Annotated in this window: 55 protein-coding genes, 4 tRNA genes and 1 pseudogene; 10 read left to right on the top strand and 50 right to left on the bottom strand. The window is 40.5% G+C overall.

Going from position 1 to position 57671, the window contains the following annotated elements:
• Nucleotides 1–543 precede the first annotated feature (543 nt).
• From JMN17_RS07275 to JMN17_RS07185, 19 genes are all read right to left on the bottom strand, one after another.
• Nucleotides 544–2010 (bottom strand): DNA cytosine methyltransferase, encoded by a 1467-nt coding sequence (locus JMN17_RS07275; protein WP_202327795.1) that lies wholly within the window; start codon nt 2008–2010, stop codon nt 544–546.
• 393 nt (nt 2011–2403) lie between these two features.
• A complete protein-coding gene (locus JMN17_RS07270; RefSeq protein ID WP_202327794.1) occupies nt 2404–3048 on the bottom strand; it encodes a phospholipase D-like domain-containing protein in 645 nt (214 codons plus the stop codon).
• Between the two features lie 23 nt (nt 3049–3071).
• On the bottom strand, nt 3072–4856 hold the full coding sequence (gene drmB, locus JMN17_RS07265) for a DUF1998 domain-containing protein (protein WP_202327793.1): 1785 nt from the start codon (nt 4854–4856) through the stop codon (nt 3072–3074).
• The gene (gene drmA / locus JMN17_RS07260; RefSeq protein ID WP_202327792.1) at nt 4846–8187 is read right to left on the bottom strand and encodes a DISARM system helicase DrmA; all 3342 of its coding nucleotides are present in this window, start codon (nt 8185–8187) and stop codon (nt 4846–4848) included. The genes drmB and drmA overlap by 11 nt, the downstream gene beginning before the upstream one ends.
• A 15-nt stretch (nt 8188–8202) precedes the next feature.
• Complete coding sequence (gene drmE / locus JMN17_RS07255) at nt 8203–10539, bottom strand: DISARM system-associated protein DrmE (RefSeq protein ID WP_202327791.1); 2337 nt, start codon at nt 10537–10539, stop codon at nt 8203–8205.
• A gap of 99 nt (nt 10540–10638) precedes the next feature.
• Nucleotides 10639–11451, bottom strand: coding sequence for a hypothetical protein (locus JMN17_RS07250; protein WP_202327790.1), 813 nt, complete (start codon nt 11449–11451; stop codon nt 10639–10641).
• 139 nt (nt 11452–11590) lie between these two features.
• Nucleotides 11591–12292 (bottom strand): hypothetical protein, encoded by a 702-nt coding sequence (locus tag JMN17_RS07245; RefSeq protein WP_202327789.1) that lies wholly within the window; start codon nt 12290–12292, stop codon nt 11591–11593.
• Nucleotides 12293–12316: 24 nt separating this feature from the next.
• Nucleotides 12317–13294 carry a Kiwa anti-phage protein KwaB-like domain-containing protein gene (locus tag JMN17_RS07240; RefSeq protein ID WP_202327788.1) on the bottom strand — a complete coding sequence of 326 codons (978 nt, stop codon included), beginning with the start codon at nt 13292–13294 and terminating at the stop codon, nt 12317–12319.
• A gap of 80 nt (nt 13295–13374) precedes the next feature.
• On the bottom strand, nt 13375–13695 hold the full coding sequence (locus JMN17_RS07235) for a hypothetical protein (RefSeq protein ID WP_202327787.1): 321 nt from the start codon (nt 13693–13695) through the stop codon (nt 13375–13377).
• A 309-nt stretch (nt 13696–14004) separates the two neighbouring features.
• Complete coding sequence (locus JMN17_RS07230; RefSeq protein ID WP_202327786.1) at nt 14005–14295, bottom strand: hypothetical protein; 291 nt, start codon at nt 14293–14295, stop codon at nt 14005–14007.
• A 17-nt stretch (nt 14296–14312) separates the two neighbouring features.
• A complete protein-coding gene (locus tag JMN17_RS07225) occupies nt 14313–16001 on the bottom strand; it encodes a recombinase family protein (RefSeq protein ID WP_202327785.1) in 1689 nt (562 codons plus the stop codon).
• Entirely contained in the window at nt 15964–16515 is a 552-nt protein-coding gene (locus JMN17_RS07220) for a recombinase family protein (protein ID WP_202327784.1), read from the bottom strand. The genes JMN17_RS07225 and JMN17_RS07220 overlap by 38 nt, the downstream gene beginning before the upstream one ends.
• Before the next feature lie 256 nt (nt 16516–16771).
• Nucleotides 16772–18601: a DNA primase family protein gene (locus JMN17_RS07215; protein WP_202327783.1), complete on the bottom strand. Its 1830-nt coding sequence runs from the start codon at nt 18599–18601 to the stop codon at nt 16772–16774.
• A complete protein-coding gene (locus JMN17_RS07210) occupies nt 18601–19110 on the bottom strand; it encodes a hypothetical protein (RefSeq protein ID WP_202327782.1) in 510 nt (169 codons plus the stop codon). The genes JMN17_RS07215 and JMN17_RS07210 overlap by 1 nt, the downstream gene beginning before the upstream one ends.
• A 132-nt stretch (nt 19111–19242) precedes the next feature.
• Nucleotides 19243–19977: a hypothetical protein gene (locus JMN17_RS07205; RefSeq protein ID WP_202327781.1), complete on the bottom strand. Its 735-nt coding sequence runs from the start codon at nt 19975–19977 to the stop codon at nt 19243–19245.
• A 73-nt stretch (nt 19978–20050) separates the two neighbouring features.
• Entirely contained in the window at nt 20051–20287 is a 237-nt protein-coding gene (locus JMN17_RS07200; protein ID WP_202327780.1) for a hypothetical protein, read from the bottom strand.
• Nucleotides 20284–20607, bottom strand: a complete 324-nt coding sequence (locus tag JMN17_RS07195; protein WP_202327779.1) for a hypothetical protein — start codon at nt 20605–20607, stop codon at nt 20284–20286. Before JMN17_RS07195 ends, JMN17_RS07200 begins: the two co-directional genes overlap by 4 nt.
• Before the next feature lie 12 nt (nt 20608–20619).
• Nucleotides 20620–21072, bottom strand: coding sequence for a JAB domain-containing protein (locus JMN17_RS07190; protein WP_202327778.1), 453 nt, complete (start codon nt 21070–21072; stop codon nt 20620–20622).
• 155 nt (nt 21073–21227) lie between these two features.
• Nucleotides 21228–23027, bottom strand: a complete 1800-nt coding sequence (locus JMN17_RS07185) for a DNA-methyltransferase (protein ID WP_202327777.1) — start codon at nt 23025–23027, stop codon at nt 21228–21230.
• 185 nt (nt 23028–23212) lie between these two features.
• Here JMN17_RS07185 and JMN17_RS07180 point away from each other — a divergent pair, with 185 nt between their 5' ends.
• On the top strand, nt 23213–23500 hold the full coding sequence (locus tag JMN17_RS07180; RefSeq protein ID WP_202327776.1) for a hypothetical protein: 288 nt from the start codon (nt 23213–23215) through the stop codon (nt 23498–23500).
• Nucleotides 23493–24515 (top strand): hypothetical protein, encoded by a 1023-nt coding sequence (locus JMN17_RS07175; RefSeq protein WP_202327775.1) that lies wholly within the window; start codon nt 23493–23495, stop codon nt 24513–24515. Before JMN17_RS07180 ends, JMN17_RS07175 begins: the two co-directional genes overlap by 8 nt.
• Nucleotides 24516–24574: 59 nt before the next feature.
• On the opposite strand, the gene JMN17_RS07170 is transcribed toward JMN17_RS07175, so the two are convergent.
• The 3 genes from JMN17_RS07170 to JMN17_RS07160 form a co-directional block, all read right to left on the bottom strand.
• Nucleotides 24575–24940, bottom strand: a complete 366-nt coding sequence (locus JMN17_RS07170; protein ID WP_202327774.1) for a hypothetical protein — start codon at nt 24938–24940, stop codon at nt 24575–24577.
• Between the two features lie 56 nt (nt 24941–24996).
• Entirely contained in the window at nt 24997–25476 is a 480-nt protein-coding gene (rlmH, locus tag JMN17_RS07165; protein ID WP_003226975.1) for a 23S rRNA (pseudouridine(1915)-N(3))-methyltransferase RlmH, read from the bottom strand.
• Nucleotides 25477–25556: 80 nt separating this feature from the next.
• A complete protein-coding gene (locus tag JMN17_RS07160; protein ID WP_003236479.1) occupies nt 25557–25727 on the bottom strand; it encodes a CxxH/CxxC protein in 171 nt (56 codons plus the stop codon).
• 184 nt (nt 25728–25911) lie between these two features.
• Between JMN17_RS07160 and JMN17_RS07155 the strand changes: the two genes are divergently transcribed.
• Nucleotides 25912–26325, top strand: a complete 414-nt coding sequence (locus tag JMN17_RS07155; protein WP_087993694.1) for a hypothetical protein — start codon at nt 25912–25914, stop codon at nt 26323–26325.
• Nucleotides 26326–26357: 32 nt separating this feature from the next.
• Here JMN17_RS07155 and fdhA read toward each other — a convergent pair whose 3' ends face one another.
• The 6 genes from fdhA to JMN17_RS07125 all read right to left on the bottom strand — a co-directional run bounded on the left by fdhA (nt 26358) and on the right by JMN17_RS07125 (nt 30729).
• Entirely contained in the window at nt 26358–27584 is a 1227-nt protein-coding gene (fdhA, locus tag JMN17_RS07150) for a formaldehyde dehydrogenase, glutathione-independent (protein WP_087993693.1), read from the bottom strand.
• Nucleotides 27585–27646: 62 nt separating this feature from the next.
• On the bottom strand, nt 27647–27817 hold the full coding sequence (locus JMN17_RS07145) for a hypothetical protein (protein WP_087993692.1): 171 nt from the start codon (nt 27815–27817) through the stop codon (nt 27647–27649).
• A 102-nt stretch (nt 27818–27919) separates the two neighbouring features.
• The gene (locus tag JMN17_RS07140; RefSeq protein WP_087993691.1) at nt 27920–28168 is read right to left on the bottom strand and encodes a DUF2651 family protein; all 249 of its coding nucleotides are present in this window, start codon (nt 28166–28168) and stop codon (nt 27920–27922) included.
• A gap of 18 nt (nt 28169–28186) precedes the next feature.
• On the bottom strand, nt 28187–29350 hold the full coding sequence (locus tag JMN17_RS07135; protein WP_202327773.1) for a hypothetical protein: 1164 nt from the start codon (nt 29348–29350) through the stop codon (nt 28187–28189).
• A gap of 10 nt (nt 29351–29360) precedes the next feature.
• Nucleotides 29361–30101: a hypothetical protein gene (locus JMN17_RS07130; protein ID WP_202327772.1), complete on the bottom strand. Its 741-nt coding sequence runs from the start codon at nt 30099–30101 to the stop codon at nt 29361–29363.
• Nucleotides 30102–30258: 157 nt separating this feature from the next.
• Complete coding sequence (locus JMN17_RS07125; protein ID WP_202327771.1) at nt 30259–30729, bottom strand: GNAT family N-acetyltransferase; 471 nt, start codon at nt 30727–30729, stop codon at nt 30259–30261.
• A gap of 110 nt (nt 30730–30839) precedes the next feature.
• Between JMN17_RS07125 and rapG the strand changes: the two genes are divergently transcribed.
• Both rapG and JMN17_RS07115 read left to right on the top strand, forming a co-directional pair.
• Nucleotides 30840–31937, top strand: a complete 1098-nt coding sequence (gene rapG, locus JMN17_RS07120) for a response regulator aspartate phosphatase RapG (protein WP_087993687.1) — start codon at nt 30840–30842, stop codon at nt 31935–31937.
• Nucleotides 31938–32054 carry a Phr family secreted Rap phosphatase inhibitor gene (locus JMN17_RS07115; protein WP_087993686.1) on the top strand — a complete coding sequence of 39 codons (117 nt, stop codon included), beginning with the start codon at nt 31938–31940 and terminating at the stop codon, nt 32052–32054. It abuts the gene before it with no gap.
• A 293-nt stretch (nt 32055–32347) separates the two neighbouring features.
• Here the strand turns inward: JMN17_RS07115 and rocF are convergent, their stop codons facing one another.
• From rocF to rocD, 3 genes are all read right to left on the bottom strand, one after another.
• Nucleotides 32348–33238, bottom strand: a complete 891-nt coding sequence (gene rocF / locus JMN17_RS07110) for an arginase (protein ID WP_087993685.1) — start codon at nt 33236–33238, stop codon at nt 32348–32350.
• 73 nt (nt 33239–33311) lie between these two features.
• Nucleotides 33312–34715, bottom strand: a complete 1404-nt coding sequence (locus JMN17_RS07105; RefSeq protein ID WP_202327770.1) for an amino acid permease — start codon at nt 34713–34715, stop codon at nt 33312–33314.
• Between the two features lie 223 nt (nt 34716–34938).
• Complete coding sequence (rocD, locus tag JMN17_RS07100; protein ID WP_202327769.1) at nt 34939–36144, bottom strand: ornithine aminotransferase; 1206 nt, start codon at nt 36142–36144, stop codon at nt 34939–34941.
• 240 nt (nt 36145–36384) lie between these two features.
• Here rocD and rocR point away from each other — a divergent pair, with 240 nt between their 5' ends.
• Nucleotides 36385–37770: an arginine utilization regulatory protein RocR gene (rocR, locus tag JMN17_RS07095; RefSeq protein ID WP_202327768.1), complete on the top strand. Its 1386-nt coding sequence runs from the start codon at nt 36385–36387 to the stop codon at nt 37768–37770.
• Nucleotides 37771–38021: 251 nt separating this feature from the next.
• Here the strand turns inward: rocR and JMN17_RS21700 are convergent.
• From JMN17_RS21700 to dnaB, 14 genes and pseudogenes are all read right to left on the bottom strand, one after another.
• A pseudogene (locus JMN17_RS21700) lies at nt 38022–38149 on the bottom strand (hypothetical protein).
• 18 nt (nt 38150–38167) lie between these two features.
• Nucleotides 38168–39370 carry a serine protease HtrC gene (gene htrC, locus JMN17_RS07090; RefSeq protein WP_202327767.1) on the bottom strand — a complete coding sequence of 401 codons (1203 nt, stop codon included), beginning with the start codon at nt 39368–39370 and terminating at the stop codon, nt 38168–38170.
• Between the two features lie 81 nt (nt 39371–39451).
• Nucleotides 39452–40246 (bottom strand): MBL fold metallo-hydrolase, encoded by a 795-nt coding sequence (locus JMN17_RS07085; protein WP_087993681.1) that lies wholly within the window; start codon nt 40244–40246, stop codon nt 39452–39454.
• Nucleotides 40247–40265: 19 nt separating this feature from the next.
• Entirely contained in the window at nt 40266–41108 is an 843-nt protein-coding gene (locus tag JMN17_RS07080; protein WP_202327766.1) for a two-component system regulatory protein YycI, read from the bottom strand.
• On the bottom strand, nt 41095–42462 hold the full coding sequence (gene yycH / locus JMN17_RS07075) for a two-component system activity regulator YycH (protein ID WP_202327765.1): 1368 nt from the start codon (nt 42460–42462) through the stop codon (nt 41095–41097). Before yycH ends, JMN17_RS07080 begins: the two co-directional genes overlap by 14 nt.
• The gene (walK, locus tag JMN17_RS07070; RefSeq protein ID WP_087993679.1) at nt 42452–44287 is read right to left on the bottom strand and encodes a cell wall metabolism sensor histidine kinase WalK; all 1836 of its coding nucleotides are present in this window, start codon (nt 44285–44287) and stop codon (nt 42452–42454) included. Before walK ends, yycH begins: the two co-directional genes overlap by 11 nt.
• 7 nt (nt 44288–44294) lie before the next feature.
• A complete protein-coding gene (gene walR / locus JMN17_RS07065; protein ID WP_032731843.1) occupies nt 44295–45002 on the bottom strand; it encodes a cell wall metabolism DNA-binding response regulator WalR in 708 nt (235 codons plus the stop codon).
• Nucleotides 45003–45383: 381 nt separating this feature from the next.
• Nucleotides 45384–45456, bottom strand: a tRNA-Phe gene (locus JMN17_RS07060).
• A 35-nt stretch (nt 45457–45491) separates the two neighbouring features.
• Nucleotides 45492–45568, bottom strand: a tRNA-Asp gene (locus tag JMN17_RS07055).
• 81 nt (nt 45569–45649) lie between these two features.
• Nucleotides 45650–45721 (bottom strand) — tRNA-Glu (locus JMN17_RS07050).
• A gap of 9 nt (nt 45722–45730) precedes the next feature.
• Nucleotides 45731–45806, bottom strand: a tRNA-Lys gene (locus JMN17_RS07045).
• Between the two features lie 222 nt (nt 45807–46028).
• Nucleotides 46029–47321 (bottom strand): adenylosuccinate synthase, encoded by a 1293-nt coding sequence (purA, locus tag JMN17_RS07040; protein WP_087993677.1) that lies wholly within the window; start codon nt 47319–47321, stop codon nt 46029–46031.
• Between the two features lie 204 nt (nt 47322–47525).
• Nucleotides 47526–47948, bottom strand: a complete 423-nt coding sequence (locus tag JMN17_RS07035) for a VOC family protein (RefSeq protein WP_202327764.1) — start codon at nt 47946–47948, stop codon at nt 47526–47528.
• A gap of 117 nt (nt 47949–48065) precedes the next feature.
• Nucleotides 48066–49430, bottom strand: a complete 1365-nt coding sequence (gene dnaB / locus JMN17_RS07030) for a replicative DNA helicase (RefSeq protein ID WP_039074908.1) — start codon at nt 49428–49430, stop codon at nt 48066–48068.
• A gap of 169 nt (nt 49431–49599) precedes the next feature.
• On the opposite strand from dnaB, the gene JMN17_RS07025 reads away from it, so the two are divergent.
• Complete coding sequence (locus JMN17_RS07025; protein ID WP_148963182.1) at nt 49600–49800, top strand: DUF2188 domain-containing protein; 201 nt, start codon at nt 49600–49602, stop codon at nt 49798–49800.
• 46 nt (nt 49801–49846) lie between these two features.
• Here the strand turns inward: JMN17_RS07025 and JMN17_RS07020 are convergent, their stop codons facing one another.
• The gene (locus JMN17_RS07020; RefSeq protein ID WP_087993674.1) at nt 49847–50050 is read right to left on the bottom strand and encodes a hypothetical protein; all 204 of its coding nucleotides are present in this window, start codon (nt 50048–50050) and stop codon (nt 49847–49849) included.
• 120 nt (nt 50051–50170) lie between these two features.
• Here JMN17_RS07020 and JMN17_RS07015 point away from each other — a divergent pair, with 120 nt between their 5' ends.
• The 3 genes from JMN17_RS07015 (at nt 50171) to JMN17_RS07005 (ending at nt 53823) form a co-directional block, all read left to right on the top strand.
• Nucleotides 50171–50314, top strand: coding sequence for a YycC family protein (locus JMN17_RS07015; RefSeq protein ID WP_064815417.1), 144 nt, complete (start codon nt 50171–50173; stop codon nt 50312–50314).
• 72 nt (nt 50315–50386) lie between these two features.
• Nucleotides 50387–51589: a CynX/NimT family MFS transporter gene (locus tag JMN17_RS07010; RefSeq protein WP_202327763.1), complete on the top strand. Its 1203-nt coding sequence runs from the start codon at nt 50387–50389 to the stop codon at nt 51587–51589.
• A gap of 116 nt (nt 51590–51705) precedes the next feature.
• Nucleotides 51706–53823 (top strand): glycosyltransferase family 39 protein, encoded by a 2118-nt coding sequence (locus tag JMN17_RS07005; protein WP_202327762.1) that lies wholly within the window; start codon nt 51706–51708, stop codon nt 53821–53823.
• Nucleotides 53824–53870: 47 nt separating this feature from the next.
• On the opposite strand, the gene rplI is transcribed toward JMN17_RS07005, so the two are convergent.
• From rplI to JMN17_RS06985, 4 genes are all read right to left on the bottom strand, one after another.
• Nucleotides 53871–54320 (bottom strand): 50S ribosomal protein L9, encoded by a 450-nt coding sequence (rplI, locus tag JMN17_RS07000; protein ID WP_087993671.1) that lies wholly within the window; start codon nt 54318–54320, stop codon nt 53871–53873.
• On the bottom strand, nt 54317–56296 hold the full coding sequence (gene gdpP / locus JMN17_RS06995) for a cyclic-di-AMP phosphodiesterase GdpP (protein WP_087993670.1): 1980 nt from the start codon (nt 56294–56296) through the stop codon (nt 54317–54319). Before gdpP ends, rplI begins: the two co-directional genes overlap by 4 nt.
• 36 nt (nt 56297–56332) lie before the next feature.
• Nucleotides 56333–57262, bottom strand: coding sequence for a YybS family protein (locus tag JMN17_RS06990; RefSeq protein ID WP_087993669.1), 930 nt, complete (start codon nt 57260–57262; stop codon nt 56333–56335).
• 225 nt (nt 57263–57487) lie between these two features.
• Nucleotides 57488–57637: a hypothetical protein gene (locus tag JMN17_RS06985; RefSeq protein WP_087993668.1), complete on the bottom strand. Its 150-nt coding sequence runs from the start codon at nt 57635–57637 to the stop codon at nt 57488–57490.
• Nucleotides 57638–57671: the final 34 nt, after the last annotated feature.

The following is a 57671-nucleotide window of genomic DNA, read 5'->3' as shown; positions in this document are numbered from 1 at the left end:
AATGGAAGAAGCAAATGCCTTCCGCGAGGAAAAACGGAATGAACAAATTATAGCCGAGATGACATTTCCTCACGAACTTTAGTATCTGGTTTTTGTTTTTGTCTTTGCTTTTGTCACTATATAATTATCTTTGAATTAAACCGACAATTGAATCCGAGAAAACCAAACGAGGGTGAATTTTGTCAAAATCGGCCTGCCACATTAACTGCCGAACCTGTGCTATGAAGACTCCTATTCCAACAAAGTAATCGTTACTTATTTGAACAAAGATATTGTTTTTAATCTTCCATTCATCCGGAAGATTAGAAACTGAAAGTGAGATGCTAAAACGTAAGCAATAAATTGTTTATTTACGCGATGACATTGTATCAGATGTAAAATAGGAGTTACGATTAATGAGTTTTGGGGGGCTTCGGCAATGAAATGGATTCTAACTAAAACGACCAAGATACTTACTCTTGGTCGTCTAATTTAATTATGTTTCTTCTTAGATCTGTAAGTAAGTATGAATACTATAATCTATAATGGTGTTGAGGCAAAAAGTTATTTTAAGTTATTATACAACTCACCTGAATTCAACGTAACAAGACTTGTAGTAATTTTACTCTTATCATATGAACAAAGTATTGATTCACCGATGACTTTTGCAAGTTTTGGTGGTACAGCGTTACCTATTTGGCGATATTGGTCATTTCTTCTCCCACAGAAAGTGTAATCTGATGGAAATGATTGCAATAATTGAGCCTCATAGGGAGTTAAAGTTCTTGGCTGCTCAGGATGAATGAATTTAAGTCCATCCTTCTCCATATGTGCCAAAATTGTATTTGATGGCTTATTCCAACTCTGCTTTACATATGTGTCTCTATGTTTATTCCGATTATAAGGATATAGAGTATCCAAAAATTCATTATAGTCTTCAGAATCTCTGTTCATAAAACGTGATGAGTTACTTCCCTGCTTAGTTCCGACGAAAATAACAATATCACGAAAATTATGTTCCCTCGATTGATGATTTGCCAAAAATTTATTGTCTCCAAAAGTGTTGATTCCGCAATCATTAACCAGATCATTATATTTTTCTAAAAAGCTTAAGAGGTTATTGAATTTGTGCGTTTTTTTATCTTTTATTAATTTGTACTCTTTATTTAATTTATGATAGAGCTTCTTTAGTCCTTGCCGACTACCAAAGTGATTATTCATATCTGCCAATTCTTTGATATTCTTTATAAACAAACTTAAACTCTTTTTATAATTATCAGTAATAATATCGATATTCTTAAGTTTCTCTGATATCGAAATTTTAGGCAACCTGACTGGAAGATGCTGAATTTCTCCAACTGTCTTATAAGGAAACCCTTCAGGTCCATGAGTAGGCTTCAACCTAGGCGAGTCAATTCCGAGTCTATTTGCAATGATAAAAATTCTTCTTCTGTGTTGCGGAACCCCAAAATCAGCTGCATTTAATACCTGAAACCGTTCAGATAAACTATTTTCGACTTTTGTAGAATAGCCTTTTGATTCTAGCTCATCACAAATTAATTCAATTACTTGTACTTGTTTATTTTCTACACCTTCGCGATCTACTTTTTTTGATAACATTCCTTCTACATTCTCAAACACTACAAAAATAGGTTTAAGATAATTTACTATTTCAATGAAATGTTTATATAAAGTATTTCTCGGATCATTCTTTAATTTTTCTCTCATTTCTTTTGTACCGGATCTAGCAGGACCAGCAAGTGAAAACGTTTGACAAGGAGGACCGCCAATCACCACATCGATGTCCCCACAGGACTGAAAAATTTCTTTTTTTACATCAGAATTTGTGATGTCTCCTTGAATAACTTTTTCCGATCCCAAATGACTACGTAAAGTATCAGAGGCAGCTTGGTTTATTTCAACCGCTCTAATAATTTCAAATTTTAGATTTGGATGATTAGCCTGTAAAAAACCAGTTGAAAATCCTCCTCCTCCAGCAAATAGATCAAGCACTCTCAATGTTTTTTTCATTCTTTTCTTCCTTTTAAAAAACTAAAAATACGTCCTTAACAATGCAGTAATCTAGATTGCATTATGTGAACCAATATTTACGAACATTCTTTATGAATCAGTTTAGCACAATTGTCAACTGATCGTTAATTTTAATAAATGATGGTCATACTTATATCATAAAGTATGACCATCATAAAGATATCCGAAGCTGATTACACCTAAAACTTTTTGTTTTATAATAACATAGAACGCTCAACAGAAAACCGACCAAAATAACGACCTTAAACGTTGCTTGATTGAAGGCTAGATCTTTGACAGTTAGTAATAGTTCAGAATCAATTTTATGTTTTTATTAATAACGCAAAAGCCGTTTATTGAAATATCCAATAATCTATAACTAATGTCCTATTATCAATTAAGTTTTTCAAAAAATTCCCTTTCTAGCATTACCTCAAATAATGTCTCTAATTCTCTAACCCCCTCACCATGCAAAATACTACCAATTTCTATATTGTTTATTATTCCATTATAAGATAAATTTGATGATGAAACTAAGGCGTGTTTATTATCAAACACAGCAATTTTAGCATGCAAATTTGAGTAAACTTTAGAGTTGACTAATTTGTAGATTTTAAAGTTTTTATTTATTTCAACAATAGATTTAATAAAATTTTCATCTACATGCTTATCTAAAAAAAACTTAATTATTACGCCTTCAGAAGCTTTTTTGTTCAAAAGTTGAATCAAATCTTTTACAAATTCTGAAATAGTGTACCCCGTAATTAATATAGTGTGTTTTGAAGCATGAATATACTCTCTCAATACACCTATTGTTCTTCTTGTTTTCTTGCTGTGTATTAAAGCTGGAACTGTAGCTACTAATTCAGCTGAGATTACTTCTTTCTCAAACGTTTTATTTTGCAGCTTAAATAACGCTATAATGTTGTTTAAATCGTTTATGTCTAAATTAGGGAAAGTTTTTTTTAATTCTTTAATAATAGCATCTTCCCCATAGATATCTTCATTTCGAATAAAGCTATTTAATTCCTCAGCCAACACGTATAGTCTTGTCTGCACTTTTAAATCAGCCCTTCAAAAAATGGGGTAATATTACTCTCCATTGTATTAACAAGTAGTGACCGGTCTAATAGCATATTCCCTGTTTCACAAGCAGTCTCTGGTAGCATTGTACAAGCAAAACATGAAGCTCCGTTAATATAATTACCTTGTTCTGGCTCTTGCATTGAACACTTAGGATCATTAGAACAGAATTTTGCTTCTTCTAAAGAGGTTAATAACAATTTTCTAAAATTATTTATTTCCCCCATTTCAACAAGTCCTCCTAGTGACCCCTCTTGATCTGAGCTGCCTGTATAGATAAGAATTCCTGACATTTTCTCATTATAATAAATTCGCTCTTTTAGAGCAGATGAAGAGTACCCACATTGTAAAGACATTTCTTTCATCAATAAATGAGACAGCGTATGCATTAATACAAAAATAACATCTTTCTCACTTTGGTGTTTCCAACCCTTCTCATCTAAATAGGCTTTATACATCTTTTTATAATTTTCGGAACGTGAAAAAACTTCTTTATTGGATTGAGCCCAATTTATTAATGATACACGATTAAATTCGACAAAAATTCCTTCGCCGAAAATTTCAACGGCTGGAAGCCAATTTGTATTTGTATCCCCTAGCCAAACAATACTTCTCGGTTCTTTTACATCTGGTTCTGGAATATCATTTCTAGTGAACCCAAGTAATACCAGTATTTCCTTCAATCGTTGAGCTTTTACAATTCGTTTAATATATTTTGTTAGATCAGAAGGAACTCTTTCTTCTTCAGCTTTAAAATCTTTTCCTTGTTGAATCGAACCGGTGAAACCAACTAATGCATCATACTCTATTTCTTTAATTTGTTCATATTTATTAATCTCCTCTGAATCTCTAGCAGCTTTTGATTTCTCAATCTTAAATTTACTCCAATCTGCTAAGAACTCTTCAAAAGTATCAAATATACTCTGAGCCTCTTCTTTCATTGAATATGCAAATTTTAATCCACTTTCTCCACCATGACTTTCAGCAATTTCTAGCTCCTTTGATACCCTTATAAAAAACTCATAACACTCTTCAACCTTTTCTTCTGAGACGGGAATGGAAATTGCACTTCTCAGGACTGGAAAATAAACATTTGAAGCGCCTCGTTGTAATGGAATTACGTTTGCTTCGCATGGTTCTTTATCTTTAGTATTCATTTTATGAGGGTGATTCCCTGTACATTTTAAATCAGTGAACGATTTTTCACGTGTTGCTTGACTCATATTATTAACACTACCACATTTCAAACATTTAACTATCAAAGACTTTAAACTGGAATCACTCCCCTTACTTGTTAATTGTAACTCTCCATCACAATCTTCAATTTCCGAATTTTTATGTGCCCACCACTGCCATGGAAAATCATCTAAATGTTGTTCTTTGATATTATTGCAAGAAACTACAAATCTTGAAGGATAAGCTTTTTTGCCACACCTAGGACACAATGGTCCCTTCTCTAAATATGATTTCATATCAAAGTTTTCTCTTATGTCAAATAATCTTCTACATTTTAAATTTGAACAAACATGATAGTTAGGAAAAGGAATAGAAGGTAAATCTTTCTTTCCATTGGTAGGTATTTTCTTAAATAAATCTTTTCTTAAAAAATCAGACAAACGATTATCATAAATTTCTTCTAGGTTATCTCCCCAATAATTAATATCTAGAATTACTAATGAGTCGTTAATAGAATCCATTATTGCACCCGGGCCATATGTTGTTATTAATTGACCTGGACGTACTTCACCAACTTCATTTTTCAATTTTATACCACCCTTCTTGTATATAAATCTTAGATGATGCCTCAATTTGTCTCATAGCATCTAAAGTGTCTCTTTCAATGTTTATTTTAGGAGTCCGATCATTAAATCTTGATAATAATCTAACTTCATTCTTTTTAAGGTTCTCAGGAGAAGGGTAGAAATAATACTGTAGACTCGGTTCTGTAACGCTTAAGTTTTGCCAATGATCTAAAAAAATATTTAAATCATTTAATGTATCTGTTAAGTTTTTATTATCTGAAATAGACACTCTTTTTTTGATAATTCCTTTTAACTCAGTTAAATTTATAGAACGAATATTAATAGCATCTTTGTTATTGGCTAAATCTCTATTTTTAAGTCTCAATATTGCTACTAATGAAGCATGTAGTGCTCTATCTCTTGCACGTGCAGCAAATGGCGTTGCCGTCGTACCTTCTACATAGTTATATAATCTACTATGATATCCTTTAAAATTTTCATAGTGTGATAAATCTCGGGGGCGATAAGGATTGTATATTGTAACTACAAGACCAGGTTTACTACGCCCTACACGACTAGATGCTTGAATGTATTCTGAGGTTTGTTTTGGCTGTCCGTTTACAACCATCAAACCAAGGCGATCAACATCCATTCCAACCGATATCATATTGGTTGCCAGCGCAACATCAAGTTCATTATTCCCTGTTGATTTATCTAGTAATTCAAGAATTTGTGGGATTCTATACGATGGAATTCGTGATGTTAATTCTTCCACATTATCAATGTATCTCTCTTTAGGAAACCCATAAATTTTCTTCAATCTTTGAATTCGTTTTCGAACGTCATCATCTAATAGTCGAACAGCTCCACCCAGTTCCCTAATACTATTAAAGTATCCAATTAATGTACGATACGGGTCGATATGATCTAAATATTTTGCATATTTGGGGTCTTGGATAATGGTTTCAGATACTTGAAGTAGAACTGCAAATACTCTCAAAACTACAGTTTTCACTGATTGACCGCTAACACAAACACCTGTGTATAAACGGAAAGGAAAATCTTCAAGTTTTTGTTCTCTACCAAAAAAAGAGTTTTCGATACTTAAACCCGAAGGAGGAAATTGACTTGAAGATAAACGTCCAAAAACTTTCTTTACCTGTTCTCCTGCATTTTTTATTGTAGCCGTGGCAGCAATATATTTTGGAGGGTATAATTTTTCATTTATTTTAGCAGTACATAAATTTTCTACAGCCATTTCATAAAGTCCATATATTGTTCCTAATGGTCCAGTAATTAAATGAAGTTCATCTTGAATAATTAATTCTGGTGGATAGAATTTTTTAACTTTGTAAACTTTTGATGATGGATTATTATGTCGAGTCTTATGGCTTTCACCATTTGCAATATATCCACATTTTTCACAATAACGGTCTACCCTTCCAAAAATATTAGCCGTTTTTTCATCCCAAGGTAACCTTGCTAATTTATCCACCGTAGATATTATTATTGATGGTGCTTTACGATAAATTTCTTCGTCTACTAGATAAACCGGTATATGATTTTTATGATAATAACATTTAATGTTTTCACAATAAATTTCAATTCCAGTTTTTTTAGTGTTTACATCGTTGTTTGGTAAGTATCCAAACTTAAGATCTTTTGAACCACAACAAGGGCATTCGATAACTTGTTTTTCTATTTTTTCATATTCCTTTTTGACTTGCCATGCCTGTCTATATCTTGTTTCTTGTAAATCTTCTAGCTTATTTGCAGTAACTTGTCCACCAACCCAAAATCCTATTGAAAACTCACTTTCACCAAATGATTGTTGATCTTGAACACGTAGATATTCTGCTGCTGAAATTAATCTCGTAAGACGATCTCTTTGTTGTGTAGTTAAAAGCCTTAGTGTATAACGTAAAATGATAGTTACGCCACCATCTTTATTGTAGGAACTTACCTCATCTCTAGTAAGACGACGGTACCCCAGTAAAAATGCTATGATACCTAAATATGCTTCAGTCTTACCCCCACCAGTTGGAAACCACAATAAATCTACTAACTCCCTATCTTTAGAAGATGGATCTATTATTCCTCTAATATTTTGGAGGATAAATGCTAATTGGAAAGGTCTCCAGCTAAAATTCTCCTTCGCAAGTTCAGCCTCTAACGTTGTTATCTGATTATTTTTTGAGTAATTCTTCATACTTATTTGAGTATGCATAACTTCATTCATAAAAATAAAAGCTTTATAGGCTTTAGAATTATTACGAAGTATAGCAATACCATCTCTAATGCGCCTGAGGGAATCTTCACACTTATCCATAACAATACTCGCAGATTTTTGATCTTCTACAGAATCAAATCTTAAATCATTAATCCAGTTGTTATATCGATCTGCCAAATTATTCAATTTATCTAGTAAAGTACATGGATTTTGCTCTATTGCCATCTTTCTAATTGAAAAATAATCGTCTGGCAGATTTCCGTATTTCGAATCATAAGGAAGTTCCGTACTCATTCCTTCAACTTCATGGGTAGGTATAAAAGATGTTTTTATAACACTGGCATTTCTAGAGTTGAAATTAAACCATTCTGCAGCACACCCGAAACCTTTTGCAAAAATTGGTTTGTTTCTATATAAATATTCTTGAAAATCAGACTTATCTTTCCTCGCAAGGTTTTCTGGTATAAAGATAGCTGTATTATCAACACCGGATATTTCCATACTTACTTGGTAAATTGATTTTTTTTTCGTTTTATCAATGTTTTTATTCACCAAAAAAATTGATAAAAGATTATTGGTAGTGCCTTCAATACTTACTTTTTTTAACAGTAACTGAATATTTTCCAACATGCCCTTCTTGGGAAGATTTATTTTATAAGAATCCTCATCTAAAGGAATTGTAATAGTATGATTAATTACTTTTCTAACCCATATTGGAATTTCTTTATTAGACTTTTCATCAAACCTTTTATCTTTTTTGTATTCTCCCCATCGAATTATCGCTTTTAATTTTTTCAATTCTTTATCGGTATACATTTTTAAACCTAGTGAATTTTGTCTCCTCTTCGTTTTATCATTTCCAACTTTTTCGTTTTTTGTTTCTTCATCAGTTTCTATATTCTCATTCTCAATAGTAGATCGAATTATTAGTTCTGAATGGGGCTCATCTAATTCTTCTATTTCTTCGACTTCTGAATCCACAGGACATAACATTCCGGTTAAATAAGCTTGTGAAGGATCTTCTGTTAAAACATCTGCATCATTATATTCTGGGCCAATTAAATCTCTCTTTAATTCTTTAACAAAGATATCACGTACTTCTGAATACTTATGTCTATCCATTTCTCCACCTCATTTTTAGAAAATGCAGCCAATCTCAGAAGTCTTGACTTTATAAGTTTCATCTGATATTGAAGCCACTTTTTTAATTTTAATCGCTTCTTGAACTTCTTCCAAAGACAAATTATATTTTTCAAGAAAAACACTATCGCTTGTATCAATACTTCTTTTTGATAAATAAATGATTTTATTAAGCAACCTTGCTGCGGTTCTTCTCTCAATCCTTATATGTTCCATTGACTTATAATAGTGCTCAGCATCATCAATAAAAACATTTATATCTAACGCTTTACCTAAAATCTTAATATCTTCTAAATCTCTTGGGCCGTAAGAATATCCTGATCGCCAGTTTCTTAAAACATTTTTTGTAGATTTATCCCAACCCAGTGCAATCATTTTCTTATAAAGTTTATTATCATCTAATTTAAGAAAAAAGAATTTATCTTCATATAAATTTCTCCATTCCCGAACATTTTTATAGTGGAGTTTTGACAAATTTTTTTCAGTTACATTATCAATAAAGATTGTATATAAATCTTCTTTAATATCATTATTAATAATTAATATTTCTTCATTTCCCTTTAAATTTTTTAAATGATCCTTCCTAATATCTTTTTTACTTTTTATAAGATACCTCACTGCATTTCCAGGTCGTATAAACATTTTAGAGTCATCAGTGAAAGTTACTAATTTGGCTTTGACAGCATTTTCGAATACATATGGCTTACTTAAACGATCGGATAGGTCTAATTTAATTCTGTTGATTGAATCTAAAATATTATCTATTTTAATATTTAACTCCTTATGTCTATCAATATCTATACGTTTAATTTTTTTATAGAGTATTTGATATATTGTTTCATTATTTCTTTTAAAATCTGAAAGAGGGAATTCGTTATCAATGTCAGACAACATATTAAATTTAAATTTTAATTCTCTTATTTCGAGCTGATACAATAGTACAATCATTTTTTTACCTAAGTTCCTCAAAATAGGATCCAAATCACTCACTCTGATAGCTGATGTTAAAATTACTGCATCGAAATTTCCACTTTGAATATCTTTTACATCATGATAGCTTTTTATATATATACCTTTACTTTCCAGATCGGAAATATCTACTTTTAAATTTAAAGAAATCTTCTCTTTTAATCCCAAGCTGTCAATTTTCCCAGACGCTACAATTAAAATGATTTCTTTATTTTTTATTGCTTTATTTATTATCAACTCTAAAGTTTCATATTTAGGAGAAACCGTATCCAATTGATACTTATTAAAAATATCTTCTATTAATTTAATAATTCTTTCAAAGTCTAAATTCTCATATCTAAAATCACTATCTTTTAATTCTTTAATCAAATTTTTAATACTATTATATTGAGGATCAAAGGTAGCAATAAAATCATATTCTACACCTTCAATTGTCATTCTAATTGAGTTGTATAGTAAACTTCTTATAATCTTTAAATCACTACTATTAAAATTATCCCTTTGTAACTTCTGTAATAATTCGAATGCTTCCTCTAAAGCGTCTTCAAATTGAGATTCAATATACTTAAAACTGATTTCATTAATATCAGAGCTAGGTAGGTTAACTTTTTTTTCAATATCTACAAATTTTTTCAACTCAAAATTATCAAATATATAGTTTTTATTTTCTTTTTTGAGTAAATATGGTGTCCTTATATCTAAAGGGTTATCTAAATAAATAAAATATGGTGTATTTCTCTTCACTAAAACATCTATATTACCTTTAATACTATTTCCATCGACAAAAATATAATCAAATTCTTGTAACTCCTTTGTTTCTAAGGTCTTTATAGTATCTGAAAATGTAAAAGTTGGCGGTTGAATATTATCCACTCTCCCCAATGTATTACGTTCTCCTCGGGAGATGGGTTTGAAATTTTTCCGCCCCCTTGCTACTGGCATAATATAGTACAATGGTATTGATCCTGGAATTTTATTGTTAAAATATCTAGATAAATAAGTCCTCCAATAAACCATTGAATAAGTTTTATCATTCATGTCACAAAAAAATCCATTTTCATTTAAAACTTTGTGATACCTATTACATTGCACAAAAACATCAGAAGTTTTTACATTTACTTCTTTAATTTTTTCAATTAGTTTTTGATTTCTAGATATTATTAAAACACTCGACCTTTTACTAAGATTTTTTTTGTATTCTAAATTTTTTTCTAAATTATATACACAACTTATTATCAGCTCTAAAAAGATTTCAATATTAGGATATATAAAAACTGAATTCTTTTTATTAATCCACTCTTTTTCAAAAAATTGAATAATATATTTATTCAACTCATTAACAAGTATTGTATTAAGTACTTTCATTGTTTAGCCTCCTTTCAAGTAATATTTAATTTTCTTTACTTATGATAAGGCTCTCCGTGGTGCATCTAAATGAGGTTTTTAGGTCTTGTTTTCAAAAAATTATTTCAACCTCTTTTCTATGTTTTCAATCATTACTTCTGCACGCTGATTAATTATTTGAGTTGTCTCTCTTATATAGTTTTCTGCCTTCTCGAGTGTTGGGCGACCTAGAGCACTCGGATACCCCTTAGTGAGTTCTCTACAATGTTTTCCATCAGCATCAAAATATGAATTCAGAAAGAGAATGTCTCTAAAGTCATCAAAATTTGTGGGAAAAAGCTCTTTGTTTCCATCTAATAATTTTTTCCAATCATCAGAAATTTCATCTGATTTATAGTACCATTTTTGTAAAACATTAAGAAACTGGTCAAAATAATCATGAAGTTTAGAAGACGGATTACCTCGATATATATTAATTGTAGCTGAATCTAGTTTTTCAACATACTTTCCTTTTTCTGGGACTGTTAGCCTTATATGTTCAATCTTGTTATTTGGCAAAATTACAAAATTTCCTATTGTGTGATAGCTTTTATTAAAACCCTTCACTTTAGCTCTAAACCTATTTTTCTCAGAAGGGTCCTTAATATTAGTCAATATCTTTTCTACTTTAGCTTCATTTCTACCAAATACAGTATTGAACGAATTCAAGGTATCTCCACGATATTTTTTATCTTTTATTAGTTCTGATACACAATTAACAACAAGCTTTTCCTTCCAAAGCACACAATATATTGCTCTCGCTAATTTTGTATCATCGCAATCAAACCAGAAACCTTGGCTACCAAATTTCTTATCACCTTGCAGTTTTTTGAAGTCAAATGAAGCCAAAATCGAAAGTTCACCGTTGAGTTCTTCATTTATAAACTCCTTCACTAAATTAGCACAATTACAATTTTTTATTTCTTCGTTTTTGAACTTAAATGATTTATTTATCGTAATACCCTCCTTTATTTTTGAACCATTTTACTAATGAAAGGGGATAATACCAGATATGGCAGTCTCCGTTGAGCATTTAAATATTATTATTTATAATTGTGTTGATAAATTCTATAATCTTAAGTAAGTAACCATTCATTTTCTCATTCCACAGAGCTAAGAATCCCCAGAAACTTCCCAGAAAAATTACAACTTTTTTATATGATAGCCGGCTTTTGGAATCATCTACAAACATAACAGCACTAGGAGATAAATTCCTCGTATATATGGTAGAATTTAGTGGGACATCTTTTCCTTTTTCTGATACTACAATTAGATTTTCACCATTTTCATCTTTTACAATATTAATATCATAGAATAAACTTAATATCGGATTGATATGGTAAAGGTTATTATGCATATAAAGATATCCTATTACTAGAAAAAGCACTAAAAATGCAAATATCGTTGGGATATTAAAGTCTCCGTCGCTGTTAGTAATATTTGAGTTAAATGAAATAAAAGGAATTATATAAGTTACTATATAATTTAAAGCTTCACTACCCTTACTGTTTACCTTATCTAATTTGATTGGAAAATTAGGAGTTGCCTTTAACGGTTTGTCTAAATACATCTTTAAAGTCAAGAGAGTGACTGTCACAATCAGCCAAATGAAAAGACATAGCAAAAGGTTATTTATGTTCATTAGGAACAGGATAATAAAAAGAGGCAAGTAAGAACTTAAGAAAAGCATGTACCTAAATACTCTATTAATCATAAATTCTACTTTATCCCCCATGATATTATCCTCTCTCCCCATAAGTTAACCTATGTTTATTCTTTGGTTAGCAAATATCCTTGTCTCACTTACTAATGTTTCTGCTGCTTCATCATTAATAATCCGTATTATTTGGTCTACTGACTTATGACTATTTTCTTCATCGATTCTAATTGTTTTCTTTTGCGAATCTAAACTGAAAAATAGACCTTCATCTATTGCTTCCTTGACTTTCTGAAATGTATCAAAAGTAACATTGTCAAACTTACTCGCAGAACTTATCGTAAAAAGCTTCCTCTTAAAGTTCTTATTCCTGCTACAATGAGATTCTAAAACAAGGAAGTTATCTATTAAGCCGCTCCCACTAATACTTCCTAAGATAGCCTCGGAATGCATGTTAATATGTTCTTCATATTTAAATAAGCGTTCAAAGAAAAAACTGTGCGTTACAAAAATCTCATCATCAATACAAATTGCACAACATTTTTCATTTAACTCTAGGTGTGATACTTCTACTTTTTGAAGCAGGTCACCATCTTCATTTCCAAAACTATATAAGCTTTTTTTCGGCTTATAGAAGTTCGATTTTGAAAGTGTCGAAAATATTTGAACATGAAATTCTTTTGCTGTGTTATTATCTGTCACAATTACATCAATAACGTACCCCTTCATAGAGCTTGAAGATTCCTCGAAAACCTTCTTGGTAAGTCCAGTGGAGTTATCTTCAATAATGAGTTGCTCAATGTCTAGAAAGTTCGGTACTTCAACTTTCTTCAAACATGAGACACTTTCATTACCATCTGGTGATGTGTTGTTTTGGTATTCAAATAATTGAGCATCCATAGCATTTTTTAGATTCATATAAATGATTGCTCTTAAGTCTTCATGGGTGGACATATTCAGCTTATATAATTTAAAAGGTTCCTCTTCATCTGAAAGTAGAAATGCTGACAAACCATTAATTGAATAGTTACCTGTGCAATTAACGAAAATTTCTTGTAAAACCTTAAAGTTAATTTCCATACAATAACCTCGTTCAAAGTAGTTTAGTGAATCATATTTACTATTTTATCACAATTTTCTTTAAACGAAGGCTTTGGAATTTACAGACTCCATCCATAATGGAGTTGGATATCTTGATAGCTTTGTATTCCAATTCTTTTAATGTAGATGTTTACTAAATGTACTTCATCAATAAATTCCAACTCTATCTCTGATGTTTTTTTGAATAACATATCTAGTTCCCTCTTATTTTCAAGAACCACCATGACTTGATACATAGGTAATTTATATTCTTCAACCCCTTCCCCATTACTTAGATATTCATGTAAACTGTAAAATTCAATGCGTAAGTAGTTTAATAATTCATCTGGTATATCACCTGCAAGGTTATTAAGGTCTCTTAAACATTGAATCCTTTTCATCAACGATAACTCCTTGAAGGATTCTGTGTAAGCTCTGATACTAAACAAGCTACAATTCCAACGACCGTTCCCATTAAAAAGTATTGCATTACTTTTCCCCCTTTATTTTTCAAAACTAGTGTTCTTCTTCAAATAAACGTAAATAGATACGCCAAACGCCACGCCTGCTTTGAATAGGTCAATTGGTGTCATACTCTCACCTCCTTTACCGGAAAATCAAACACGAAAAAAGAGACGAAAACTCTTATAGAGCAAACCTCTCTGAGTTGTAAACGTATTGATTGTTATACCATTCAGACTGCCAGTTCTTCATACGAAGGTAATAGGCTTAACAAGTTCACCATCTTTTAACAGACCAATTCCTATATCCTTCAAACCATGCTTATCCTGTAATAAATACACAATGTTTGATGCACCGCCATCGTAGAAGAATACCCAACATGTTAATTCTGGTTTGTTTTCATCTGGAATAGTAGCCTTAACCTCTTTGTTATTTATGTCATCCACTGAAAGAGTTCTAACATCCGCTTTCCAGTCCTTCCAAGCTAAATGTGGGTGATGCTCCTCCATGTAATTCCTGAATACATTAATAATGCTCATAGGTAATTTGCTCCTTTTTATAGGTTAATAAAAATAGAAAAAGGGGGAGAGAACTCATCCGTAATAGATGAATCCTCTCCCCCTTTAAAGGTGAAGTGTTTTGCAACTTCTTTATTGAGTTGTATTTGTATCGTATCAATCTTTCGGTTCTCATTGATGGTGATTTGACGGATGAGCAGGTGCATCAGCCTTTTCCTCTGCTCCCTGGTCAATGACTCTTGATAGGCACTTTTGAAGTTTTGCATGACCTGTTTGACCATAGAAAAGTTTATGAGTTGTGTACCACCTTGCCCCATCTGCAGTTCAATTGGAGATAGTCTCTCTTCAAGTCGTTCCTTTTCTTCATTCAAACTGGATAACCGCTGCACCAGGTCTGCTTTTGGAATCAAATCATCTTCGTACAAACCAAGGACCTTCTCTTTCTTTTGTTGATTGGATTCTAGTGCCCTTTTCAAGGTCTCATATTCGTGTTGAAGCGGAGAAGAATCTCGTTCTTTCTTATTATTAATCCGTTCAACAATTTGCTCTATAAGCATGTCACTTGTAGCTATGTTTGATAGCCTTTCAAGTACATGAGGGTCTGCATAATCCGTTCTTACTCCATTCGAGCGACAAACCGCTGAACCTTTGTTCTTCCAAGCTCCACATACATAATACTCCAGAACCTTTTTCGTTCCATCTTTGAGTGTATTCGTTGTCCTCCCAATCACCATTCCTGCCCCACATGCAGGACACTTCATGATACCTGTGAGCGGAAACTCGCCGTCATGTATTCGATTAGGCTTGCCAATTCTACTCGCCATGATACTTTTCGCTTTTTCCCAAACTTCATCTGTAATAATTGCTTCGTGCTGCCCCTTTTCAATAACAGGATTAGGGTTGATATTGTTTCTTCTTTTTTCATTCCAATCTCTACGGACATTGTAGCGTATGAACCCTGCATAGAGGGGATTGCATAGAATCGTTCTCACACCATTTATGGAAAAGTCTTTGTTCTTCTTTGTGCGATGACCTTCTTTGTTGAGTCTGTTTGCGATGGATTTGTAGCCATTTCCCTCTACGTAAAGGTCAAATATCTTCCGAACCGTTTGAGCCTCTGTCGAATTAACAACCAGTTTAGATAGTTTCCTCTTACGGTTTTCTCCTGAAACACTCACAACATCATACCCAAGCACCTGACCTCCATTCCAAGAGCCTTCCTTTGCTCGAGCCAGCATACCCATTTTTACGTTTTGAGCGATATTGTCTCTTTCAAATTCAGCAATAACTGCCAACATTCGAAATTGCATTTTACCAGCTATTGTATCTGTCTCGTAGTTCTCCGTGTAAGAACGAAAAACGATGTTCTTACTTTCAAGTTCTTCGACGATGTTAAGCAAATCTTTTGTCTTACGAGAAAAGCGGTTCACCTTCCAAACGAGCACCAAATCAAAGTCTTTACTTTTGGCATCATGTAGTAATTGTTGTAAGGCAGGTCGTCCCTTGATATTCTTACCGCTTTTCCCTCTGTCCACGTATTCGTTATGAACTGTGTACCCTTCACGTTCACACATTTCTCTCAAAACTCGAACCTGTTCGTCAATACTGTATCCTTCTTCTGCCTGTTCTAATGTGGAGACTCGGGCATAGATAGCGGCTCTTTTCTGTGCTCCAGTACGGCTGAATTGGTCAAGCTGGTCGTCGAGCTGTCTCGCATAGTTCGGCATCAAGTTCACCCCCTTTCTTGTTTTCATCTTCAATTAACCAACGTGCTACCAGTGACAGCGGAATCCCTTGCATGGCTGCTAACCTTAAATGTCTCGTATTGAGTAATTTGCACATGTATTCAAACACTCTCAATCCTTCTCCTGTGGAAGTGTCGAAAGGTTCCATTACTGAAAAAATTTTCACACCATATTTTGCAAGCTCTCGTTCTATTTGTTGAAGTTCTTTCCCATCAGGAGTAAGCGTAAATACATCCCAAACAACAACTACCCCGAACAAGCCTTCAGCAGCATCCTCCAACATTCGCTTCAATACATTTCTTCTTTTTCCTTGAGATTCCGAGCTTGGTTCCCAGTAGACTCTACTGACTTGATATCCCACCCGCTCACACTTTTCTTTTAAGACCTGGACGTCTCGATGAATTCTGTACCCCTCTGGTTGGGTCCACGATGTATTTCTTGTGTAAATTACTATCTTATCTTGGTTCTGCTGTGCTGTTTCATCTCTACTTATCATTGGAATCTCCTCCTTTGGGGTGTTTTGTAAGGTACTCTGTGACCATTTCCGCCAAGATGTCTAACATATTTTGATATTCGTAGTTTGAACTTTCTTTTTCGTTCATGGCAAGTTCTCCTCATCGATGTAATAATATATATTTCATTTCCTTGTTAGAAGGGGGGAGGGGTGGTTAGCTAAAACAAAACTTTTCATTGGGTTTTTAGCATTTGGTATTGAGCAGTTTTTTGCTTTTTCACACACCCCCTACACCCCCTTAGAACTGAATAATATCGCCAGCTAGAGTAGGGAACTGGAAATCTTCCAATTCTATCAGCTTTATTCCGTCAAAGTAGACAGTTCCTTTGACTTTCTTCTTAACAATCGGGATATTTTCACTGTCTAAAATCACTTTGAAATAGCGCCAAAATACTTGGCGAGATTTTGTTCCTTTGTCGTCAATTCCTTGAACATTTAACCATTGACTATACATATTGTAAAAATCGGACTGCTTAGTCCGGGAGCCGTCCTCTTGGACCACATGAGAATGAAAAAATTCTCTCACTGGATTTTGCTCATCGTAGTAAGCACGTTCGGTTTCTTCAATTGCTTTACAGGCACTGAACTGATAGTTATTGCTTCTCAACCGCTTCAATCCTAATATCGCCCAATTAAGAATTCCAGGCAGTTCCTTAAGCAGTTCGTCTTTCAAATCTACGTTTCGTTCTTCTTTCTTAAAGGTTCTTGAAAAAGGCACGATAATAAGTTTTCGAAAATAGCCTTCTGTAACGTCTGATGAGTCAGGAAGGTTGTTGACTAGAAACACCAAACGGCAGTACGGGCGGTAACTAATCGCAGGACGATACTTAATGTTAATAGTGATGTTATCTCCACTAACAATAGCCTTAAAGTTTTCGGTTTTAAGTGCCTTTCCACCCATTTCGTTCTCGGCAGATATGTTAAGCGACTTACCAATCATACTTTCCATACCGAATTGGTCATTGAACTTGGATAGAGGTACGCTGCTGACGTTTTGGGGTCCAACTAATTCAGTTACTATGGAAGCCAGGACACTTTTTCCATTCGCTCCACTACCATAGTAATAGACCGCTTTTTCTGCTTTGGTTTCTCCAGTCAGCCAGTATCCAATCAACTCTTGATGTACAGCGATTAGTTCATGATTGTTGAGTGTAATATCACGCATGAAATCATCAAACTTAGGTGCTGTTGCATTCGCATCATAAGGAATTGGGATTTGAACTGTAGAAAGGTACATTGGCGAATGTTTATGTAACCTGAACGTAGACAGGTTTAACATGCCATTCTTTAAGTTGATGAAGTTGCGTTCTGTGTTCATCTCTTCAACAATAGGTGCTTCACGTTGGAGAGCTCGAATAATCTCAGTTTCATATGGGCTTTTCCAACTGTCCCATCTACCCTCATGCATCACTGCCCTGATTATTTTTCCAAGATTCACTTCAGAAAGCTCTTCATATGCACCCATTTTGTTGTATAGAAAGAGCCTTCCGTCTCTTGATGAACGCACATGGCAACGCTTGAGAAAATGCCTTGCAAAAACGTTGGCGTTGAAATGGTATCGTTTCTTTTTGTCATCGTAAAGAAACCCTCTTTCTTCCGCTTTTCCAACCCTCAGAACTTGCCTCAGCTCTAAAAGCAACGCTTCCGGAACCAGTGAGTCAGCAATTAATTCAGCAGACATGAACCGTTCTAAAGATTTGTGTTTGGGCATATCGTGAGCATGCTCCATTAAAGCGGAGAAGAAAGATTCTTCTTCTCCAACCGCCTCCATGCTAATAGCAGTTACTAATAAGGATTGTTTTTCTGGAACATCAATTTCCTGTACCAAAACTCTAAGGGTCTCCGAGGATTCTAGCAATCTTAGTTTGCTGATTGGATGATTTGATAAAAAGTTGTGAGCTTCTTTTTTATCCAGTCGAACATTCTCATTTTTACTTACTTTTACCTGTCCTACATCAAATCGCTCGTTTGCTTGAATAGGATGGGTTTGAGAAGCACTTGACTCCTCATTGTTTGTATTAGGTTTACTTTCGTGTAGCACCGGTCGCTTAACCTTTTTCAATGCCATTACGCCACCCCCTCATACAATCCAAATGAACTCCAATTAATAATCTCAATGGGCTCGTTTTTCCTTGCGCCAAAACATTTTGAGTTAAACTCAGGGAAGAAGTTTATTAAGTCATTAGAAACATATTTCACTGATTCTTCAGGGTCATCCATATAACAACCATCTTGAATTACAATACCTCGGATTCCGGTCTGGTCTAGAAACTGAGCAAACTCTAGTTGCAAACCAGCGTATTGACCTCTAGTCATTACCATCTGAAAACCCTTAGGGTAGAAATCAATCTTTAAAGATTTTTCATCAATGTAGATTCGATTCGCCAGCACTTTCTGAGCTGAAAGGTCTTTTAATAATCGTTCTAAATATCTGTGCATTCCATCAGGGGAAACCTCTTCTGGAATCGGAACCTGAGCTGCTAGACGATAGATTGCATTGACACCATCATAGTGGTCGCTCCTTGCTTCAGTTAGAGATGATACTGCAATTTGGTAGTTATTTTTTTTGTTAATCATAAACTTTACCTCCGTAGTCGTTTTTGTTTACGATTCTCATTGTATTTGGCAATTAATGAATCATCACGGAAAGATTTTAGAGGAAATGTACGAAAAAAAATTCCTTGACATAACAAAAACCTTCTGAACCATTTAACGTTCAGAAGGTTTTTGTTGTTTTTGTTCTATTAGCTCTTGTATCTCTTGTTGAATAGATGGAGGAAGTTCAAGGAAATCTGCCGTAGTATACATCTTCTTTTTATTTAAGTGAGGATAAGAATTTACTACTTCAAGAAAGGATTCTTGGAATAGTAATTGCTGTTCTACTTGCTGTCTATACAAAGCACTTAATGTCCTTAAGTCATTCATGTATTGTTCCTGAAATTCTAGCTTTGACTTTAGGCTGTTCAGGTCATCGAATAGAGAAAAATCACTCTTTACAATGCGCATTACCTCATTAATATTTTTCTCGCTCTCCAAGTAATAGTCATCACTCATTTGGTCTTGTAGCCAGTCTCCAAATAACTTGTTGTCTTCATCTGTCAACTTCTGGCTTTCAATCTCTGCCAAAATCTCAATTAAGGTTGTCAGAGCTTTTTCATCTGTTTCTTGCTGTAATGTTTTTCCCTTAACCAGTTTTTTATTTAACAGGTCTAATGCTTCCTCATTTTTTGGATTTTCCAACATATTTCTAATCAACTTGACATAGGCATCTAGTTGCTCTATCGGAGCTTCAAACCTCTTAGTTGGATGCCCCAACATTTTACGGACTTTATTTATATGACTTCCAACTCTTTTTCTATTGGACTCAAACACACTGGAGTTAGTATCTTCATCTCCATAAACTTCTTTCGTTAGGTCTGTTATGTTAAAAGTATTCTTAGACACCTTAAAATCCGCCTTTCATTAAAATCATTCAAAAAAAACCGGAAATGAGAATCCGATTTTTATCTTGTACTCCTTATCTTACACTATTACATTCTATATCAATATCTCCTGCTAAGTAATCCACATACCACCAATCTTCAAATCCGATTTTTCGTTGATAGATATTTTCATTTTCAAGACAAATCTTTATTTCGATTTCTTCCTCATTATCTTTGGCTGTAAAATATACAAAAGACCAATCTTCCATATCGAAGGCTACACACTGATATGAGCGTTCTTCTAATTCAGTAATATACGCTGTATATATCATTTCTCATTATCCTTTTCTTGCAGTAATATTTCTTCATAAATTTTCTCGCCATTCTTCAGACAAACTAAAAAGAGTGGTTGGTTCGTATCAGCATTAGATGCTACACAAACCAACCACTCATGTTCTTCATTATTGTAAACACAAGAATGTACCATTACCATTTCCGGAGTAATGGTAAGAAGTCCTCCTGTCACAAGTTTTTCATCAAGTTCATCTTTATACAAAAGAACTGACTCCTCTCCAACTTGTTCCTCATCAACATCGATTCCAAATTGTAAAGACATAAAGATAACGAAATGTTCGGCGTTGTAGTAACACATTTACCTTCCCCCTTATATATATCCTTTTTCTTTCAAGGATGTATACTTTCCCTCTCCAATAATGAGATGGTCCAACAGCTCAATACCCATCAGCTTACCTGCATCAGCAAGACGTTTTGTAACATCAATGTCTTCTCTTGATGGAGTGGTTTCACCAGAAGGGTGATTATGAGCTACCATGATGCTCGCTGCAGATGACAAGATTGCTGATTTCATAACTTCACGAGGACTTACGATGCTGGCATTTAAGCTACCAATATGGCAGACATTTATAGATACTGGTTGGTTCTTGGTGTCTAAGGTTACAACAATGAAGTGCTCCCGGTCTTTATCTTCTAAGAATTCTTTTAGCAATTCATACGCATCCTGTGGTGACCGTATGGTTCTTTTCTTGTAAAGTATGCTAGACTCTTTAACTAATTTAACTGATACAATATTGACTCTTTTTGCCGTTATATTTTCCACTCAAAATCACTCCTAACAGAAAATTAAAAAGAGGATGTTCTCACGTCTACTTAACGTAAGGACATCCTCTTTTCTATCACTGTTATAATATATATTTAATCCTTGGATTGTTTCGTTTGTCACTTTCTAAAAACCAATAAGGAAAACATTAATTCTTATAATTTCCAAGCATGTTGAAGGTCTCTTTTTTTACTTACATTACCTTTATAGTTTTCTTCTAACTGCTTATTTTCATTGACACCTTTTACCCTTACTGCTGCTAAAACTTCGGACCAAGAACTAAAATACAATTCATAAAAATCCTTAGGTATATCTGGGTATTTCACCAGCGCTTCTTCTATTGTCGGATTTTTCCCTAATTCCTCTGCTAATACTTTAATTTTCATCTGCACATCTTTTTTACTAATATGACGATGTTCTTTTTTCCTCACTGTCACTCTTTTTACTGTGTTGTTTTTGGTCTTTTCTTCGGCTTTTAGATTGTTTTTACCAAATGGGTCTCTCCCATCAAGTATCATTCTATGGCGTTCCTGAGCTACCGAAGCATACTTCTCATCTAAATCAATACCAATATACCTTCTTCCAATTAACTCTGCCGCAAGAGTGCTTGTCCCCACACCATTAAAGAAATCCAAGATTAAATCTCCCGGCTTTGAATATACTTCGAATATTCTTTTCATTAATTCAGGATGTAACTGGCAAGGGTGGTCATACCTAAGACTGTTGTGCTTTAGCCTATGAATATCTGTCCACAAATCAGTTAATGGTTTATGAAAATTATCTCCTCTTTTTTTAATACATGCTGCTCTCAGACAGTATGTGTCAGCCAAAGGTTTCATGTATTTTGGACGATAATTCACTTCGTCAGCCCTTTTATGACTACTACCTCTTTTTCTGAAAGTCAATATAGTATAATTTGCAGGCATTATCTTTCCAGCAGGTTTAGATAAAGAGTCCCAAGTAATCCATGATTCAAATTCAGCTATTTGCATCAAATAGGCAAAATGTCTTATGGACCACTGAGGAATGTTTAGAATTGAGAAATAACTACCTTCCTTCAATACTCTTATACTTTCTTGTATCCATTCGTCACACCATCTAAAATAATTCTGGATATCCATATCGTCACTATAAGAACCGTATTTCTTTTCTAAATTGTAGGGTGGGTCTACGAATATATAATCTATGGTATTATCCGGTATCGCTCTTAGTGTTTTTAATGAATCTCCTTGAATAATTTGTGAATCAAGTTTAAAGTTATTATCTTGCTCCGGTTCTACTTCTACCAAGCTAGGAAGTTTCACAACACTATCAGTATCATTCTCCCACAAGAACTCTTTTGGAAAATCTAAAGCATATACAGTTCTTTCCTCCGTAGATAGCATCAGAGCCAATCTTTCCACAATGACTTTATTTTCTTCACTATCAAGTGATTCTAATGGATTAAAAAATACATCTTTCCAAACGTCACTCATGGTCGTTCCAAAATCATGGAATGTATGTTTTTTTCCACCATAATCTTTTGTGGTTTTGCCGCATTCTGGACAATATGTGTATGGTAAAAGTACACGTGTTATTTTAATTTTTTTGGCTTTTGAAATCACCAAAACAGACATAGTTTCAGAAGATAAAATTTTTCCTTCTTCCCTCAGTTCCGTTCTAAGCGTTATCCAATATTGATAATTCAACCCTATTCCTTCAGACAACAGATGGGCAAGAGTAGCAATCTTTTCATTGCTTCCTATTAAGCACATTATTGACTTATTAGGCATTTCTTTTATTGCATCTTTTAAGTTATTGTAAATTAAATCCGGCCTTTTACTTACGGAAGACAAATTGAATACAACAGCTCCATTTTGTTCTATTAATGCCATTTTATCTTTTAATTCTTCTTTATTGTGAACTGAAATATTTTCTTGAACGAAATTCTCTGTAAGCTCTGCTAAATGTTTCATGTTAATAATTAAACCTCCTAGAAGATACCCCAATAATAAATATACATGATTTTTATTTTAATGAAAATGACAATGTTTGTTACCAACAAGTTTCCTATAAGAGACTAGTTGGTATTAAAAATCCCTTTTGACTATGGTAAGATATAGATATAACAAATTTTACAAGTAAGTGGGGATTGCGAAGTATGAATTCTTATGACGATTACTATAAAAAGCATCTAAGGTTGTTAAGAAAAGCCATCAGTGAAGCAATCCAACAAAGAGGATTTAATTCACTGCATGATTTACACCTTCAACAAAGCTGGATGTATCATACTTCTCAAGACTCTAGCTGGACGCCTCTTTCAAAAAAGGCTCTTTACTCTCTTATAAATTCAGAGGGCAATCCACGGCTAGACACTTTGCTTAAGGTCTGCTATTTATTGCAGATTGATGTTACAAGTTTATTTAAGGGGGAAAACGAAAATGACTGAATTAAATCAAGAACGCAATTTTGAAACATTTTTAGAAGAAGCAAGCTGGTTTTGGTCATCTGAATTGATTGGAGAACAACAAGAGCATACTTTAGCAGAAGAGATGCTAAAAATCTCTCCTCTAATTCAAGACACCTTAGAAAACCACCAACCACATCAACTGGTATCAGTTTTAAAAGTGCTGCGAGATGAGCAAGAGAACCTGGTTCCTCGTTCCCTCATTCTTAAAAACCTGATGATTTTACTCGATGTTTCTGCTGAAATACTTGATAGGGTCGCATTATATTGTCACCACAAAAATGTTACTCAGTTGAATGGTCCTTTTGGTCAATATCAATTTAAAAAATTCGGTCCCAACTTCAGAAAGGCTCTTTCGAATGACAACATTTATAAACTGGCGGTGTCGGATGACGGTTTCTTTGAAGACGTTATTAACTTGATGTTGTACGCTCACGAGTCAAATGAGTTCAGCAGATTCCTGACCTTTAAAGGGTTCCGTTTAGCCACCCTCGTTGGAAATATTGAAGCATTAGCTGAATTTTATCTAAGTCGTTCCATTGAAAACAGTTCACAAATAAAGCAATTGAGAGCTGTTTCATATGGTAATGGTCTTCAAAACAACCTCAAACACAAAATAGTTGAGTCTCTGACTGATTTCGGAGTTGAAATAGCTCCCGGAAACAGATATCTAGGAGAGCAACAGTTTGACCTGGTTCTTGTAAAGAGAACTGAAAGTCAAATACAAACAGATTGGAAATGGGTTGTCATTGAAACTGCCTTCCAAGAAACTACAAATTCAGTTATTGAAAGAAAGGCAAAACAAGCCGTCAATGGGTTATATCAAAGTATTGATGAGGCTAACCACAAATTGGTCTATATTATTGATGGTGCGGGATTTGTTAAAAGATACAAAGTGACTAGTACAATTTTTGATACCTGCCACTTCGCTTCAACTGCAAACCCTGAACATTTTGAAAAGCTTATCTCATTCTTAAAAGAATACTTTAGTAACTAACCTAGATTGAAGAGAAATGAGCTATGTACTCATTTCTCTTCTTTTACTTTAATGAAGGATTATTCCACTTGGAATCTTAACCTTACTTCTTCCATTTTATCGTAGAAATCTTTTTCCATATCTCTTTCAAAAAAGTTACTTAACTTTATGAGATATGCTAGACAGTCCGATATTTCTTTACCTAAGTCATTTGATATATGCTCTTTAGCAATTTGAAAAGCTTCCTTTGACTCGTAACCTTCTTGTATTTTTTTTTCTGTAAGTGCAAAAAGGTCTCTTATTAGCTCAGATATTTCTGATACTTCAGTTGTAAGTAACATTTGATTCATAAGTAATGACTCTTTACTTCGATTATACGAGTCATCTTTAATATGATAATTCAATTTTTTTTGGTAGTCTTGAGTAAATCTTTGGAGCTCTTTCATGTATACATTCCTTTCATTTCTATCTTCTTCCATTCTAGTTTAACTAAAAACCTCATTTACTTATGGTACGGTTCACCACGATTAATCCGAAAAGCCCGATAAATCTGCTCCACCAAAATCAACCGCATTAACTGATGAGGAAACGTCATTTTCGAGAACGACAGCTTTTCATCCGCTCGTTTCATCACGGCGTCGCTCAATCCGAGTGACCCCCCGATGACGAAGGTGACTTTGCTTTTTCCATATGTAGCCAGCTTATCTATTGTATCGGCTAATTCTTCGGATGTTTTCATTTTTCCTTCGATGGCGAGGGCGATGACGTGGGCGTCGGGGCTGATTTTGGATAGGATGCGGTCGCCTTCTTTGTCTTTTATGATTTTCATGTCCTGGTCACTTAGGTTTTCCGGCGCTTTTTCGTCCGGGAGTTCGATGATGTCGATTTTTGCGTAGGCCGAAAGTCGTTTTGTGTATTCTTCAATGCCTTGCTTGAGGTATTTTTCTTTTAGTTTTCCGATGGTCACAATATTAATATTCACAGGTCATCCCCACTTTAAGAACAAGTTATTCATATATGTTGCCCACAATTGTGGATATCTTTTCTGTATTTTGTGTAAGATCATTCGTTCCCCACTATATATACTGCGGGGTCTCCACATAATTCACAGGCTGTGGATAAACTGTTAGTATGTTCGATTTTTCTGATTTCGGGCGGCAGCTCGTGGTCGTCTATGTACATATCCAACACGGTTTCGATGTGTTCTTCACAGGAATAATACGTTTGTTTCATGTTCAAATCCTCCGATGGTTTCTTGCGTTTTTGTAAATGTTCTCTTCCCAATATAACCTATTTATTCACATGTTAGTAGTGCTTCGGGCTGAGTTTTATCCACAATTCGACAAACAAGCTGTTGATGACTCTATTTCGCTCGTGTGTTAGTTTGGATGTAACCGATGTTTGGGGAGGTCTGCATGTGCGCGTTAGATGGGTTTGGCTTTTTGTGATCATGTTGCTGCTTGCTGGGTGTCAGCCGTCTTATTGGGTGTTAGAGAAAGATCGAATCGGTGAAGGGAGTCCAGACTTAGAAATATACGCTAATTACCTTCAAATGCATGATGACGTAAAAGGATATCAAGTCTTCACCATTTCAGAAGGCAAAAAAATGGTTGTTGTGTCTCTTGGAAGCAGAGAGAAGGATAAGAAGCTTGAGGTGTCAGGCGTCAAATTCTCGCCTAAGGAAACGATTGTAACTGTGAAGCGAAAACCCGCTACCAAGGCAAATGAGAAAAACCCTTATATTCTGATTGGACTGGACAAAATAGAAGGAGACTTCATCGTCCAAGACGAATCAGGAGATCGTTTTAAAGAAACAGATGACCAGCAATAAAGCCGGCGTTCTGAGAACGTCCGGCTTTTTCTTTACTTCAGCATTCCATGCGGGTCGATGACGAATTTTTTGGCTGCGCCTTTGTCGAAGTCGCTGTAGCCTTTTGGCGCGTCGTCCAGAGAAATGACGGTGGCGTTGACGGCTTTTGCGATTTGCGCTCTGCCGCTCAGGATCGCTTTCATCAAATTGCGGTTGTATGTCATGGCCGGCGTTTGTCCGGTGACAAAGGTGTGGGCTTTGGCCCAGCCGAGTCCGAAGCGGATTTTTAGTGAGCCTGTTTTGGCGTCCGTATCCTTTGCACCGGGATCTTCGGTCACATATAAGCCCGGAATGCCAAGGCTTCCGCCGACCTGGGTGACGTCCATGATCGAGTTCAGCACGGCGGCAGGCGCTTCTCCTTGATTGCCATGTCCAGATGCTTCAAATCCGACACAGTCCACGGCGGCATCAACGGTCGGTTCACCTAGTATTTGTTCAATTTGCTCGCCGAGGCGATCGTGTTTTTGCACGTTGACCGTTTCGCAGCCGAAGCTTTTCGCCTGTGCCAGTCTGTCTTCGTTCAGATCGCCGACAATCACCGTCGAGGCGCCAAGGAGCTGGGCGGAGTGTGCGGCGGCTAAGCCGACAGGTCCCGCTCCAGCGATATAAACGGTTGAACCTGTTTGCACGCCCGCTGTGTACGCCCCGTGGAAGCCGGTCGGAAAAATGTCGGACAGCATCGTCAAATCGAGAATCTTTTCTAACGCCTGTTCTTTATCCGGGAACACCAATAGCTGAAAATCGGCGTACGGCACCATGACGTATTCCGACTGGCCGCCGACCCAGCCGCCCATATCGACGTAGCCGTAAGCCGATCCCGGCCGTTCCGGGTTGACATTCAAGCACACGTGCGTTTTCTGCGTTCTGCACATCACACAGCGCCCGCAGGCAATATTGAAAGGAACGGATACGATGTCACCTTTTTTGATAAATTCAACATCCCGCCCCGTTTCAATGACTTCTCCGGTGATTTCATGCCCGAGCACCAAGCCTTCCGGCGCCGTCGTGCGGCCTCGCACCATGTGCTGATCGCTTCCGCAGATGTTTGTGGTAAGCACCTTCAAAATCACCCCGTGCTCACATTTACGATTCACATTCGCCTTCGGAACGCCGGGCCCGTCCTTCAAGATTAACTCCGGATACCCGATATCCTCCACCGCTACAGTTCCTTCGCCTTTGTACACAACCGCTTTGTTTCCTGTCAACGCCATTCCTCCCATTCATGTTTTTGGACTTTTCGTCCTTGAACATGACTTCGGTTCGGCATGACCCTTTCCCTTTTTCACGACTGTTTTTTCTGCATCTTAACGACAATAAAAATGCCAAGCCAGCACCCGACAATGGTTCCGACGATGTCCAACCAGCCCGCTTTTCCCCCGTTCAGCAGGAACACAGTAACCGCCGAAGTCAGACCAATAATCGCTGCTTGCAGCATGACACGTTTGGTGCCCATTTGATCCCTCCTTTACATTCTTTTCTATACCATACCTAAAATCACTGCAATATTGGATTCAACAAAAAAAGAGACTTCACCCAGTCTCTTCATAAACAGTGATCAGTTGAAGAATAATTTCCTGAGAAATAATGTGACAACGCTGGTTGCTAACGCAATTGCAGTATAGAGTACAACCCAAAACATGAAAGAACTGTTACCAGAGGCTAACGTAAACAACAATATCAAACTCCCGATAAAGACGATGAGCGGACCAATCCAAACTTTCTTCCATAGGAGATAACCCGCTGCACCGATTACGCCTGACATCATCGGAAAAACAAAAACGACGAGCAGTATAACGGCTCCCAAACCGGAACCCCCTTCACCTTAAAACTCCTTCATCACCTCAAAATCATACAGCTTCAAATGACTCTTCGGCGTCACGACATCTTTTACCTTCCCGATCTCTTTTTCCTTCACTTTCTTTCTGGTTTTCAGGCTGTACTGTTCAATGTATGCAGGCTGATTGTAGGTGTATGTGAAGAAATAAAGACTGCTGCCTTTTCGGGTGATTTCTTTGAAATCGGCTTTCATTTTTTCTGGTGAAAGAGTGAAGGCGATGCTTGATTTTCCTGTCTTTGCATCGATTTTGTACACCTTTCCGAAGCCGTCAATGAAGTACAGGTACCCCTCATAAGAGAAAAAGCTGTTTTTAAAGCTGAAGGGCATGGAGCTGTATATCGTTTGTTCGTCGTTTTTGTATTTGGCGATGTCGTGCAGTTCCACTTTGCCGCTTTTCTTGTTGATTTTGACCATTTGATATAGATTGCTCGCCTTTTGGCCGCGAATCATGACATAAACAGCTTGATCGTCCACAGCAAGCTGGGATTCGATTGAGGCTCCTTCCCGGTATTTCCATTTCGTTATCGTGTAATAGGTGAGCTTCTTCTGATCTGCATGAATTTGGAGGAGCTGATAGCCTTTTTCGTCAGCTGTCGGGACAAGTGCGTAAATGGCGCCGTCATGAAAACCGGAGGCTCGGATGTAGTAGGGGATGACGTCTTTTTTCCACTCTCCGTCCATCTGGCGGTACAGCTCTGAACGGTACCCGTCTCCCTTTTTGTCGTAGCCGGAGTTGTAGAGGGTGTAAAAACCGTCCGTCTGTTGTAAAAAGCCCGCGCTGTCACCGGTGTGTTGATAGGCTCTTTTATGGGAGCGCAGGCCGTTTTTGATTGTGAAAATCGTGTTTTTGTCCTCCAGCATCACACTGTCGCCGTGAATCTTGGCTGAGCCCAGCTCAAGGCCCTTCATCTTAAAAGAAGACAGCGACCCGTCTTGGCTGATGAACAGGGCGTAGCTTTTCCCGCCGCCGAATGCATCTTGATCCGCAGAGGTTGAGAGATACAGCAGGCTGTCCTTGTCGTCCAGAAAATCGGTGTCGCTGAGATCCTGCTGACTCACGGCTTTATGGCTTGTGAGAGGAGAAACGAAGACAAATAGTGCGATCCCTGCGAGAATCAGCATGGCGATGGTAATCATCCACTTCTTCATATCTTTCTCCTTAGTAAATGGTCATGATGGTTGACGTATAGGAAGAGCTTGTAATGTCGCGCGGATATACGCCTAAGCCTCCGTTGCCATCTATATCAATGCCTGCTTTCAGCAAAAAGGCGGACCATAGGAGCTTTGAACAGTTTTTGGCGCCATCATGGCCGGTATTTCTGTTATTAACGAAGTTAAATGAGTATGCGTCGCCGACTCTTGAGACCGCCCAGTCGGCAGCGGATGTTTTTTGAGATGAGGTTACGCTGACTGTTTGCACGATGGAGTTGTCTTCCACGTCTCTGGCATTGTAAGCGATCTGCCTGACCCCGTCGCTCGGGACAGATTCAACAATTTTGTCAGCCGCGGAGTACATGCCGACGTGACCGTGGTTGTAGAAGGCTGTGTAGGAGTTGGTGTAATAGATATTCCCTTTCGCGCTTGTCGGGAGTTTTTTCGTGCCGGACGAGCCGCCCATGATAGACATGCCGCTTCCCTTGGCGAGCCTGTCGCCTTCTGCTTTATCCGCAGTGATTTCCTCATAGAACTGCTTCAGAATGACGTCTTGCTTGACGTGCTGCTGTTTGGCAATCTGGCTGGCGGACTTCATGATTTCTTCCGGTGTCGTGCCTGGCTGCAGTGCGGCGATTTCTTCTGCATAGTTTGTGGTTTTTACGGCTTTGGCGGGAGAAACATACAGTCCGCCACACATCATTGTAAGCGCTACCATAAACAATACCATCCGTTTCTTGAACTTCATTACATCTCCTCTTTTCTTTTGAATGTAGGAAAGGTGACTTCCTTCACCCACATTATATTAGGAAAATAAGGAAAGTAACTAGGTCATTTACAGAATTTTTAGAAATCATTTACAGAAGGCTGTCCGCAAAAAAAGGCCTTTATCAGGCCCTTTACGTTTAAAGCTTCTTGCTCATCACCACGTCTGTTTCTTGAAATCCGGTTCGCTCGTATAGCTTCCGCGCTGTCTGATTATGGGCAAATACATGGAGGGACAGCTTCCGGATTCCCATGCTGCGTGCTGTCTGATCTAATGCCGCCAATGCTTGCTTTGCATAACCCTTGCCCCGGTATGGTTCATATAACCCGAAATCGTAAATAAACGCTTCCTGTTGCGCATGCTCCGGTTCTGCATGTATCCAGAGCCAGCCAACGATTTTCTTTTCATTCAGCGTGAGACTCCATAAGTGATGATGGGGGGTTTCCAGCCCTTTCGGAAGCAGATTGGAAAAGACCTGCCTAGACAATAGCTGTGCGTCTTCAGGCTGCCATGTTCCCGCCTTTACCTTTTCTTCCGCATAATGCTTGGTCGTATACGTGAGATAAGACCGGAATTGTTCTGTCTGCATGGGAGTCAGTATCATTGTCATATCATCGCTCCTTCATATATTGACTATAGGATTTTACATAAAATAGAAAGAGGTGTTACTATCAGAATAAACAACTGAGATTGATAAGTCACGAGAGAAAGGAGTTTCAAATGAATAAGATTGCACCCGCAGAAATCGCTAACATGCTCAATGACTGGTACCTTGCGATCAAGAAACATGAAGTTGAAGAGTCCGCCCGTTTGTTTGAAGAAGTGAAGCCTTTATTGGATGACATGGAAGAGGATCAGGAGGTGCTTGCCTACTTCTCCTTATTGGAACTGCGCCACAAGGTTTTGCTTCACGAGGCGAGAGGACAGGGTTTTCAGCATGAGGAGCCTTCTCATATGAATGCTGCGTCAGACATGCTGAAATATTACTTTTTTCTGTTTGAAGGCATGTACGAAGCCTATAAAAATAATTACGATATTGCCATTGGGCTGTATAAAGAGGCCGAGCAGTATCTTGGCAACGTTCCCGACCCGATTGAGAAAGCCGAATTCCACCTGAAGGTCGGTAAGCTCTATTATAAGCTGGGACAAAATATTGTGTCCCTCAATCATACACGGCAAGCGGTCAAAACGTTCAGGGAAGAGACCGATTATAAAAAGAAACTGGCCTCGGCGCTGATCACCATGTCAGGCAATTTTACCGAGATGAGCCAGTTTGAAGAAGCTGAAACATATTTGGACGAAGCGATTCGGATCACGAGAGAATTAGAGGATTATTTTTTTGAAGCCCAGCTTTTGCATAACTTCGGACTTCTTCATGCGCAAAGCGGCAAATCAGAAGAAGCGGTCTCCAAATTAGAAGAGGCCCTACAACACGAAGAATACGCCCGCTCCGCCTATTACTATCATTCTGCCTATTTGCTGATACGTGAGCTGTTTAAGATTCAAAAGAAAGAACAAGCTTTATCTTATTACCAAGAAGTGAAGGAAAAATTGACAGCCGAGCCGAATAGAATATGTGAGGCAAAAATAGATATTTTATATGCGATTTATGCAGAAGGAGGTCATGCGGAAACGTTTCACTTATGCAAACAACATATGGATGATTTGGTGTCCTGGAAAGAGTTTGACAGTGTAAGAGAACTTTCCATTTTGGCTGGTGAAAAGTACAGAGAGCATGAGCTTTACAAAGAAGCTGCCCACTTTTTTTATGAAGCATTACAAATTGAAGAACTCATCAAACGAACGGAGGTTATATAAATGAAAAAATATCTGATTGGTGCAGGCATCGCAGCGGTGATTTTATCAGGATGGTTTATTGCGGACCACCAAACTCATTCACAGGAGATGAAAGTCGCTGAGAAAATGATTGGGTAAATGAAATACCCCCGCGGGATGCGGGGGTTCAATTTAACGAAAGAATCCTAAAACGGTTTGTAGTTTTAGGATTCTTTCATATTTTCAGCGTGATTGAAAACCCTTGAAGTCTAGGAAGAGCGAGCATTGGAGCAGTCTTTCACAGGATGTGATGACGGCGGTGTTTAGGCAGGACGCCTAAGCATTTAGCCGCCGTTCCTTTCGTAATTCGTGAGCACCAACGCGCAGGCCTGACAACGAATGCAAGGGTTTGTCGACACGCTGAACCCCCCGCGGATGCGGGGGTTTTCTTATTACAACAGCTTCTTACCGAGCAGAGATTCTACGAGCTCCACTGCTGTTTGTCCAGTCTTGTTTTCGTGGTCAAGAATTGGATTGACCTCCACGAATTCAGCTGAGGTGATGATACCCGCGTCATACAGCATTTCCATAGCCAAATGGCTCTCCCTGTAGCTGATGCCGCCGATAACAGGGGTTCCGACACCCGGTGCGTCGTTCGGATCAAGTCCGTCCAGATCGAGGCTGAGATGGACGCCGTCACATGCTGATAAATAATCAAGGGTTTCTTCGATCACCTTTGTCATGCCAAGACGGTCGATTTCGTGCATCGTGTACACCTTCATGCCGCTCTCCCTAATATACTTGCGCTCCCCTTCATCAAGTGACCGGGCGCCGATGATGACGACGTTTTCCGGTTTGATTTTAGGCGCGTAGCCTTCAAGGTTAACCAGTGACTCGTGGCCGATGCCGAGGCTGACGGCAAGCGGCATACCGTGAATATTGCCTGACGGTGATGTTTCAAGCGTATTCAGGTCGCCGTGCGCGTCATACCAGATGACGCCGAGATGATCGTAATGCTTCGCTGTACCTGCCAGTGTGCCGATCGCAATACTGTGGTCTCCGCCAAGGACAAGCGGGAATTTTTTCTCTTCAATGACTTTGTTGACCTTTTGAGCGAGTTTTTCATTTCCCGCCAAAACGGAATTCAGGTTCTTCAGTTCTTCGTCATTTTTGATCTTTTCGCGGTTGATCGGAATGTCACCGAGATCTTCAACCGTATAACCCATGTCTGACAGCCTCTCAATCAGATGGGCGTACCGGATGGCGCTCGGGCCCATGTCCACTCCGCGTCGTGCTTGTCCTAAATCCATTGGCATTCCAATAACCGAAATCGTTTTATCCATCTGTGATTCCACCTCAACATATAAGATAATGTCCTATGCGGGTTATAACAAAGATGACTTGCGGACAATGTGTTTAAAGCTCTAGCTGACGATTTGCCTGCTGGCGTTTTTTAATGACGACATGATAAATGATGTAGCAAATGATCATAAACGGGATGCCGCAATACAGCGCGATACGCTGCTCCGGATCAAATGCAAGGCTGATGAGAACGACCGTATTTAACGTCAGGCCGATCAGCGGAAGCACCGGATACAGCGGTGTTTTGAATTTCAAATCTTCCTTCTTGCCGCCTTCACGGATAAATTTGCGTCTGAACATAATTTGAGAAAGCGTAATCGTGATCCAGCCGACCTGGGCGCTCATGCCCGCCAAAGATAGAAGCACCATATACACGGTTTCAGCCGCCGCCACTTTTGATAGGAGCGATAGGCAGGCCACAGCCATCGTTACGATTAACGCGTTCAGCGGCACACCTCTTTTGTTTGTTTTGCCCAACGCTTGGAAGGCCTGTCCTTCATTCGCCATCGCGTACAGGATACGTGTCGATGCGTATAAACCTGAATTCGCAACAGATAATAGCGCGATTAAAATAACAAAGTTCATGATATCAGCGGCATACGGGATTCCGATTTGTTCAAATACCGCAACAAACGGACTTTCCACAACTCCCGCCTGTTTCCACGGAATCATGCCGGCAATGACAATGATGGATAAAACAAAGAAGACAAGCGTTCTCCATACTGTCTGTTTGATAGACCGCGGAATCGTTTTTTCAGGGTCTTCACTTTCTCCGGCTGCAACCCCGATCAGCTCAGTTCCCTGAAACGCGAAGTTCACGGCAATCATCGTTATCAATATTGCCTTAATACCGTTTGGGAATAACCCGTCTTCATAAAAATGTGTCAAAAACGGCGCCTGCTCTCCGCCTTTCAAATCAATCAGGCCAAACATGGCAGCTCCGCCGAGAATAATAAATAAAAGGATAATCAAAATTTTAATGCCTGAGAACCAGAATTCCGATTCTGCAAAGGCTTTGGCTGTTATTGCATTTAGTATAAACATCAGTGCCGCAAATACCAGACACCAGATCCACACGTCTATGTGCGGAAACCAGCGGAGCATTAGCTGCCCCGCTGATAAGAATTCAATGGCGCATGTAACCGCCCAGCCGAGCCAGTACAGCCAGCCGAACGCAAATCCAAAGGCTGGGCTGATAAATTTTGTCGCATAGGTCTGGAAGGACCCCGACACAGGAAAGGCGACTGCCAGCTCCCCTAAGCAGAGCATCGTCAAAAACATGATAAAGCCGCCTACTAAATAGGACAGAACCGCGCCGAGCGGTCCCGCTTGGTTAATGGTAAACCCGGTTCCAAGGAAGAAACCGGTTCCGATCACTCCGCCCAATGAAATCATGAACAAGTGGCGTGATTTCATTGTCCGCTGGAGCTGATTTCCGTTATCTTGGTTTGTATTCACATTCTGCACCCCTTCAGCAACTTGTATTGGATCTAAGCTGGAATGACTACACGGTGCATATCCCAGTTTGCTGTCCAAAGAGCCTTTATCTATTTAATATAAAATTCACTTCTTCTCATAAAGATACATTATACTAAAATACTGTAGCTGAGCAAATAGGGAGTGCTTAATTTTCTGTTGTAAATTTATACAAACGAAGTGAATATCCCGCCATGGTGCGGATTTATGCGTTTTGCAGCACGTGCTTAATTTTCTCTATTGCCCAATCCAAATCTTTTTTCGAAATGATTAATGGCGGTGCAAAACGAATAACTGTATCATGCGTTTCCTTGCATAAAAGCCCTTCTTTCTTCAAGCGCTCACAATACGGACGCGCGGCTTCCGTCAATTCCACACCGATAAACAGCCCTCTGCCGCGGACTTCTTTAATGACAGGGTTATCAATGCTCTCAAGTTCTCTTTTAAAGTATTCGCCAAGCTCAAGAGAACGTTCCGCCAGCTTTTCATCCTCCATCACTTCCAACGAAGCGATAGACACCGCACATGCAAGCGGGTTTCCGCCAAATGTCGAGCCGTGTGAGCCCGGGTTAAACACGCCTAAGATCTCGCGGTCTGCCGCAATGCATGAGATCGGGAACACACCGCCGCCAAGCGCTTTACCCAAGATATACATATCGGGAACAATGCCGTCCCAGTCACACGCAAACGTCTTGCCTGTACGTCCAAGACCCGTCTGAATTTCATCCGCAATAAACAAGACATTCTCTTCCTTACAAATCGCCGCCGTTTCCTGCAAAAACCCTTCAGGCGGAATGACAATCCCCGCTTCGCCTTGAATCGGTTCGAATAAAAATGCCGCTGTATTCGGCGTAATGGCCTGACGAAGCGCTTCCGCATCGCCGTAAGGGATTAACTTGATTCCCGGAAGCATCGGGCCGAATCCTCTTTTATATTCCTCTTCAGAAGACAGAGATACCGCCAGCATCGTCCGGCCGTGGAAGTTCCCGACACATGCGATAATTTCAGCTTGATTGTCTGCCACGCCTTTTACTTCATAAGCCCAGCGTCTCGCCGCTTTCACCGCAGATTCAACCGCTTCAGCTCCTGTATTCATCGGCAAAATCATCTCTTTGCCCGTCAGCTTAGCTGTTTTCTCGTAAAATGGTCCCAGCTGATCGTTGTGAAACGCGCGTGACGTGAGGGTAATTTTATCAGCCTGATCCTTCAATGCCTGAATGATTTTCGGATGTCTGTGACCTTGGTTTACCGCAGAATAAGCACTCAGCATATCCATATATTCATTGCCTTCCGGGTCCTTTACCCAAGCACCCAGCGCTTCAGAAATGACAATCGGGAGCGGATGGTAATTGTTGGCTCCATAATGAGACGTCTGATCAATAATTTCTTTGGATTTAGATAAAGCTGGCATATTTGAATTCCCCCTTGTTTTCTGTTTCAACATGTTATCCTGCTTTCCCTTTATATAAATGCAAGTTCTGTGCCAAATCAAGATTTCGTGTGTTTTCTACAATTTTCGAGGATAAGGTGCAAAAACATTCAGATATTTCGAGCAAAAATTTCAGCAAGTGCAAAATTCTTTTGCATATCCTCTCCATTCTTTTATAAAATAGAGGCAATATTAAGAAAATAATTGAGGGAGGTTTATACAATGGTCAAAGACAGCGAATTCCTCACATTGGTTTTTCAAAGCATTTTGGATGAAATCGATGTTGGCCTGCACGTGGTAGACGAGCATGGAAACACGATCGTTTATAACAACAAAATGATGCAGATTGAAGATATGGAGAAGCATGACGTCCTCAATAAAAACCTGATGGATGTGTTTATGTTTTCTAAACAGCAGGACAGCACCCTGGTACAGGCCCTTCAGGAAGGCACAACGATTAAAAATGTGAAGCAGAGCTACTTCAATAATAAAGGCCAGGAAATCACGACGATCAATCATACATATCCCATCGTCCAAGACGGCAAAATCAGGGGCGCAGTCGAAATTGCCAAGGATGTGACAAAGCTTGAACGGCTGATCAGGGAGAATATGAACAAAAAAGGCAGCACAACATATACATTTGACAGCATTCTCGGCACCAGCCCGGCCATTCAAGATGTCGTCGAAAACGCCAAACGGGCAACGAGAACGTCATCATCGGTCCTTCTCGCAGGCGAAACCGGCACGGGAAAAGAGCTGTTCGCGCAAAGTATTCATAACGGCAGCGATCGCTCAGGCGGCCCGTTTATTTCACAAAACTGCGCGGCGCTGCCAGACAGCCTTGTAGAAAGCATTTTGTTTGGAACGAAAAAAGGGGCGTTTACAGGCGCTGTCGACCAGCCCGGACTGTTTGAACAAGCACATGGCGGCACGCTGCTGTTAGATGAAATCAACTCGCTGAATCTGAGTCTTCAGGCGAAGCTGCTGCGCGCTCTTCAGGAACGGAAAATCAGGCGCATCGGTTCGACAAAGGATACGCCGATTGACGTGCGTATAATTGCCACAATGAACGAAGACCCGATTGACGCGATTGCGGGCGAACGAATGCGGAAGGACTTGTATTACAGGCTGAGCGTCGTGACACTGATCATCCCGCCGCTTCGGGAACGAAAGGAAGACATTTTGCTTCTCGCATCGGAGTTCATTCAGAAAAACAACCACCTGTTCCAAATGAATGTCGAACACATCAGCGAAGATGTGAAGCAATTTTTCCTATCCTACGACTGGCCGGGAAATATACGTGAGCTTGAGCATATGATCGAAGGCGCAATGAATTTCATGACGGATGAGCAAACGATTACGGCTTCCCATCTGCCCTATCAATACCGCATGAAAATCAAGCCAGCCAACATCTCAGAACCGGAAACAGCAAGACACCAGCCGGCCGCGGACTTAAAAGAAAAAATGGAGAGCTTCGAAAAATATGTGATTGAAAATGTGTTAAGAAAGCACGGCCATAACATCTCACAAGCTGCTCAGGAGCTTGGCATCAGCAGACAAAGCCTTCAATACCGGCTGAAGAAATTTTCCCACCCGCCTGCCGAGTAACAGTCCTATTCCGGCGCAGGAAGCCAGACGTGTATGTCGTTAAACGGCAAAGCTCACACCCAACTGCAACAGCGGAAAAGCCTTCAAACATCATGTTGACAGCAAACCGCAATCACAAAAAACATCGCGCTGAACACATGCAAAAGGCACAATAAAATCTTCTGTATCGAGGGAAGAAAAAGAAATCTATGTATACATCATAAAATTCATCACCAGCAACCATACGGAACAAACCATTAAGTCAATGCTGGTCAGTCCTTGCCTGCTGTTTCACGTGTAACACCCATCTTGTATGTTTCTTCATATTCGATAGATCCTTTTTCAACTGAACGGGCGTGACCCTCGTTCAGTTTTTTTGCATAAAAAAACAGTCTGGCACGGTGCCAGACTGTTTCTGTTAACTTCCTAATTGGTCTGCGGAGGAGAGCTGAATGTCAACGGATTTTTCTTTTCCGGCGCGGTAAAACTTCACTTTCACCCGGTCACCGACTTTTTTCTGATAAAGCCGTTTCCGCAGATCAACAATGTCATTTACTTTGTGACCGTCAAATTCTGTGATGACATCCAGTTCCTTAAGCCCTGCTTTTCCGGCAGGTGAGAAGGCATCTACCCCCATCACAACCGCTCCATTGGTGACATCCTTAGGAAGCTTCAAAGTTTCGTCCCAATGATAGCTGGCGATGTCGCTTAGCGATTTCATCTCAATGCCAAGGAACGGACGTTTAACCTCGCCGTATTTCTCCAAATCCTCTATCACCGGGATCACAAGCTTAGACGGAATCGACAGGCCAATTCCTTCAACCGCCGACTCGGCAATTTTCATTGAATTGATGCCAATGACTTTTCCGTCCATATTTAACAAAGCGCCGCCGCTGTTCCCAGGGTTAATGGCCGCATCTGTTTGCAGGACTTCTGCGTTCCAGTCAGGCTGCCCATCACCGTTCGAATCCACTGGGATGGCTCTCTCCGTTCCCGAGATGACGCCCTGTGTGACAGAGCCTGCAAATTCAAGGCCTAACGGGTTCCCGATCGCAATAACCGGCTCCCCTGATTTCACTTTATCTGAATTACCGAAATCAGCGACTGCTTTAATTTTATCGCTTTTTACTCGTAAAACAGCAAGGTCCATCAGCTGGTCGCTGCCGATCAGTTCAGCCGATACACGCGAGCCGTCTTTCAGGCTGATTTCAATTTGGGAAGCGCCCTCGATGACATGATGGTTGGTCACGACATAAGCGGAGTTGTCATTTTTCTTATAGATGACGCCAGAGCCGCTCCCAGCCTCACCGCTCTCTCCCCAAATATCTGATTTTTGAATGTTCACAACACCGACAACGGCGGGCGACACATTGCTGACAATCTTGGTGACTGCGTTGTTGACACTGACATTCACCGTTCTGATTGATTCCCGGTTATTGTTGTTCTGCTGCTCTTCTAAGACGCCCGTATCTATCCCTTCATTTGAAAGGTACGGCATGATAAACGCCATTAATACGGCACCGACAATCACGCCAATCAGACTAGAAAGGAAATATCCTTTTTTGCTTCTCTTTGGCTGTTCAGGAGCAGTATGTTCTTCCTCACGATCGTAATCCACCATATTCCATCCTTTCCAAGAACGTTAATATGGTTATATTGTGGGTTAGAAACTCCTATAATAGTCATGATTTACATAGAAAAATTATACAGCGCAGAGCGGTGTGGCCTTCTTCGGGTCGGTATCAAACAAATCAAATGTTTCCCCCGTCACAAACCCTTTAGAAGCCAATGTCTGCTGTACAGACATTCTCGCCAGATCCTTCATGTTGTTGTCCTGGCTCAAATGCGCCAAATAAATACGAGACGTCTCGTCGCCAATGACATCGGTCATCGCTAAGGCAGCATCTTCATTTGAAACGTGCCCGACGTCACTTAAAATCCGCCGCTTAATGCTCCATGGATATCTCCCCATTTGCAGCATGCCGACATCGTGATTGCTTTCAAACACAAACATATTCGCTGAGCGGATGATCCCTTTCATCCGGTCGCTGACGTACCCCGTATCTGTCATTAAAGCAAGCTTTCGGCCGTTATAATGGAACACATAAAACATGGGCTCCGCCGCGTCGTGTGAGACGCCAAACGATTCCACATCAAGTCCGCCGAACGACTTCACCGTCTCCATCGGAAACACAAATTTTTGATCGGTATCAATTTTGCCAATTTGGTTCTCCATCGCTTTCCATGTCTTCTCATTCGCATAGATCGGAAGCTTGTACTTTCTGGCGACCACGCCAAGGCCCTTAATATGGTCACTATGTTCATGCGTCACAAAAATGCCGTCTACATCATCCAGCTTACGCCCGATTTGCGCCATCAATCCATCCATGGCTTTCCCGCTCAAACCGGCGTCTACCAAAAATGCGTGATCCTCAGTTTCAAGGTAAAACGCATTTCCCGTACTCCCGCTCGCAAGTACGCTAAATTGCAAGCTCATGTGTCTCACTCCATTATTTTCATTGATCTGTATCTAAAATCGTACTCTCCAAAGCATTCACTGTAAAATACTCTTGCACTGTCTTTTTCTCACCGTTCACTTTTTTATCGTACTCGACTGTAATTCTCCATACCGGCGCCAGCACCTGTGTACTTGTCAGCGGATATTGCGCGACGTAGCCGAATTTGACACTTTTTATCGTACTGTTCTCTTTTAATTGATTTTGATAGTACAATAACTCAACCGCATCCATTTCAGTGATTAGGCTTTCCTTCTGAATTTGCTTAAAGGTCTCAAGCGTCGTCTGGTCGTATGACACAACCTCGTTTTTATCGTTTAAACGCAAAATCACTTGCCCGATCATATTAGAAGAAGTGTCGGTCTGCTGATAAATATAATGGCCCTCATATGTTTGGAAGAAAATAATTTCTTTTTGCGATTTATCAACCTTCCAAAGCTCATATTTTTCACCATCTTGGATTTTCGAAGAAACAAACGCCTGAGCATCGTCCTCAATCTTCTTCTTTGACAGGGCGATCGGATTCGTAAATTTCATTTTCAGGGTCGTTACTTTACGATCATCACTAGGCATGTCCATCAACGGCTTTTGATCCTTGAGCGCCTCAATTTCGTCCTTGGTGAAGGCCTTTTGATTCGCTGTGATTCTGTAGCCTTCTGTTGCTTCCTTATTCAGCCCTTCATACGTAATATGATCGGCCTTCATGTCATGCTCGACATCATTTTTAATGACTTCATAATCTTTGCTGGTAGACTGCCATTTTTGAAAAAACTGATAGCCTAAAAAAATATCTAAAATGAGGAAGGCAACGATGAAGATTGATTTTGTCTTATTCCACTCCACTGTTTGCCCCCTCCTTCGTTAATAAGTCCTTCGTGATCGGCACAATTTTCCCGTTTATTTTCATCCCCCAAACCGGTTCCAGTTCAACAAGAGGGTCATTATTGGATGATGTTGATACCAATTGATACGCAAGGAAGATCTGATCAATTTTATCCGTATTATATGCCGTTTGTTTAGAAAGCAGCATCTTCACTTCGCTCCCGCTCATCAGCTCAGTCTCTGTCGTTTTAATCGGATTCGTTCCGAGACTGTAATTCGGCCGCTTATAGCTGAGAATTTCATCGTTGGCCCATTGCACCGTAATCGCGGATGTCGCTCCGAATGGTTTGGCGGTACTGTTAATGACCGGCATCTGGTCCATAAAGATATAGAAGCTTAACTGCTGGCTGTCATTGATATTGAAAAATTGATAGTGATCTGTCCAGCTGCCCGTATCCTCAAGGTATTTTTGGCTCTTTTTAATTAATTCACCTGTTTGATAGGAAGTGCTCTGCACCAAATTGCGCTGTTGGAATTGTACCTGGCGCTGGCTTAGATTCACATCTAAACGGCTGATTCCATCTGTCAGCACATTTCTGTTGTTGTAATTCGAATCTTCCCTTACAATACTTGGATCGCTGAACAAGGCCTGCTTAAAGGTGTTTGTTTTAATCGATTCTGTGACAAATTCTTTTTTGTCCATCGTAAGCGTTTTGTTCGACAGCAGAAACTCTTTCTTTGAACCGATAGAAAACAGACTGAATGCCGGCATGTTTGATTGACTGTTTTTCAAGTCATTCATCATGTTCCGGTAGTTAGCCGATTCAACAGTCACTTCCAGAATCAGCTGCTTGCTGAAAGACACCAAATAGATTTTCTTGTTCGCTTTTGTTTCATTAATCGGAATCAAAATGTGGTCAAATGAACTGTACTCAAATGACTGGTTAGACCATTTAAACAGCGTTTGGAAGATATCAATAGGAATCGTGTCGTTGAATTGCAAGTCAAGCTTCGCATCATAACCGCTTATCCCGTAAAACCAGCTCTTAAATGAAGTCTTGTCATACTGATCAGAAATATCTTTGATCCCTTTTACATCCCAATGCGGCAAGTCAGACCAGACTTCATTATAAAGTGAATCATCATTCACTTTATAATGAGCGCCGCCATCATGGATAAACATGTCCCTCGGCCTTACCGTTTCAGACAGCTTTTGGGTGTTTTTTTCGATTTTATGCTTCTCACGCACAGTAGACGCTGTTGATGATGAGCCTCCGGAAAAGTTTGGCTGGAACGTCCATATCCCCCACGTAAACACAAGGCTGATGACGACGAGTATCGTAAGTAATATCGTTTTTATATTTTCACGCTTCATCCCAATCATCCTCTTGTTCCTCTTTATATGGAAGAGTAAATGTAATCGTCGTGCCTTTTCCTTCTATGCTGTCCGCCCAAATATCCCCGCCATGCGCCTGAACCATTTCTCTGGCAATCGCCAGTCCCAGACCGGTGCCGCCGAGCTTTCTCGTTCTTGCTTTATCCACCCTGTAGAAGCGGTCAAAGACTTTTTCGACATCTTTTTTCGGAATACCGATCCCTTCATCCTTGACGCTGATATAGAGAAGCTCTTCCTCTTCGTTTACGTCAATTGAGAACGTCACATGTCCGCCTTCCGGTGAGTATTTTAAAGCGTTGGAAATAATATTATCAAGCACTTGTGTAATTTTATCCTGGTCAATCTCAACGTACAGATTTCTGTCCGGCAGATTACGAATAAATTCCACATGCTGTTCTTTTGTCATTTCAAAACGGTCAATAATCAGAGACATAAACCGGACAATTTGAATCCATTCCCGGTTAAATTGATAATCCTTGCTGTCGAATTTCGAAAGCTGAAGCAAATCATTGACAAGCCGGATCATGCGCTCTGTTTCATTTTGCGTCACCATTAAGAAACGCGGGGCAATGTCTTTATTTTCCCACGCACCTTCAGCTAACGCTTCTAAATAACTGCGCATTGTCGTAAGCGGCGTCCGCAGCTCGTGTGATACATTCGCCACGAATTCTCTGCGTTCCTGATCCATTTTCTCTTGCTCGGTTACATCGTAAAGAACAGCAATTAAGCCATCAATTTTGCCATGTTCCCTTTGAATCACAGAGAAATTCACGCGAAGCACTGTTAGTTGATCATCTCGCTCAATTTCAAGCAGCAAAGAATCCTGCTGCTCCACTAAATCTTCAAACGTATAATTCTCTTGAATCCCCAACAAACTCGTAATCGGCATTTCTAAAGCTGTTTCACGTGAAACGTTCAACAGCTCCAGCGCCGGGCTGTTTAAAAGAATAATCGCTCCGTTTCGGTTTGTAGCGATAACGCCGTCTGTCATATAAGCAATAACAGAGGCAAGCTTTCTGCGCTCTCCTTCTGTCATCGCCTGGGCATCTTCAAGCTCTTTCGTTAAGTGATTAAACGTGGTGGCGAGCTGCCCGATTTCATCATGCCCATACTTTTTAACCTTCCTCGAGAAATTCCCTTTCGCGAGCTCCATGGCCTGCTTTCTCATATCTGAAAGCGGATGGGTGATGGTTCGTGCCAGAAAAATACCGAGAAGGGCGGTCAAAACGAGCGCCAAACCAGTGCCGGACGCCAGTATCGTGTTGATAGTCTTCATTTGATTAAAGACATCTTCCATACTCGCGACAACATAGATCGCGCCGACAACCTCTTGGTTTTCAGTCATGACAGGCTTTGCGGAAATGAGAACTCTGATTTTGCTTTTCGGGTCATAGTACTTTCTTAAATACGATTGTTTAGTAGAAAAAATCCTTTTAAATATCAGATCGGTCGTTTGTTTCCCTGCCACTTCCTCACCATACGGCTTTGAAGAACCGACCACTTCATAGCTTTTATCTACAAAACTAATTTCCCGGACCTCATCACTTTTCGTGAAATCATTCAATATACGGCTGACGTCATCCTTAATAACGGTGCTGTCGTTATCGCTTTTATATTCTTGTTCGATATAGTAAGAAAGGTTGTCGATTCGCTGATTCAGTGATTGTTCATAAGAGCTCATCAGTGATTTCTCGACCTGATTGACAAAATACACCCCAATGATTTGCATGGCAATGATGATCAAAAGCACATATATCAAGGTAATCTTAAATTGGATCGACCGAAAAAAACCAACCTTATTCATAAGGGCATTAGTCCTGTTCTGGATTTCTCAAGTAATAACCTACGCCGCGGCGTGTGACAATCCAATTTGGATGGCTTGGGTTATCCTCAATTTTTTCACGAAGCCGGCGGACTGTTACGTCAACCGTTCTGACGTCACCAAAGTAATCATAACCCCAAACGGTTTGAAGCAAATGTTCACGGGTCATCACTTGTCCGATATGTTTTGCTAAATAATGAAGCAATTCGAACTCACGATGAGTCAATTCGATTGTTTCATCTCGTTTTGATACGACGTACGCGTCAGGGAAGATGACAAGAGAGCCGATATGAATTTCGTTAGAGGACGACTCTTCCTCCGCAGGCGCTGTTGTCAGCTGGCGGCGCAAGTTCGCTTTCACACGAGCCAGAAGCTCACGTGTGCTAAATGGTTTTGTGACATAGTCATCAGCACCGATTTCAAGCCCGATGACCTTGTCAATTTCTGAATCCTTAGCCGTCAGCATAATGATCGGCATATCGTATTTCTTTCTGACTTCACGGCACACTTCAACGCCGTCTTTATTAGGAAGCATAATATCTAAAAGAATTAAATCAGGCTGAAGCTCTTCTACCATTTCAACCGCTTCATTTCCGTCGTGGGCACAGTGCACTTCATAGCCTTCTTTTCTTAAGTTAAATTCCAATATATCTGCAATCGGTTTTTCATCATCTACTACAAGGATCTTCTTATCCATCATTTTGATTTCCTCCTGCCGAATAACTTCTTTTCATCTAAATAACATTCGTTTCATCACTTATGGCCCGTGTAAACATTGGGTCCTTGTCTATTATAACGGTTAAAGGTCAAAAGATAAAAAAAATAAAGGTTTAGAAAAAAACACATGTTTCACCTTTATCCGCCAATTGTTTCTCTTTTGTCATGCTAGTCAAATTTTTATAAAAAAGATAACTTAACTGAAACCTCCCGACATCGGAGTGCGTCTTTATCGATGACGTCTTCTTCTTTGAGCCGGCCGCAGGGCCGGTTCTCCCTTTTTCTTCTATTATAACACTTCTCATGTTCGCCTTTTCCTAAAAGAAAAAACGCACCTACAATTGCAGATGCGTTTGGTAAGTGGCTCGGGACGGAATCGAACCGCCGACACACGGATTTTCAGTCCGTTGCTCTACCAACTGAGCTACCGAGCCAAATGTTTTATTTTTCTCTACTAAGTAAAGTAAAATGGCGGTCCGGACGGGACTCGAACCCGCGACCTCCTGCGTGACAGGCAGGCATTCTAACCAACTGAACTACCGGACCTTACAGTAATTGCCTGGAGAGCTGTCGTGTCAGCCCTCGCAGACAAATAAGGAATTTAGCAATAACGCTAAAGTAAATCAATGACCCGTACGGGATTCGAACCCGTGTTACCGCCGTGAAAGGGCGGTGTCTTAACCGCTTGACCAACGGGCCTTCACGAAATGGTGAGCCATGAAGGACTCGAACCTTCGACCCTCTGATTAAAAGTCAGATGCTCTACCAACTGAGCTAATGGCTCTTAAGATGTCGGAGTTTCCATAGAGCAAACAACTTTGACCAAGTTCTTATCTAGTACTCTATTGAAGCAGTTTCCGTAACAACGAGATTTATAATATCACGAACAAATAGAAGTGGCAATAACTTTTTTGGTTTTTTTCATATTTTTTTCTTAGACCAACTTAGATGCGGCTTTCAAACAAAAAACAAGCCCCTGGATTCAGGGGCCTGAAGCATAATCTATTTAGTTCGCACGGTACACGCTGCGAAGGACATTTGTCTGTGAACGGTCTGGGCCGACAGAGAAAATAGAAAGCGGAATGCCTGTCAGCTGAGACACACGCTCAAGATAGTGACGCGCGTTTTCCGGAAGCTCGCTCAAGCTTTTCGCACCTGTGATATCCTCAGTCCATCCCGGCATTTCTTCATATACCGGCTCACAATCAGCAAGTGCTTTAAGGCTTGCCGGGAATTCTTCAATGATTTCGCCTTTGTAGCGGTACGCCACACAGATTTTCAGCGTTTCAATTCCTGTTAAAACGTCGATTGAGTTCAGAGAAAGATCTGTAATTCCGCTCACACGGCGGGCGTGGCGGACAACGACGCTGTCAAACCAGCCGACACGGCGCGGACGGCCTGTTGTTGTTCCATACTCCCGTCCGACTTCACGGATTTGATCGCCGATTTCATCTTTCAGCTCAGTCGGGAAAGGACCGTCGCCGACACGAGTCGTATATGCTTTTGATACACCGACAACGTGCTGAATTTTGGTCGGGCCGACGCCAGATCCGATCGTGACACCGCCGGCAACCGGGTTAGATGACGTAACAAATGGGTATGTTCCTTGGTCGATATCGAGCATTACCCCTTGCGCGCCTTCAAATAACACGCGGCGCCCATCATCAAGCGCATCATTTAAGACAACAGATGTATCGCAGACATATTTTTTAATCTGCTGGCCGTACTCATAATATTCGTCTAAGATATCCTCAATTTTAAACCCTTCTGTCTCGTACATTTTCTCGAGCAGGCGGTTTTTTTCTTCAAGATTGCGTTCAAGCTTCTCCGCAAACGCGTCACGGTCTAACAGATCCGCGATGCGAATTCCGATGCGGGCTGCTTTATCCATATAAGCAGGGCCGATTCCTTTTTTCGTTGTGCCGATCTTGTTAGCCCCTTTTCGCTCTTCTTCCACTTCATCCAATTTCAAGTGATACGGCAGAATGACGTGAGCTCTGTTGCTGATTCTCAGGTTGTCTGTACTGACGTTGCGCTCATGAAGATACGCAAGCTCTGTGACTAATGCTTTCGGATCTACAACCATTCCGTTTCCGATCACACACGTTTTATCCTTATAGAAAATTCCAGACGGGATTAAGTGAAGCTTGTATGTGACTCCGTCAAACTTGATTGTGTGCCCTGCGTTATTTCCGCCTTGATAACGGGCGATCACTTCTGCATTTTCTGAGAGGAAATCTGTAATTTTACCTTTTCCTTCATCGCCCCATTGCGTACCTACTACAACTACTGAAGACATGTCCGTGCACCTCCGTTAACCTTTAAAACGATTCTATTCAAACAAATCAAGTTTATCAGTGAAGAAACAGAAAGTCAATCTTAAATCCGAACATTAAATTAATATAAAACTATATTCGTTCGCTTCCATTCTTTTTAGAAGCGTTTTCTAACGGCTTCGTCATAAAAAGCTTGTGAAACTTTTGTCCTTTAGCATGAAAAAGTATCACTTGCCTGAAATCCCTTTGGTATTCATAAAAACGACTCGCCAGCCGTCTGGATCCTCTATCGTCACGCCTCCATGACTCCAGTACGGGTTCTCTGATTCGACCTCTTGATAGCCCATGTGTTTTAGCCTTGAAGTGACCGATGCCAGTTCATTCACATTCGGCACATAAAAAACGAGGAGGCTGTCGGGATGTGAAACTGGAGCAGTGCTTTCCCCATCCTCATACTGGGTGAATTCCAAATGATAATCGGCATGAGGAAGGCCGAACATGACACCTCCATACCCGTTATGCTGCGAAAATCCGCCAATTCGTTTCAAGTCCAGTCCCTCTTCGTAAAAACGAATGATCTCATCAAGCTGGCCTGTAGGCCGCGCAATCCGGATTTGCGCTGCGTGAAAAGATGAAAAACAGTATCCCATGTTACCATCTCCTTTACGCCCTATTTTATTAAACCGCTTTCAAATTCACATCCGCTGTGCGTCCGGTTTTTCTTCCATCTTTCGAATGAAAAAAACCCCAAGATCAGCTCTTGGGGTTTATGCGCCGGGCGGAACACCTGCGTCATCAAAACGCCGTTCCAGGTTGACGAATTTATTGTATTCTTTCACGAACGCAAGAGACACGGTTCCTACCGGGCCGTTACGCTGTTTGGCAATAATGATTTCGATAATATTTTTATTCTCAGATTCTTTGTCATAGTAGTCGTCACGATAAAGGAACGCGACAATATCCGCGTCCTGCTCGATACTTCCAGATTCCCGGATATCAGACATCATCGGACGTTTATCCTGACGCTGCTCAACGCCCCGGGAAAGCTGAGAAAGCGCGATAACAGGGACTTGCAGCTCCCTGGCGATCGACTTCAGTTCACGGGAAATTTCTGATACTTCCTGCTGACGGTTATCCTTTGAACGTCCGCTTCCCTGAATCAATTGCAGATAGTCTATCAAAATCATGCCTAGTCCGCTTTCCTGCTTCAAGCGGCGGCATTTGGCGCGGATTTCACTCACGCGGATACCCGGTGTATCGTCAATGTAAATCCCGCTGTTCGACAGGCTTCCCATCGCCATTGTCAGTTTGCCCCAATCCTCTTCCGTCAGGTTGCCGGTACGAAGATTTTGGGCATTGATGTTTCCTTCGGCACAAAGCATACGCATAACGAGCTGCTCTGCACCCATCTCAAGACTGAAAATCGCTACGCTCTCGTCGGTTTTGGTCGCCACGTTTTGTGCGATGTTCAGGGCAAAGGCCGTTTTCCCCACTGACGGACGGGCGGCGACAATGATCAAATCGTTGCGCTGGAACCCGGCAGTCATCCGGTCAAGCTCCGTAAATCCTGTCGGAATTCCGGTTATATCGCCTTTACGATTGTGAAGCTGTTCGATATTGTCATAGGTCTGGACAAGGACGTCCTTAATGTTTTGGAAGGCACTCGTGTTTTTGCGCTGCGCCACTTCCATAATCGTTTTTTCCGCTTCACTGAGTAAATCCTCGACCTCATCCTCACGGGTATATCCGTCTTGAGCGATGGTTGTCGCAGTTCTGATTAATCGGCGAAGAATCGATTTTTCCTCAACGATTTTCGCATAATATTCTATGTTAGCCGCTGTCGGCACTGAGTTTGCGATATCTGTCAGATACGAAATGCCACCCACTTCTTCCAGCAGTTCTGTGTTCGCAAGCTCTGACGTAACCGTCACTAGATCAACCGGTTCACCTCGGTCACCGAGCACCAGCATCGCATTATAGATTTTTTGGTGGGACATTCTATAGAAATCATCTGGAATCAATACTTCTGAAGCCAGTGTTAAAGCAGACGGCTGTAAAAAAATAGCGCCTAACACGGCTTGTTCGGCTTCTATATTTTGCGGAGGAAGCCGATCATTTAGAAGGTCTGTCATGCTAAGCACCGTCCTCTCATTAAAAAATCTCCAAACTCCATTCTACCATTTCTACAGAAAAAAAATAGAAAAATTGTCTGTTTCCTGTTTTTTTCAGGTAGCCGATTGGATCGTTTCGGACAGTAACAGGTCGGGAAAGACGAAATAAAACGTGAGGGAGGAATGAAAGATGATGAAAGAATATGCCGTTACACCCAATGTCGATGCGGATGGCTGGTTTATTAAGGTGGAGAATGTGGCGCCGACAGCTTTGTATACATCTAAAGACGCCGCAATTGAAAAAGCCAAACAGGTGGCAAAAGAAAACAGTCCGGCAAAGCTTGTGATTTATGACAAGTTTAAAAATGTAGAAGAGGAATACTCATATTAATGAATGAAACCCTTCGCGGCAGCGGGGGGTTTTTAGCGGTATCGCCTTATTTCATCCATTGGAAACCTGTGTGCATCATCAGATCCGCCGCTTTTTGATATAGATCCCACTCCTCGAACGAAGCACATTTCCCCATCAGTTCTTGAAGCTTTAGCCTCACTGCTAAATATTCTTCAAAGGTGACAGCTTTCTCAGTGTCTTTTTGTCGTTCATTCAGCATTTGTTTTAATAATGGCAACTGCGTGTACATAGGAACCCTCCTTACCTCTTTTATAACGGGCATTTTCGGATTGCTCTACTCCTTTGTGACATCTTCTTACGTTTCCCATCTGATTCTTGTACAATGGACAGAAGAGAGGAGGAATCTTTTGTGAGACCTTTGCAAATTTCTGCTGAAACTGCACAAAAGCTTGCAGAGTCCTTGAATCTGCCGCTTGAACAGATCATGCATATGCCTCAGCATATCCTGCTTGCCAAATTGGCCGAATTGCAGAAAGAAGAAGAACAATCGTAGCATTCGTTCGCATACTTGCTGATATCTTATGGAATTATATTTAGTATATGTTAGAAAGAAGGAGTAACTGCTTTGCCAAAACACAAAAACATCCAATCTTTTTGGCTGATCATCGGCATTATCTTTATCGCCTTTAACTTGAGACCAGCGATCACTTCAGTTGGTCCGGTCATCAGCTCAATCAGGGCAGATCTTCATATGTCGAATGGGACAGCCGGATTTTTAACAGCGCTGCCGCTGCTTTCGTTTGCGGTTCTTTCTCCGCTTGCGCCTAAGTTTGGACAGCGGCTTGGAAATGAACGGACCTTATGGCTCGGCCTTCTGATATTATTGATCGGGATTTTGCTTCGTTCTGCCGGCTTGATCTCGGCCTTATTTGCCGGAACGGCATTAATCGGCATCGGCATTGCCATCGGAAACGTTCTGCTCCCAAGCTTAATTAAGCATAAATACCCTGAAAAATCAGGAATCATGATCAGCTTATATACCACCTCAATGTGTATATTCGCCGCTTTAGCGTCAGGTGTCAGTGTACCTCTGGCAGCACAAATGGAGGGCGGATGGAAACAGGCCTTTCTCTTATGGGGCGGTTTAGCTTTCCTTGCATTGCTAATCTGGATTCCTCAGCTGCGCCACCGGGATACGGCAAACAAGGCGGTAAAGCTACAAACCAGTTCCATTTGGGCTTCCAAAATGGCATGGCATGTCACCATTTTTATGGGACTGCAATCCTTTTTATTTTACAGCAGCATCGCATGGTTTCCCGAAATTCTCCGTTCACACGGGATTGATACGTCAACAGCCGGATGGATGGTGTCACTCATGCAATTTGCGAGTCTGCCTTCCACGTTTCTGACACCTGTTTTCGCAGATCGCTTGAAACACCAGCGCGGCATTGTTGCGGGGCTGACTGCCGTTTATCTCATCGGGCTATGCGGATTGCTGGCGGGCGGCAGCCATATCCTGCTTGCCGTCTGGATGATCATCATCGGTATCGGACAAGGCTCCAGCATTAGTCTGGCGCTCACTTTAATTGGTCTCCGCAGTGAAAATGCCCAGCAGGCCGCCGCGCTGTCAGGCATGTCTCAGTCGTTCGGCTACCTGCTTGCAGCCATCGGGCCAATCTTTGTCGGCTATCTCTTTGACCAGACGCATTCATGGACAATGCCGCTTGTCCTTCTCATTGCCGCCCTGATCACAATGGGAGCAGCCGGGCTGGGGGCCGGTCGGGATCAATACATTCTTCAGCCAGAGAAACAAAGAAATTCAGCCTAAAAAGCGGGGAAGATCTCTCCGCTTTTTTCCATGAAATTCTTTGAATAGTTATGGTTTATTCATAAGTTTTTCATATTTGTTTTTTACAATTAGACACCATAAAGAGGTGAAAAACGATGAAAAACAAACGATTCGACTTTATCCTTATTCTCATTTTGCTTGCAGCGGCTTTTCTAAATACGTATAACATTTGGCAGGATGACACAGCGAACCAATACTATTTGGCGGCTGTGAAAAGCATGACGCTAAGCTTCCACAATTTCTTCTATGCGTCTTTTGACCCTTCCGGATTTGTAACAGTGGATAAACCGCCTGTTGTTTTATGGGTTCAAACGATTTTCGCACTGGTTTTCGGCGTTCACACGTGGAGTGTAATCATGCCTCAGGCTCTCGCCGGAGTTGGATCTGTATACCTTATCTACAGAATGATCAAACCGGCCTTTGGAATTGGAGCGGCCCGCATTGCCGCACTTGTCATGGCACTGACGCCTATTGCAGCAGCCGTCAGCCGAACAAACAACATTGACAGCATGCTTGTCTTTACCTTATTGCTCGGTTCAGCTTGCCTGCTTCGGGCAGTAAAGCAAGGCAAACTGCTTTGGCTGTTGACGGCATTTGCCCTGATTGGACTCGCCTTTAATATGAAAATGATGCAAGCGTTTATGGTATTGCCTGCATTTGTGTTATTCTACCTGATTGCATCTCGGGTTTCTCTGAAGAAAAAAATCGGCTCTCTGATTCTGTCTCTCATCCTTCTGACAAGCCTTTCGCTCTCATGGGCAGTTGTGGTCGATTCAGCCTCATCTACCAGCCGCCCGTATGTCGGAAGCAGCCAGACCAACTCAGTGTTAGAACTGGCCTTCGGTTACAACGGCACAGAGCGTCTGTTAGGACAAACCACTGGTCTTGCAAAGGGTGATACAATTGCCGCAGGCGGTAACACGCAGAATCATAACACCATGCAAACGCCAAACGGAAGCGGATCATTTTCCTCTCAGGACGGAACCAGCAAAACTGACGGAAGTGTCAGCAATCAAAACGATAACCAATCATTCCAGAACAACTCACAGGCACATCAGCCGCCCAGCGGACAGACCGGCGCTTCCAATGGAGGCGGTGGCACACCTCCAACAAGAGGTAACGGACCTGGAAACGGCGGGCCCGCCGGTGGAAACGGAGGACCTGGCGGTGGCGGCGGAACAAGCATGACTATGTTCGGCACCGGCGATGCAGGACCGCTTCGTCTCTTCCAATCGGCGCTTTCCGGCCAAATCAGCTGGATGCTTCCATTCGCATTGATCGGATTGCTGGGCGGAATCGTCAGCTGGTACCGTGATCGCCGCGGACAAGCAGCTGAAATGAAAGAAACGATCTTCTGGACAGCTTGGCTCGTTCCTGTGGCTGGTTTCTTCAGCGTCGCAGGATTCTTCCACCAGTATTATTTGATCATGCTGGCACCGCCGATTGCCGCACTTTCCGGTATTGGCTGGTATACGATGTACCGTTTATACAAAAACAATAAAGACTGGGCCAGCTGCCTGCTGCCCGCAGCCGTTCTGATCACAGCCGCGTTTCAGGTTTATATTCTGAGCGCTTATACAAGCCAAATCGGCAGTGTATGGATGTATGTACTGGGACTATTAGGATTTGGCGTCACTCTTGCGCTTCTGATGCTTAAACGCAGCCATCCGTTCAGCAAGCAGCTGACCATCATCAGCCTATGCGTTCTGCTGCTCGCACCGGTCTACTGGTCAGCAACACCGCTTCTATACGGAGGCAACAGCGTCCTTCCGGAATCGGGTCCGCAGCTCAAAAGTTCAGCAAACGGCGGGAGCATGTTCTCCTCAGAGGTCGACACCGCACTCCTGTCCTATCTGAGAAAGCATAATACCGGTGAAGAGTATTTATTCGCTACTTTGACAACCGTAACAGCTGCGCCATACATCATTAATGAAAATGAATCTGTTATGGCAATGGGCGGATTTAACGGCACAGATCCTATTCTGACTGTTTCCGAACTGAAAAAACTGGTCAAAGAAGGAAAAGTGAAATACTTCCTTCTGTCAGAAAATAACTCAGGCAACAGCGATCTTGTTTCCTGGATTAAGAAAACCGGAAAAGAAATATCATCTGACGAGTACAGCAGTTCCTCCAGCGGCACAAACAGCAGTCATCAAGGCATGAGAGGAGGACCTGGCGGTGAAAGCCAGCAAACTCTTTATCTTGTGGAATAAATAAAAAAAGAGGCTTGGATTGCTCCAAGCCTTCTTTTCTATTTCTATTAAGCTTCTTCTTTCACATGTACCTTCAACACAGCCTGCACCTCAGGATGCAGCTTCACAGGCACGTTTGTATATCCTAACGCACGAATGCCGTCCGGCAAGTCAAGTTTCCGCTTATCTACTTTAATCTTATGGTCTTTTTGGAGCTGTGCAGTAATTTGTTTACTTGTTACAGAACCGAATAAACGGCCGCCTTCACCTGATTTCGCGCTGAGCTCAACAGTCAGTTTTTCTAAAGTCTCTTTTAAGTTCTTTGCCTGCTCAAGCTCGGCGATGGCTTCTTTTTTCTCTTTCTGCTTTTGTCCGTTTAGCACGCTGATGTTTGACGCGTTCGCTTCCACTGCGAGGCCTTTTTTAATCAGAAAGTTTTGCGCATATCCGTCTGCTACGTTTTTGACTTCGCCTTTTTTTCCTTTTCCTTTTACATCTTGTAAGAAAATAACCTTCATCTCTGTACGCCTCCCTCAAAATACTCATCTATGGCGTGCTTCAGCCGCTCCAGCGCTTCTGTTACTGAAATGCCGGACAGCTGAGTCGCCGCATTTGTTAAATGTCCTCCGCCTTCCAGCGCCTCCATGATGATCTGAACATTGACCTCGCCAAGTGACCGCGCACTGATACAAACGGTTTGTTCATCCCGTCTCGCCACCGCAAATGAAGCCTCAACCTCACTCATAGAGAGCAGCGAATCAGCCGCCTGCGCAACCAGCACTTGATCGAAGTATTCCTCCTCATTTTCAGGAAGAGAAGCAATCGCAATGTTCTCTTTATAAAGGACCGTATGCTGGATCAGCTTCGCCCGTTTAATATAGGAATCAACGGTTTCTTTCAGGAACTTCTGCACAAGCACCGTATCGGCGCCTTTTGCCCTTAAATAAGAAGCAGCATCAAAAGTCCGCGATCCTGTGCGGAGAGAAAAGCTCTTTGTATCCACTATTATACCAGCTAATAGGGCTGTTGCTTCAATCATATTGATTTTTAAGCGCTTCGGCTGATATTCAAGCAGCTCTGTCACCAATTCAGCTGTCGAAGAAGCGTACGGCTCCATATAAACGAGCAGCGGATCTCTGATAAACTCCTCACCCCTGCGGTGATGGTCGATGACCACGACATGTTCAATTTTATTGACCAGCCGTTCCTCCATGACAAGTGACGGCTTATGTGTATCAACGATCACAAGCAGCGTGTCATCATTGGAAATCTCCATCGCTTCTTCAGGGGTAATAAACCTTGACCACAGCTCTTCATATTTTTTGATTTCTTCAATCAAACGCTGGACACTTGATCCGATTTGGTTTGGATCAATGACGATAAAACCGTCTTTGTTATTTGCCTGAGCCACCTTTAAAATTCCGATCGCTGCGCCGATAGAATCCATGTCAGGGAATTTATGACCCATGATAATCACATTGCTGCTTTCAGAGACGATTTCCTTTAAGGCATGGGAAATGACACGGGCCCGCACCCTTGTTCGTTTCTCCATCGGGTTTGTTTTACCTCCGTAAAACTTCACCTTGCCGTTCGGCAGCTTAATGGCTACTTGGTCTCCGCCGCGTCCCAGCGCTAAATCCAAGCTGGATTGCGCCAAATCGCCAAGTTCTTTCAGCGAGGAGACTGAAGCCCCGACACCAACACTTAACGTCAGCGCAACGCCGTCGAATGAGGTTTTTTCCCGTACCTCATCAAGAATTGAAAACTTCGAATTTTCGAGTTCAGTTAAGATGTGTTCATTAAGTACAGCAATAAAGCGTTCTGAAGACGTCCTTTTCAGGAAGATCCCGTACTCCTGCGCCCAAGCGTTCAGCAAAGATGTCACCTGGCTGTTCATTGTGCTTCTCGTCTGGTCATCCAACCCTTGTGTCACATCATCATAATTATCAAGGAAAATATACGCCAGCACGGTTCTTTCGTTTTCATAAAGCTTTTCAATCTGGATTTGTTCCGTTACATCAAAGAAATACAACAGGCGCTCATCCCGTTTGATGACAACCTTAAACTTACGGTCATTCAATGTAACCGTTTCCGATTCCACCTCTTGTTTGATGAGCGGCACAACCGATTCACAGGTATCGTAAAGTGATCTCCCCACTAATGTGCTTTCATTAAAGCAAGAAGAAAGGAACGGATTTGCCCATTCTATATAATATTGATCATTAAAAAGCATGATGCCGATCGGCATTTCCATCAATGCCTCTTCACCGACTTTTTTCAACCTGTAGGATAACGTAGAAATATAATCATCAATCTCTTGTCGAATAAGAGAATCAGCGCGTTTAATAAAAAACAAAATAACTGCAAGCAACAGCACTTCGACGGTTCCTAATATCCAGTTAAAATAAAAGCTGATGAGGATTGCAATGATTGACAGAGCAATCATGGCATAGATGGGATACCGAAACAGCGGTTTTTCATAAAAGCTTGGCATTTCTATCACTCCCCACCATGTGAGTAAAACTCATGTTCATTTCACCTTATTCCTTATATTAAAGCCTATATCTATAACGCCTAAAATGCGAATCGCTGCCATAAAAATCGGATGCACGAGCCCAAGAACCACTGCAATCACAGCCACAGCCTTCGGATATTGTTTTTTATGGCAATAGAAAAAGATAAATGATAAACCTTGGATGAAAATCAGAAACCCGAGTATAAACTCCCCATTTAAAGCGATAGAGTACAGCATTTGGCCCTTTTCTAAAGGCAAAAATGAAAGCAACACAATCATTAAATACAGCACTACAACACTTTGCGGAAACTTCAACTCTCTAAAAGGCTTTAGATTAGGAATATCGGGGGAGAATCGCCTTAAGAGCGGCTTAGCGATAAGGTAACTGAGGAAAGAAAAAAGAGCTCCTACCATCACAATAGCTGTTGGAAAAAGATATTGAACGATACCCAATTGTTCTTCCATCAGTTTCAATTGCTTGTCAAGCTGTTCAGCATTGCCCGACTGCTTCACTACCGTTTCTACCATATCAAGAGACTGCCGGTATTGTGTCATTGCTTCATCAATGATATTGATACCCAAAAACTGAATGCTTATCACAAAATAGAAGACAATACTAAGCATATAAATAAGGGCGCCCGAAATGATCGCGTTCCCGGGTTCTTTCTTTTTGAAAAAGTGCCCCATGGCAATGCCGGCGCAAGCTGACATAAAAGCTAAAATAAGTCCGTTAAAGGACCCGACAATAAAAACAACCGGAAGACTGACAGCGCCCATCCATATTCCCAATTTGAATCCATGTCTAATCGTATACAGGATCATGGGCAGCGGCAGTGCAAAAAACAAAATTGTTCCGATCACAGGTACATATACGACCAAAAGCGTGATGATCGCAAACAGACTGATTAAAACAGCGCCTTCCATTAAAGCTCTCGTTTGTTTCACTTAGTCACCTCGTATCATCCTTAAAACACGAATAGAAAAGAGCAGCATAAACGACTGCTCTTTTTTCATCGTTGCAACATGCTTTGCACCGAATGTTTTAATATCTTCTCTACATTTTACTTTTATATTTTAACATAAGTCCAAATCGCAAGTAAAATGACGCTGATGTTTCATGTGAAACATTGCAAATGAAAAGACATTCTTTGAAAAGAATGCCCATCACGATTAATGTTTATCATCCATAAAGCCAGAAGATTCCTTGTTTTTCTTTTTCGTTTTTCTGACATACATAAAGATCAAGATCACCAGTAAAAGGGTTGTTGCCTGCAGAACGCCGCTGCTAAACAAGAAAAAATTCCTTATCATGTCCCACATGTGTTTCACCTCATTTGCATGTTCTCAACCCGTA

The organism is Bacillus sp. RHFS10, from assembly GCF_016757475.1.
Lineage (GTDB): Bacteria > Bacillota > Bacilli > Bacillales > Bacillaceae > Bacillus > Bacillus subtilis_G.
This window is presented reverse-complemented; position numbering and strand designations above follow the sequence as displayed.

Excerpts from the sequence above, each read along its gene's own strand:
- JMN17_RS07275 (WP_202327795.1), bottom strand. The coding sequence starts at position 2,010 with ATGAAAAAAACATTGAGAGTGCTTGATCTATTTGCTGGAGGAGGAGGA.
- drmA (WP_202327792.1), bottom strand. The coding sequence starts at position 8,187 with ATGGATAGACATAAGTATTCAGAAGTACGTGATATCTTTGTTAAAGAA.
- drmE (WP_202327791.1), bottom strand. The coding sequence starts at position 10,539 with ATGAAAGTACTTAATACAATACTTGTTAATGAGTTGAATAAATATATT.
- JMN17_RS07245 (WP_202327789.1), bottom strand. The coding sequence starts at position 12,292 with ATGGGGGATAAAGTAGAATTTATGATTAATAGAGTATTTAGGTACATG.
- JMN17_RS07240 (WP_202327788.1), bottom strand. The coding sequence starts at position 13,294 with ATGGAAATTAACTTTAAGGTTTTACAAGAAATTTTCGTTAATTGCACA.
- JMN17_RS07235 (WP_202327787.1), bottom strand. The coding sequence starts at position 13,695 with ATGAAAAGGATTCAATGTTTAAGAGACCTTAATAACCTTGCAGGTGAT.
- JMN17_RS07230 (WP_202327786.1), bottom strand. The coding sequence starts at position 14,295 with ATGAGCATTATTAATGTATTCAGGAATTACATGGAGGAGCATCACCCA.
- JMN17_RS07225 (WP_202327785.1), bottom strand. The coding sequence starts at position 16,001 with ATGCCGAACTATGCGAGACAGCTCGACGACCAGCTTGACCAATTCAGC.
- JMN17_RS07220 (WP_202327784.1), bottom strand. The coding sequence starts at position 16,515 with ATGATAAGTAGAGATGAAACAGCACAGCAGAACCAAGATAAGATAGTA.
- JMN17_RS07215 (WP_202327783.1), bottom strand. The coding sequence starts at position 18,601 with ATGGCATTGAAAAAGGTTAAGCGACCGGTGCTACACGAAAGTAAACCT.
- JMN17_RS07210 (WP_202327782.1), bottom strand. The coding sequence starts at position 19,110 with ATGATTAACAAAAAAAATAACTACCAAATTGCAGTATCATCTCTAACT.
- JMN17_RS07200 (WP_202327780.1), bottom strand. The coding sequence starts at position 20,287 with ATGATATATACAGCGTATATTACTGAATTAGAAGAACGCTCATATCAG.
- JMN17_RS07195 (WP_202327779.1), bottom strand. The coding sequence starts at position 20,607 with ATGTGTTACTACAACGCCGAACATTTCGTTATCTTTATGTCTTTACAA.
- JMN17_RS07185 (WP_202327777.1), bottom strand. The coding sequence starts at position 23,027 with ATGAAACATTTAGCAGAGCTTACAGAGAATTTCGTTCAAGAAAATATT.
- JMN17_RS07180 (WP_202327776.1), top strand. The coding sequence starts at position 23,213 with ATGAATTCTTATGACGATTACTATAAAAAGCATCTAAGGTTGTTAAGA.
- JMN17_RS07175 (WP_202327775.1), top strand. The coding sequence starts at position 23,493 with ATGACTGAATTAAATCAAGAACGCAATTTTGAAACATTTTTAGAAGAA.
- JMN17_RS07170 (WP_202327774.1), bottom strand. The coding sequence starts at position 24,940 with ATGAAAGAGCTCCAAAGATTTACTCAAGACTACCAAAAAAAATTGAAT.
- JMN17_RS07160 (WP_003236479.1), bottom strand. The coding sequence starts at position 25,727 with ATGAAACAAACGTATTATTCCTGTGAAGAACACATCGAAACCGTGTTG.
- fdhA (WP_087993693.1), bottom strand. The coding sequence starts at position 27,584 with ATGGGAGGAATGGCGTTGACAGGAAACAAAGCGGTTGTGTACAAAGGC.
- JMN17_RS07145 (WP_087993692.1), bottom strand. The coding sequence starts at position 27,817 with ATGGGCACCAAACGTGTCATGCTGCAAGCAGCGATTATTGGTCTGACT.
- JMN17_RS07135 (WP_202327773.1), bottom strand. The coding sequence starts at position 29,350 with ATGAAGAAGTGGATGATTACCATCGCCATGCTGATTCTCGCAGGGATC.
- JMN17_RS07130 (WP_202327772.1), bottom strand. The coding sequence starts at position 30,101 with ATGAAGTTCAAGAAACGGATGGTATTGTTTATGGTAGCGCTTACAATG.
- JMN17_RS07125 (WP_202327771.1), bottom strand. The coding sequence starts at position 30,729 with ATGACAATGATACTGACTCCCATGCAGACAGAACAATTCCGGTCTTAT.
- rapG (WP_087993687.1), top strand. The coding sequence starts at position 30,840 with ATGAATAAGATTGCACCCGCAGAAATCGCTAACATGCTCAATGACTGG.
- JMN17_RS07115 (WP_087993686.1), top strand. The coding sequence starts at position 31,938 with ATGAAAAAATATCTGATTGGTGCAGGCATCGCAGCGGTGATTTTATCA.
- rocF (WP_087993685.1), bottom strand. The coding sequence starts at position 33,238 with ATGGATAAAACGATTTCGGTTATTGGAATGCCAATGGATTTAGGACAA.
- rocD (WP_202327769.1), bottom strand. The coding sequence starts at position 36,144 with ATGCCAGCTTTATCTAAATCCAAAGAAATTATTGATCAGACGTCTCAT.
- rocR (WP_202327768.1), top strand. The coding sequence starts at position 36,385 with ATGGTCAAAGACAGCGAATTCCTCACATTGGTTTTTCAAAGCATTTTG.
- htrC (WP_202327767.1), bottom strand. The coding sequence starts at position 39,370 with ATGGTGGATTACGATCGTGAGGAAGAACATACTGCTCCTGAACAGCCA.
- JMN17_RS07085 (WP_087993681.1), bottom strand. The coding sequence starts at position 40,246 with ATGAGCTTGCAATTTAGCGTACTTGCGAGCGGGAGTACGGGAAATGCG.
- yycH (WP_202327765.1), bottom strand. The coding sequence starts at position 42,462 with ATGAAGCGTGAAAATATAAAAACGATATTACTTACGATACTCGTCGTC.
- walK (WP_087993679.1), bottom strand. The coding sequence starts at position 44,287 with ATGAATAAGGTTGGTTTTTTTCGGTCGATCCAATTTAAGATTACCTTG.
- walR (WP_032731843.1), bottom strand. The coding sequence starts at position 45,002 with ATGGATAAGAAGATCCTTGTAGTAGATGATGAAAAACCGATTGCAGAT.
- purA (WP_087993677.1), bottom strand. The coding sequence starts at position 47,321 with ATGTCTTCAGTAGTTGTAGTAGGTACGCAATGGGGCGATGAAGGAAAA.
- JMN17_RS07035 (WP_202327764.1), bottom strand. The coding sequence starts at position 47,948 with ATGGGATACTGTTTTTCATCTTTTCACGCAGCGCAAATCCGGATTGCG.
- dnaB (WP_039074908.1), bottom strand. The coding sequence starts at position 49,430 with ATGACAGACCTTCTAAATGATCGGCTTCCTCCGCAAAATATAGAAGCC.
- JMN17_RS07025 (WP_148963182.1), top strand. The coding sequence starts at position 49,600 with ATGATGAAAGAATATGCCGTTACACCCAATGTCGATGCGGATGGCTGG.
- JMN17_RS07020 (WP_087993674.1), bottom strand. The coding sequence starts at position 50,050 with ATGTACACGCAGTTGCCATTATTAAAACAAATGCTGAATGAACGACAA.
- JMN17_RS07005 (WP_202327762.1), top strand. The coding sequence starts at position 51,706 with ATGAAAAACAAACGATTCGACTTTATCCTTATTCTCATTTTGCTTGCA.
- rplI (WP_087993671.1), bottom strand. The coding sequence starts at position 54,320 with ATGAAGGTTATTTTCTTACAAGATGTAAAAGGAAAAGGAAAAAAAGGC.
- gdpP (WP_087993670.1), bottom strand. The coding sequence starts at position 56,296 with ATGCCAAGCTTTTATGAAAAACCGCTGTTTCGGTATCCCATCTATGCC.
- JMN17_RS06985 (WP_087993668.1), bottom strand. The coding sequence starts at position 57,637 with ATGTGGGACATGATAAGGAATTTTTTCTTGTTTAGCAGCGGCGTTCTG.